Source organism: Streptomyces spiralis (assembly GCF_014654675.1).
GTDB classification, from domain to species: domain Bacteria; phylum Actinomycetota; class Actinomycetes; order Streptomycetales; family Streptomycetaceae; genus Streptomyces; species Streptomyces spiralis.
Window position 1 is genome coordinate 8,467 of record NZ_BNBC01000030.1, and the last position, 57,671, is coordinate 66,137.

A 57,671-nucleotide genomic window follows, 5' to 3' on the forward strand; every position below is an offset into this window, starting at 1 on the left:
TCCACTCCGAGCCTCGGCAGGTTGCCCGGCTGCTCCGCCTGGGCGAAGGCCTCCGCAGCGCTCACCAGAAACGTGCCCGCACCCAGCTCAGACGCCTCGGCCGGCAGCAGCACACTCTCGTGGCGGTGCTCACCGAGCAGGCCCGGCTGCTGGCGGCCGAGGCCGGGCACCCCATCGGGCAGGCCGCGCAGGGTGGGCCTCCGGCTGCCTCGTCAGAGCCCTCGCCCCTCCCGCTGGTTTCACCGCGGCGGCTACGGCCGCCGTGAACGAGACAACGCCCGGCTGGCTGCCGAACCCCACCGGGCGCGCGCAAGAGAGCCGCTGTCGAAGCCAGAACGCTTTGATGCCGCCTTCGCCGGCAAGGCCAGCCGCCGGCAACGCCGCACGGACGAGGTGCGCAGGAAGCCGTCGCAGGCGCAGCGGGAGGTGGAAGCGGCCGAGCAGCGCGCCCGGCATCGGGAGGAAGAGCACGACCAGGCGCAGGCGGAGGTCCAGCGCGCCGAAGCAGCGCTGCGGGAGCTCCAAGAGCGCGCGACCGGGCTGGCTCAGCAGCTCCACGCCATGGCCGAACTACGGCGCCGCATGCGAAACGACCTGGACCAGGCACGCCGGCGAGCCGCACAGACGCAACATGCTGCACAGCAGGCCCGCCACGCCGCGAAGACGGCGCGAGCCCGAGCCGAGCGTTCGGCGAGCCGCGGCACCACCGCCGGAGTCGGTGAGAGATGGCCGCGTAACCAAGCCAGGCCCCATACCGCCGCAGCGCGGCAGCTCGGGCGTCACCGCCCGCGGAACGCTCCTCGTGGTGCGGGGGCGGCTGTGCGTGGCGTGCCGTTTGTGCTGTTCGTAGGCTTGTTGGTGCTCGGGGCTACTGCGGGAGGTATGCCATGCCCCTGGGCATCTGGAGCGGTGCGATCAGCTTCGGGCTCGTCACTTCTCGGAACTAATGACGTTGAAGCCTGAGAGCGGATCCAGGCAGCATGGTCTGATGGGCCGTAGTGGCGGCTTGTCCACCAGACGGTACGGCTGCGTCCGATGGGGGGGAGATGGTGGAGGAGCCTGAGTTCGACGTGCTGCTGTCCTCCAGCGGCGATCGGGGCATCGACCTTGTCCAAACGGTTCGCTCAGTAACTGGCCTGAGCGCATGGCGAAGCAAGCAGCTACTTGAAGCCACCCCGACGACGGTTGTCGACCGGACATGGTTCGAAGCCGCAACGGAAGCGGTGAGGCGCCTCAACGCACTGGGTGCCCGAGCTGACTTGCTTTGCAGGTGGTGTGAGCGAGTGATCTCTCTCGAGGACTGCCCGGTGGACCCCGGCCCGTGCTCGTCGCCCTTCTTGTCCCCGGACGGATGCCCCGCAAGCCGACCGAGAGGTTGATTTCTGCCCGTTCGGGACTGCATTCCAGGCCGTCACTCCAACCTGCGAAGTCCCCGAAGGGCGGTGCCGAAAGGCTATCGCTGTGTCGGCATGCCGAGGAGGACGAGCCCGCCTCCGGCCGCCGTGTCAATCTGGCTGATCTTGGACTCAGCGCCGGTCAGACTGATGTGGAGTCCTTCGATCTCGCCCAGCCAGCCCTCCTGCTCTGCCTCAGCAATGCGGTCAACGACGTTGTCACGAATCTCGACCAGACGGCCGCGCTGGGCGGGATCGGGGCGAAGAAGAGAGCAGCGGACGCAGGCGTGCTCGTGGAGGCAGGCGGTGCCATAGGCGCGGGCGCAGGTGCAGACGGAGAGTTTGCGGCGCTCGAAGTGGCCGAGGAAGTCTTCCCACTCGGCATCGGCAGGGGTGCGGTATTCCTCTGCCGGACGCAGGGCGCGGCGGCGGGTGATGAAGGCGCGGTGGGCTTCGATGGTCTCTTCCGGGTAGATCGCGTTGTAGCCCATCGTGGTGTTGATGTTTGCGTGGCCAGCGATACTTGCGCGATGTGAGGCGGGAGTCCAGAGCGGATGGCATCGGTGATGAACAGGCGGCGGAAGTCGTGCGGCGCGAAGACCAGAGGCTGGCCGGTTGAGTCTGTGAGCCCGATGAAGGCGAGGACCTCTCCCAGCGCGCTGCGGATGAACTCGCCCGACATGCAGGATCTCTCGCCGCCGCGGTCCCACTGGAACAGCAGCGGGGATGGTGGGCTCCAGACGCGTTCCTCATAGTCGTATACGGACAGGAGCGGGATGGCACCGGTCCGCGGGTCGCGGACACGTCGGATGATGGTGGCCAGGACGTCGGCCAGTTCCGGGCTGACGAGCACGACTCGCGGGCAGTCCGCCGGCGTCAGCCTTTTCAGATGTAGCCCGCACGCATGGCGTATGCCACGGCATGCGCGCGGTTGCGGAGGTGCAGCCGGGTGGTCAGGTTGTGCAGCACGCTCTTGATCGTGCGTTCGGAGTACGACAGCTTGACGGCGATCTCGCCGGTGTCCATCCCCTCCGCGACCAGTCGGAGTACCTCGACCTCACGCGGCACCAGTCCCGACGGTGGGGCGTCGACGTGGCTCACGGCGCTCTGCTGCAGGGTGCGCACCTGGTTGATGAGCCGTCCGAGCAGATCGGGTGGCAGGTGCCCTTCCCCGCGGGAGGCTGCCAGGACGGCCTGGAACAGCCGCTGGGCAGTGGCCTCATGGCGCCAGACGACGACCCCGACGCCGCACTCGATGATGTCGAGCAGCTCCGCCTCGCGGACCAGGCTCACCACCAGGACGGCACGCATTCCGCCGCTGCGGACCAGCTGACGCAGCCGGGACAGGACTGTCTCGTCCAGGGTCTCCGTGATGAGCATCAGTACCATCGAGGCGGGCCGGTCACCGGGTTCCGCGACGAGTTCGACCACGGGATACTGCCGCAGTTGGCTGACCACCCCCGCCCGCGAGATCGGGTCCGGCGCGTGGACCGTGACCGGTATACGGGGCCCGTTCTCCTCCATGGCCGTGCCCGCCGTTCGGATTGTGCTGCGCAAACCTCTGCTCTCCATGTCGGTGCCCGTGGTGCTTGCGAAGGTGATGCCGCCCCCCGGTCGGTGCAGGGCGGTCACCCGGCCCTGCGGCTGCCGTGTACCAGCACGCGACACTGCGCTCGCGAAGAGATCGATGGGGGCGGTGACGGTGCCGTCGGCGTGCTTCACAGGTTCTCCTCTGCGGTCGGTGTACGAGAGCGGCGAGTGGGGGGAGCAGCCCCCCGCCCCACGTCCCGCAGCCTCACAAAGATCGCTGCTCACTCACCAGACCAATGGCCGCTCATCACTGCTCATTCGCGCAGGAAGTTCGCCCCGGCGGGGATTCGAAGCTGCCCGGACAGCGCTGGGATCGACTCAGAGGGGTGCCGGGCCGGAACCCCCACCCTCGGCTCGGCAGGGACGCGCGGAGGGGCCGGTGCGCGGCGCGCAGAGCGCCGGACCGGCCCCTCGCGGTGTCACTTGAGGCCGAAGGCCCGGATGACGGTCTGGGTCACGCCGCCGCCGTTCTGCTGTTTGGCGGTCACCCGAATGGACACGTAGGTGGCCTCGGGCGGTGCACTCAGGGACGCCTGCCAGGCGCCCTGCTTCTCCTTCAGGCCGTCTCGCTGCCAGGTTTTCCCGTCGTCGTAGGAGATCTCGAGCCCGAGCGAGGAGACTGCGTCCTTCGCGGCGGAGCTGCCGAGCACCGTGGGCCTGATGGTGATCCCGGTCCTGCGGTCCGCCCGACCCTGGAGGTCGAGGTCCGTGTCGTAGTCCAGCTGGACCAGCGGGATCTGCTGGGACTCGGTGACAGCACCGGAGGTGAAGCGCCACTCGGTGCGGGTGGTGGTGGAGTAGGGGCTGAGCTGGGAGAGGCCGGTCGTATCCACGACCAACCGGTACGGAAGCTTCTCCGGTGCCAGGTCGCCGGCGCTGACCCAGGCGTACGGGCTCAGGGAAAGCTGTCTGTCACCCTCGTAGAACGAGGTCAGCTGTGTGCCGGTCGGGCTGCCGTGCGCGGTTCCCGCATCGCCGTATCCCTCGATGGTGGCGCCGAACGATCCGTCCGGGTTGCGGAACAGGACGTCGTCGCTGAGCATTCGTGGCCGAACGACGGGACCGAACCAGTGGTCCTGCTGTTCGCTGCCGGGCTCGTAGGTCATCGTGTCGGCGTGCATCTCCAGGTCCTCCAAGGTGGCGAACTGCTGCCACCGGACGCCGTCCTTGGCGGATACCCAGTCGGTGCGCGGGCCCGGGGCGACCGGCTCCTTTTGGAACGGAACGACCACGACGGTCCCAAACTGAAGCGCAGGCACACCCGGCCACTCGTACGGGGGATAGTCGCTCCGCCTCTCGAAGCCCTGCTTCCCAGGAGGCAGGGCGAAGTCGAGGTCGATCCGGGCGAGGCTGCGGGGGTCGGTGTCGGGGGAGGGGTCCTCGGGCACCTCACCGACGTGGTAGTCGGCCAGGTCGTACAGGTACCTGGGCGACGGGTGGGCCTCCACTGACAGCCGTACCTGCGTCTTGTCCGCGGCGGCGATCTCCGCGATCAGCGCCTCCCCCTCCTCGAGGGTCACCGAGGCGACCGGAACCTGTCCCGTCGTCATGGTGTCGGGGTCGCCGTACCAGTCGCTCCTCCGGCCGTAGTCCTCGTTTACGACCAGCAGCATGGCCGCACCGGCAGCGGTTGCGGCCGCCGCCTGGTCGGTGGGGGACACGCTGTCGCTGCTGCGAACGACCACGGCCTTGCCGCGGGCGGACAGGTCGGCGTACTCGGGCGTCGAACCGGTGCCGGCGAACACGGCGTCCAGGCGGGAGGTACCGTCCGGCAGCGGCTTCGAGCCGGGCTGCACAAGGGCGTCGTCGAGGCGAGTGCTGCCGTAGCTGACCGCCAGCGGTGTCTGCGTGGCGCGGATCCTGGTGGTGAAGACGAAGCTGCCCTTCTTCACCTTGCCCTTGGTCGGTAGGGCCCACAGACTGTCATAGGCAGCGGAGGGGATGACCGACTCGTACAGGGCATCCCCGCCGGGCGCGGGTTCGTTCATGGTGAAGGAGCGCCAGACGTCGATCCTGGTGTCGACGACGGTGGTCGGCTTGGGTGTCGCCACCTTCACCTGGCGCGCTTGTGAGGCGTCGAGCTCCACGACCTGGTCGGACGTCAGCTCCACCTCGGGTGCGATCAGCAGCGCCTCGCCGAGCGAGTGAGGTCCGTGCAGACCTTCCACGTCCGTGAAGGAGAGGACCGTGTAGGAGCCGGGGGCCCAGCGGCTGGTGACCGTCCCGTCCTCGGGGACCCACACGAAGGTGCTGGCTCCGCTCTCGCCCCTGATCTCGGCCACGCCGCTCATGGGCCGGCCGGCGCGGTCCTTCATGTGGATGGTGAGGCCGTACTTCTCGGATTCGACGGAGACCCCTACGACCGTGTGCACCGCACCGCCCGCGAAGCGTGCCGTGATCTGGGCGGAGCGCAGGCCCGGCGTGAGCTGGTCCGGGTCCACCACCACCTCGACCTGTGCGGTTCCCTGTGCGGGCACGGTGACGTGGTCGGCGCCCAGCGCGAACGCCGCTGCGGGGGAGCTGCCCGGGTCGACGGAGAGATCGAGCGTGACGGGGTCGGCCGTGACGTTGGTGTAGGTGATCTCCCGGGTGATCGGCTGCGGCTGCGTGGTGGGCGACCACCGGACGAGCCCCGCGTCCACCGATCCGGTCGCGAAGACCTGGGTGTAGTACGCACCGGGCACGTTCACCCGGCCGGTGCCGGCCTGGTAGGGACTGTAGTCGGGAGTCGGCACGCTGGTGCTCATCAGAGCGTTCTTGATCTGCTGCGCCGTCCACTCGGGGTGTTTCCGGGCCAGCAGGACGGCAGCCCCGGCAACATGGGGGGCTGCCATGGAGGTGCCGCTCTCCGAACGGTAGTAGCCCTCGCCCCCGTTCATGTACTGCGAACGCGCCGCCAGCACGTCCACGCCGGGCGCGGTGATGTCCGGCTTGAGGCCGTCGTCGAGCAGGCGTGGCCCGGTACTGGAGAAGGAGGCGAGCTGGTCGGAGCTGTCCACTGCGCCGACACTGAGCGCGGCGTCCGCGGTGGCCGGCGAGGTGATGCTGTAGGGATTGTTTCCCAGGTTGCCTGAGGCGACGACGAAGAGCGCGCCGGTCTCGGCGCTCAGTTTGTTCAGGGCCTGGCTGAGCGGATCGTTCTGGCCGTGCCGGACGCTGGTGCCCAGGCTCATGCTGATCACCTTGGCGTGCTCGGTCTCCGCCGCCCACTGCATGCCTGCGATGATCCAGGAGTCCTGCCCGGACCCGGTGTCGTCCAGGACCTTGCCCACCAGCAGATCGGCGTCGGGTGCGACTCCGCGCTCCTTGCCGTCCGAGGCGGCACCGGTTCCGGCGACGGTGGAGGCGGTGTGGGTTCCGTGTCCGTCCCGGTCGGTGATGTCCTCACCGGGGACGAAGCTTTTGGATGCCACGATGCGCGGCTCGAGGTCCGGATGGGTGGTGTCCACTCCGGTGTCCAGGACGGCGACCCGTACCCCGGCGCCCGTGCCTCCCGAGGCCCAGGCGGCGGGGGCGCCGATCTGCGCCGTGGTGTCGGCGAGGGTCGCCTTCGCCCTGCCGTCGAGCCAGACCTTGTCGACGCCGGCGGTGAAGGGAGGCGCCGCAGCGGTGTTCGGTGTGTCGTTGGTCCGGCCTGCCGACTGCTTGCCCTTGTGCTGGGCCGGTCCGGTGAGGGCGGACCAGAATGCGGCGGCCTTCGACCGGTGGGTGCGGACTGCCTCGCCGTGGACGGTGGGAAGGCTCAGTGTGGTCCGGGTGCCCGGAAGCGCGGGGCCGGCATCCTTGGGGGTCGCGTCCTTGGCCGCACTGGGTTTGAGGGTGGCTGAGTCCGTCGTCCGGGTGAGGATCAGCGGAAGTTCACTGGCGTGCTTGTCGTCGTAGCCCTGGGCTATCAGCTGGGTGACGTCGAAGAGTTCCTTGTCGAGTCGACCGGCTGCTATGTAGGCCACGGCGTCGTCCGGGTACACATAGGTGTTCCCGTCCTCGGTGGAGACGCGCACCGAGCCCGTGGCGCCCGGCGTGCGCCGGACGTTCACCTCAGGGGTCGATCCGGCAGTTCCCGGAGTCACCGTCACCTTGTCGCCGGTGATCAGGGTCACCGTGGCCGGTGTGCGGCTCGTGCTGCCGGTCGCTGCCGACGGCGCCGCTGTGAGCGACGGTGAGGGGGCGTCAGCGCCGTGTGCCGTCCCATGAGTCACCAGAGCGGCGACAAGGGCTGAGCTGAGACACGCTGAAAGTCTTCGAGTGAAGAGAAGCCGCATACTGCCTCCAGCTTTGAGAAGTTGAACGATCTCGACCACCTTCGATGAAGTGGTGTGCAGGTCTTGAATGTTGGCGACCTGGAGCCGCAGGTTGCTCGGTTTTACATTTCAGGTCAAGCAGCCTGGTGGCAGCACGACGTGGTGATGCACCGAGTGCAACGGGGAACAAATGCGGCCAGTTCGGGCATGAAGCCTCAGTCCCGTCGGCGTTCGGGTTTCGAACGGCCGCCAACTGCTCGAATTGACACAACGGACGGACCGTACGGGCAGTCGACTCCGCCCTCGCACCGTCCCTGGCGGGTCTGTGAGGGCGGCACTCGCGGAAGACAGGATCGATAAGCGTGCACGGCCCGGCGTCGCCCGCTTCCGGCCGTGACTGGCACGTTCAGACTCTCTCCATGGCGCTCGACATGGCCGGAGTCCAGTGACGGCGAGAACCGTCCGATGGCCTGCCCAAAAGGCACGCTTCATCGACTTTCGGGACAAGTCGAATAGTTGATGCGTTATCAGTCTTTAACGTGATCAACATAGGTACTTCATGGAATCTGTGGATCATCGTTTGAGCAGGTGATCCGCCGACCCGCTCATCGATGCGCGGGGCTCCCGCTGCGATCACCGATCCACCACTACATGCGATGCACCACGTCGCAGGGGGTTCCATGCGATCAGTCCGTTCCAAGGCCCTCGCCGGAGTCAGCGCGGCAGCGACACTGCCGCTGCTCGCCGGTGCGCTGGCGCTCGGCATACCCGCGGCCCACGCAGCGGACAACCCGGCCCGGCACCCGCTCGCGGGCACCAAGCCCGGGTGGGCCACGGCCAACGCGGACAAGGGCACCACCTCGAGCAGCGCCGAGGTCTCCGCCCGCGTCTACCTCGCTGGCCGTGACACCGAGGGGCTCGGCGCCTACGCGAAGGCGGTCTCCGACCCGTCCTCGCCGCTGTACGGCAAGTACCTGAGCGCCGAACAGGCGCAGCAGCGCTTCGGTGCGACCGAGGCTCAGGTTGCCGAGGTGACCTCGTGGCTCAAGGCGTCCGGTTTGAAGGTCACCGCTGTCACCCAGCACTACGTCGCCCTCAAGGGTGACGTCGACGCGGTCGAGAAGGCGTTCGGCACGCAGTTGCACGACTACGCCAAGGGCTCCAAGACGTACCACGCGCCGTCCAGCATCGTTTCGGTGCCGTCGACCGTGCAGAACGCGGTCCTGACCGTGACGGGCCTGGACAACGCACCGAACCTGATGACCCACCAGGACCGGCTGCCCGAGCCGGAGACTGTCTTCCGCAATGCGGGGCCCTTCTCCACCTCTTACGGCTCGAACATCGCCACGACGCTCCCGGACGCCTACGGCACGAAGCTCCCCTACGCCGTGCAGGGGTACACCGGCAAGCAGCTTCGAGCCGCCTACGGCGCAGGCACCTACACGGGCAAGGGGGTGCGGATCGCCATCGTCGACGCGTACGCCTCGCCGAACATTGTCTCTGACGCGTCCAGCTACGCGGCGAAGCACGGCGACGCCGCCTACACCAGCGGCCAGCTGACCCAGGTGCTGCCGAAGAAGTACACGTCGACCGCCGCGTGCGGTGCTTCCGGGTGGTACGGCGAGGAGACCCTCGACGTCGAAGCGGCGCACGCAGTCGCACCCGCTGCGCAGATCACCTACGTCGGCGCCGCTTCCTGCTCCAACGACGACCTCCTCGACGGGCTCAACAAGATCGTCGACGGGCACCTGGCCGACATCGTCTCCAACTCCTGGGGCAGTCCGGAGGCCAACCAGACCTCGTCGGCCGCGGCCGTCTACGACCAGGTCTTCCAGACCGGCGCGGTCGAGGGCATTGGCTTCTACTTCTCCTCTGGCGATAATGGCGACGAGGTCGCCAACACCGGCACGAAGCAGGTGGACGCCCCGGCCAACTCGGCGTGGGTGACCGCCGTCGGCGGCACCGCGCTGGCCGTCGGCACCAACGACACGTACCTGTGGGAGACCGGCTGGGGCACCGGAAAGGCCGCCCTGTCTGCCGACGGCACGAGCTGGGTGGGCCTACCCGGTACGTTCAACAGCGGCGCCGGCGGCGGCACCAGCAGGACCGTGGCACAGCCCTCCTACCAGACGGGTGTCGTGCCGGACGCACTGGCCAAGGCCAGCAGCGCCGGTGGAAACCGCGTCGTGCCGGACATCGCGGCCATCGCCGACCCCAACACCGGTTTCCTGGTAGGCGAGACGATGACCCTCCCCAACAGGACGCAGCAGTACTCCGAGTACCGTGTCGGGGGCACCTCACTGGCCGCGCCGGTGATCGCGGCCGTACAGGCCCTGGCCCAGGAGGCGCGCGGCGGCACGGCGATCGGCTTCGCCAACCCGGCGATCTACGCCAAGTACACCTCGGGCGTGTACCACGACGTCACCGACAACCCGACGGGCACCGAACTCGGCGTGGTACGCGTCGACTACCTGAACGGCTACGACGCCACCGGCGGACTGAGCACCACTGTCCGTACCCTCGGCAAGGACAGCTCACTCAAGGCCGTCCAGGGCTATGACAACGTCACCGGCGTGGGCTCCCCCGCTCCCGGTTACGTCGCGTCCTGGCGCTGATCGACAACATCCCCGTCAGGCGCTCGGCCAGTGCTCCGGCCGAACGCCTGACGGGCCTCGACAAGCGAGCACCTGCCGACACCGGAACCCTGGTCGCGATTACCGCGAGAAAACCCCCAGGCCATGGGCCCGGGGGTTCTCCGCTGCAGACCCGAGGCTGTACGAGCGCGTCAGTCCCCTGAGACGCGGTCTGCTTGATGCCGTCGACCACGGTCGGGTGAATGGGGTGCTGGTGCAGGTCACCGTGTCGGGCGTGATCAGGGCATCCGTTCCGCTGCCCTTCGGAACCCGGACCGCCTTGGTCGTGCACAGCCGCGCCCGCGCACGACGAGACCGCTGAGTACGCGGTTTCAGTGTCCGTGGGGTGGTGTCGCCGTCGCCGACGTCGCCTGCTCCCACATCAGCTCGCAGACGCGATTCACCCCGTGGGCCAGATGGCGCCGGTAGGTGCTGAAGGGCAGCCCGAGCCGCTCGGCTGCCGCCTCCTGAGTGCGGGGGCGCTGCAGGTAGGTGACGGTGACCGCGCGGTGGGCCTTGAGCGAGCGGGAACCCTGAAGGGTGTCCACCGCCGCGGAGAGCAACTGCCGCAGGACGGTGACTGGTTCGTCACCGGTGTGGTCGGCTCGGGTGGTGACCGCCTGGCTGGTGAGCAGCGGGCTGTTGGCCAGCAGTTCAGTATCGTGCAGGCCTTTCAGCGCGCCCCGGACGGCCGACCGGAATTCGTCGTGGGTGAGGGAGGCGGTCCCGGCTCGGCGACCCGCTGCGGGGGCCGCTTCGTGCAGGGCCCCGGGTTGGGTGCGGTCGAACCAGATTTCCAGGGGTGTGGTGCGCCAGTCGCAGGCGAAGGCCGTGAAGGTGCGGCCGTGTTCCCAGGGTGTGTGCCAGACCTGGCGGTGCCCGAGGTGATGCATCAGGCCCTCCCACAGCGCGGCGTCGGGGGAGACGATGAAGGACCAGGCCAGTCCGTTGCCGCGGATCCAGTCCAGGCAGATGCGCAGCTGCATCAGGTGCCCGACAGTGGAGACCTGGCCGTACGCCGCCGGGTGGACCATGAAGCGGGACATCAGCAGGTGCTGGCCGGGTCGCAGCGGAGCGGTGCGAGTGACGTGCGCCCAGGCCGCGGTGACCACGGGGTCGATGTGGTCCTCCGGGGCAGGTTCGGTCAGGCTCAGCCAGGTCATGAAGGCCACCAGGTCGCCGCTGTGCGTGTCGCGGTAGGTGTGGAACGCCTGCGGTTGCCGTCGAAGCCAGTGCCGCACGATGCGGGCCGACCGTTCGCCCTCGGTCTGCTCGGTCATCCGGACGATCGCGTCGGCGTCCCCGGGGCGCAGCTGGTCCTCGCGGACGTCCCCCTCACGTTCGATCTGCTGGAAGTAGGGGGCCATCGGCCCGTAGCGCTTGAGGTGGGTCAGCGCCCGTACGGCGGTCATCGCCTGCGGCTCCGCCGCGGTGCGGACCCGCTGCAGGAGGTGGTGTCCGGCCCTGCGGTGCATCTCCTCGTAACCGTGGGGGTCGCGCCAGCGCAGGTCCCGGTCCAGGCAGTCGGCGACCAGGTCGTGGAGGAACAGCCCCTGACGGCCGTGGTCGCTGAAGGGGAGGGTGCGCAGCCAGGCGAACATGGCGCCGGCGTGCTCGACGCCCACGACCGCGCCCAGCAGGTCCTCGGTGGTCACCAGGGTGTGGGCCGCCACCTCCAGGGCCATGCGGTGCTGCTGGGAGGGCAGTTCCCCGACAAGGGAGTACAGCAGGGTGGTGATGACGTCGGGGGTGGGGCTCCAGTCGGCCTTGTCGTCGCCGAGCGTTCCGGCCTCGCGGTCCGGACCGTCGTCGCGGACGGCGACCGACGCTGCCAGGGCCAGCGCGAGGGGGTGGCCGCCGGCGAAGGCGAGCACCGGCTCGCGCAGGGACGGCGGAACGCCTCGCCCCTCGAGCAGGGCAGTTGCCGCGGGCGACTCGAGCGGCCCCAACTCCAGCACCTGCAGCGCCTCGCTCCAGACGAGGTCGTACCGCCACTCGGTGGCGGGGGCGAACCGCCCGGCCACCACCGTGACGGCGTGCGCGGACAGCGACGGCAGGAAGTGCTCCCGCAGCCAGCCCTCCAGGCCCTGACAGCGCTCGAAGGAGTCGACGAAGAGAACGCTGTCGTCCTCGGCCGCGGCCTTGGCGGCCTCGGCGGCGAAGGCCGCCGGGGAGGGCTCGATGCCGCGGCCGTCGACGTGGACGACGGCCCGCCCCGCTGCCTCGGCCTCGTCCGCGAAGCGGCGCAGGAGCGCCGTCTTGCCGACGCCGCCGGTGCCGTGGACATACAGGACCGCCGGCGCGCCGGGCTCCCGGAGCAGGGTCGAGCGGAACAGGTCCAGTTCTTTCCTGCGGCCCACGAACGTCCTTGCCCGAGCGAACTGCAGGCGCGAGGCCAACTTGCCGGAATCCGCTGTCTCCACGCCTGGAAAGCTAGCATGCGCCTTGATCTGCGGGAACGGCCGCACGGAGGCCGGGAGCGCGTCCCGCCGCCGACCGGCCGCCGGCTGGTCGGCGGCGGCCTGTTCCTCTACACCGCGGCCGTGACCGCCAGCACCCGTTGGACGAAGTCTGTCCAGCCGAGCGCGTCCGAGTCGTACAGGAGGCTGATCAACCGGACCACGGCCCGGCCCACCGCGGCGTCGCGCGATGCCGCCAGGGGACCTGCGACATGAAGGCGCGGGCTGCTGGTTTCTTCGAGGTCCAGCGGCGTCCATGGAGCAACTCGCGCTTGAGGCCCTGGAAGAACGATTCGGCGAGGGCATTGACGCATAGCTTGAGCCGACGCGGCCCACGCTGCGGCGGATGCCGTGCCGGCGGCAGACCTCGGCGAAGGCGGCCGCGCTGTATTGGGCGCCCCTGTCGGTGTGGAAGACGACGCCGTGGACCCCGCCGCCGCGGGCGGCCACGGCCATCTCGATCGCGTCGGTGACCAGCGAGGTGCGCATGTGGTCGGCGATCGACCAGCCCACCACCTTCCTGGAGCAGATGTCGATCACGGGGGCCAGGTCGGGGCCGCTGTCATGTGACCGCCATGTTCGGCCCGCCCGGCGCCCGCGTTCGGCTGCCCCGGCAGCACCTGCCCCAGCAACGCACCACGGCGCACGGCTCACCCGGCCGGTCAGGGCAGCAATCGGCGGGTAGAGGTCCAGGCCAAGAGTTGATCGCGGGTGCGTCCAGGTGCCAGGTAGCCGAGCAGGGTCTGCAGATGGGCCGTCAGGTTCTTGTGCCACCGGAGCTGGCGGATCTGCTCGATGGCCAGGTCGCGCCATCCGTCGGCGAGGGCGGCAGCCTGTGCGGGCGTGATCGTCAGTGCGTCAAGCGTGTCGGCCGCCAGAGCGGCGGGGCTCCAGTCGGGGTCCGTGTCGTCGGGACCCAGCCTGTCGATCACCCACATCCGGAGCATGAAGTCCTGATGGGTTACCCGCGTCAGGTGTTCCTCGCCGTCGGCGAGCATGAGCCGGTTGGCGAGCAACGACAGCTTCGCCCACTGGCGGCGGGCTTCTTGTGGGTGGGCGGAGTCGTAGGCATGTCCCTGCGCCGCGACGCGTGCCGTCTCAAGCTGCCGACCACGGGCGTTCTGGATGAACGTCTGCAGCTGCTCGAGTGTCCACGTGCTCGGATCGCGCCCAAGGTCTTCTCGGTCTGCGTCGCTGCTCACGGTCCGTGCTCCTGGTCGTAGGCATGCCGAGGCTGGTCGGGGCCGTCTGTGCCCGTCGGTTGATCTGACCGAGCTTGTCCTCGGCGCCGGCCAGGCTAACCCGCAGACCTTCGACCTCGCCGAGCCAGCCCTCGCGCTCCGCCTCGGCGATGCGGGCGATGAGGTTGTCGCGGATTTCGACGAGCCGTGCCTGTTGGGCGGGGTCTGGTCTCAGGAGTGAGCATCTGACACAAGCGTGCTCATGGACACACGGAGTTCCGAAGGCGCGTGCGCAGGTGCCGATGGACACCTTCCGCTTCTCGAAATGGGCGAGGAAGGCGTCCCACTCCGCTTCTGTCGGGATTCGGTACTCTTCGCTGGGGCGAGAGGCTCGTCGGCGGGTGATGAACGCGCGATGGGCCTCGATCGTCTCGGCGGGGTAAACCGCTTTATACCCCCTTGTGGTGTCAATGTGCCTGTGCCCACAGATCACTTGGGCGATATGCGGCGGCAGGCCGTTCATGATGGCGTCGGTGACGAAGATCCTTCCGAAGTCATGGGGCGAGAAGGTGAGAGCCTCGCCGTCGGCGTTGGTCAGGCCGGTGACGGTCAGGGCATTGATCAGCAGTTTCCGGATCGCGGTCGGCGTGAACGCGCGGTGCTCGGAGCCGATGTTGCGCTGGAACAGCAGCGGCATCGGCGGATTCCAGACCTTCTCTCGGACGTCGTAGGCGGCCACCAGCGGTATCGCCCTGCTGGGCCCGCGCAGACGGCCGATGATGGTACTGAGGACGTCGGCGAGTTCCGGGCTGACCAGCAGGAGTCGTTCAGCCGGCCCGGTCACTGCTCGCGACCGCCAGCGGGATACCGAGTTCGCCCTGACGTCAGCCGGGATGGTCGTCCGGGACAAGTGGCCCCGCCCCGGCGGCGGCGCCCGCTGGAAGATCCGGGTGAACCTGCGGTGGGACGACATCGCCGGCCTGGGATTCGACTACGGCAGCCACGACTCTGTCGTATCGCTGTGGGCGGTGTCGCCACATGGTGATCAGCGACAGCACATCGTGGACGCCCGCAGCTTCACACCCGACCAGTGGGATGGGTTGGGGTGCAGCACCGCGGCCCTGACCGGCGGCCGCCTGGCCATCGACCTACGTGTCGATCCCGGCGATGGCCTTGCCGTTCTCCGGACGCGCCGCCCGGTGGACGACGGTCCCCGCAGTACCGGGCACCGCTGCGTCGTCGGCGGTCCTCTTCAAGGCACGACCGTACTTGCCGAGCGGCGACGCCGTCTCGACGCCTGCCGCCGTCGGGAAGTCTCCGGCCGTCTTCGGGCGTGCTCGGCAAGTCCCCGGCGGGCTGCGGGAAGTCCCCGGCGGGCTTCGGGAAGTCCCCGGGCGTCCTATCGAGCGGGGCGTTCGGGGATCGTCGGAATGATCTTCTCGGCGATGGCGGAGAGACGGCTGTCGTCCGGGAGCGTTCCGGACTCGCTCCACACGGTGATGTCGTAGTAGCCGCCCCGGTCCTTCCGGTCGAGGGCCACGGTCAACGTCCTGGCGAGGGGGCCCTGTTCGACAGGTCCGCCGGTTCCGCCGGTTGCGCCGCCCCCGAGACTGATCTCGATCTTCATGGTGTGGTCCGAGGACAGGACGGCGGGCCGGCCGAGGACGGTGAGCGTCCTGACGTCCTGCTCGTCCCCGAACTTCATCAGCTTCACGTACTGGGCGGTCGTCATTTCGTTGTACGTCGCGGAGAGGTTCACGGAGTACGTGGCGAACGTGACCTTGGCCTCCGGCAGGGCGACCTTCTCGGCGGTGAGAGGAGCGGTGCCGCTGGTGCTCGAGGCCGTGTCCGCGATCTCTCCGGGCGTACCGAGGAGCTGGGCCAGGTCGGGCCGGTTGAGCGCCTTGCACAGCTCGTCGCCGGTCACCGCCCGGGAGTTCTGGCGGTAGACCTTGGGCAGTTTCTCGTGTTCCCCGCTGGGGCACGAGGCGGCCTTCGGTGTGCTGTCGGCGGAGGTCAGCTTGTCCGGAACCAGCCACAGCGCGGCCCCGATCGCCGCGAACACCGCCACGGCCGCGACGGCCTGAAGCCATGCGTTGGGCTCCTTCTCCGGCATGGCCCTCTCCGGCGCGGCCTTCTCCGGAACGTCCCCCTGCGGAACGGCCCTCTCCGCAGTGGCGTTCTCCGGAGCGGCCGGGTCCGGGTGCGGCCCCGCTGCCGCCTGGACCTGGACCTGGACTTGCGTCCCGGCGGCGCCATCGCCCCCTGCCACGCCCGCGGCGTCCACGTGTGCCGCCGCCGGACCCCGGTTCCGGCGTGCGCGCAGCGCACGGATCACCCCAACGACGCGGATCGCCGTGAACACGACGAACACCACGCCGAGACCGGCCGCGGCCCAGTCGCGGTCGTGGACACCGAGATACATGAGGCGTACGCCGAGTACGGACCCGAGCACGATGAGCAAGGGCTCGCGGACCCAGAAGGGCAGGAGCCGGAGGAGGAAACCGAGCATTCCGCGATCTGATCATGACAAGATCGCATCCGCCATGGTGGAAGCCACAGTTCCGCGAAAAAGCTCGCCTTCCACCAGCTGTGTCGATCAAGGAACCCGGCGGCCCGAGGTTCTCCGAAGCCAAGCGCTCTGCTGTCGGCAAAGACAGTCGCGGCTGCGTTGGCGTGGGCGACAGAATCCTTGCATGCAGCCGATCTTCGTTCTCGTGCACAGTCCGTCCGTGGGCCCGTCGACCTGGCACCCTGTGGCCGAACACCTGACGGCAGCCGGATACCAGGTGCGGGTGCCGTCCCTGCTGAACGTAGGGGCCGGTGCTCCGCCCTTCTGGCCCCGCATCGTCGACGTGGTGCGCGACGATCTGCGGCAGGTCCCGGCCGGTAGCCCCGTCACGTTGGTGGTACACAGCAACGCGGGCTTGTTTCTCCCCGTGATCCGCTCGGGCCTCGACCATCCGGTGACCGGCTCGGTCTTCGTCGATGCCGCACTGCCGGCCCGGATCGGCCCGACCGCCGTCGCCTCGCCCGAGTTGCTGGAGTTCCTCCGCCCGATGGCCGTGAACGGCAGGCTGCCGCGGTGGACCGACTGGTGGGACGAGGCAGACGTCGCACCGATGTTCTCCGAGCCGGTGCTGCGGCAGAAAGTCGTCGAGGAGCAGCCCACCCTGCCGCTGTCCTACTACGAGCAGCACATCCCGGTCCCCGACGGCTGGGACGACCATCCCTGCTCATACTTGCTGTTCGGCCCTCCGTACGACGACTTCGCCGTCGAGGCGCGCGAACGCGGCTGGCGTGTGGCGCACCTGCCCGGCGCGCACCTCCACCAGATCGTCGATCCTGCCGGCACAGCACGGCACCTCGTCGAACTCACCACTACGACCTGAGCCGGCTGATCCACTTCGGTGGACATTCGACCAGGTTGCCGTCCGGGTCGCGCAGGTAGGAGTTGAGCAGCGGGCCGAGGACGCCGGTGCGCGGTACGGGGCCCTCCTCCACGGGTGCGCCGCAGGCGGCCGGGTGGGCCGGCGCCTGTTCCTGCGGGGCCGCTGATCACGATCCCCGGCTCGGGGCGTACCGGGCGAGCTGTCCGGCGCAGGCATTCCACGCCGGGGCGGACAGCAGTTCGCGGGAACGGGCGAACAGGCGGTACAGGTCCGGGCCGTGGCGTTGGGCCAGCTCGGTGTTGTGGGCCAGTACGTCGAGCTCGTTGGCGGCCGTGATCTCCACCAACGCGCGTACGTCCGCCTCGGCCGGCATGTGTTCGCGGCTCGTGAAGCGGTCGCGGAAGACCACGGGGCGCCCGGCGCCCAAACGCGGGTAGACGGCCGCCCGGTCGCAGCTCGCGTACAAGTACACCAGGGCCTCCGCACGGTCGCCGATCAGTTCGGTGAGCACCTCGCGCTCGGCGGTGTCCAGGAGTGACCCGTCGAATCCGTCCGTCCCGTACGCGGCGTGGCACAGCCCCGCGAGCTGGAGGGCCGGCTCGGCGCCCCAGGCCGAGAGCAGGCGGGCGACGCGGCGCAGATGGTCCAGGAGCGTCCCGCCCGGGTGGGGCATCCGGTCGGCCCCCCGCGCGCACAGGAACGCCTCGACGTGGGGCCACCGCGCGGGGGCGGACCGCTGCATCACGCCCCCGGCTCTGCGGCCCGCGCGATCTCGGCGACCAACCGGGCGGTGGCTGGGGTGGCGATGCCGTGGGCGGCTCCGGCGCGCAGGACGGCTCCGCCGATGGCGTCGAGTTCGAGCGGCCGGCCGGCCTCGGCGTCGCGCTGCATCGAGGACTTCATCGTCTCGGGGACGCGGTCGAAGAAGGAGAGCAGGTCCTCGGCGGCCACCGGTACGTCGGCGGCGCGGGCCACGGCCGCGATCTCGTCGAGGACGGTGAGCAGTTCGGGACGGTGCCGACTGCGCACGGTACCGACGTCGGCCTGGTGACGGGTGGTCAGCAGAGCGAACGCGGCGAGGAAGGCCAGCTTGTCCCAGAGCATCGCGTTCTCGTCCTCCCGTACGGTCACGCCCAGGCCGGCCTGCTGAAGCAGCTCTGCGAACTCCTTCACCGAGGCGCCGAGTTCGAGGTCGGCGAACGGGCTGGTGTGGGCGATGCGGCCGGGTGAGGTGCGAGTGGCTTCGACGCGGATGGTGCCCGCGACGACCCGGGCCGAGGGGAAGCGCTCGCGCAGCGCGGCCAGATGGTCGAGGCCGTTGAGCAGCGGGACCACGACCGCCGCGCCGACCACCTCGGCCGGGACACGGTCGAGCGCCTCGGCGAGCGCGGTCTGCTTGACCGTCACGAAGACTGCGTCCACCGGCTCGCGCAGCTCGGTGTCGGCCTCCACCGCCGTGCTGAACGTCCCGTACTGGCCGCTGTCGACGTGCAGGCCGTCCTGCCGCAGCACGGCGACGGTCCGCTCACCGGCCAGGCAGATGACGCGGTGTCCGGCGCGGGCGAGCAGCGCGCCGATCAGGCCGCCGACACCACCCGGGCCGAGAACGGCCACTGTCAGCTTGTTGGTGCTCACGTGTGCTCCTGTCCTGAGAGACCGGGAATCCGGTCGGGCCCGTGGCGGGTCGGCACCCGCCCGTGCCGGGATCGCGTCCGGATCACGGTCGAGACAACAGGCGGGTTGCCGCCCTGGGCCCGGAGACGATCGTCAAGCCTGGCAGGATCCAAGTCAATCCACGGTTTTGCTCGTGAGATCCAAGCATAAGCTTGGGTCTCGTGACTCTTGACGATCTCCGTGTCTTCGCCGCGGTCTGCCGAACCGGTGCGCTGAGCGCTGCCGCCCGCGACCTGGACTGCACGCAGTCGGCAGTCAGCCAGCACGTGAAGCGACTCGAACGGGAGCTGGGACTCAGCCTGCTCGAACGGCACCCGCGCGGGGTGGCGCCGACCGCGGCGGGGCAGTTGCTGCACACGGCGGTGACCGAGGGCCTGGGGCGCATCGACCAGGCCGTGCGCCGGATCGAGGAACTCGCCCGCGCGGAGGGCGGATCGGTACGCGTCACCACCGGCGCCACGACCGTCCGGCACTTCATGGCCGCCGCCGTGGTCGACTTCCGCCGGCGTTTCCCGCGGGCCAGCCTGGAGTTCCAGACCGAGGCGTCCAGCCGTGGCTGCTTCGAAGCGCTCGCCGCCGGCGCGGTGGACCTCGCCTGGATCACCCTGCGGCCGGCCGGCGGCGCCATCGAGCAGCGGCCCGTCGTCCACCTGCCCTGGTCACTCGCCGTCACAGCCGACGACCCGCTCGCCGCCAAGCCCTCCATCGAGCCCACGGACCTGCAGGACGCCCGGCTCATCGGCCTCCCGGAGAATTCGACGGCTCGCACCCAACTCGGCACGTGGCTCGCCGAATCGGGCGTCCGGCCGGTCTTCGACACCAGCGTCACCGACTGGGACACCGCGATCCTGCTGGTCGGGCTCGGGCTGGGTCACGCGGTCGTCCCGACCCTGCCCGAGTGGACCGGCCCCGGCCACCCCGACCTGCAGCTGGTCCCGATCCCCGCCCTCCCCGCGCTCACCGCCGGCTGGGCTGTCCGCCGTTGGGACGCCCTGTCCCCACTGGCCCGCGCCTTCGCAGACACCGTCGCCCACCACTGCGCCCGCCTGTCCGGTCACTGAAGCGGCACCCGGTAGGTCGCCTCACCCGGCAGCGCAGGAAGCGCTCCCTGTCGTGCGGGGGCCGCACCTGGCTCTGCGTCGTGGCGGTGCGCCACGACGCAGCAGCACTTTCGGACGACCGGCCGGGCCGGCTGCGAATGCACAGGTCAGGCGGCGCGTAACGGGGACACGGTCGCAGTGCAGGTCCGCTCGTCACTCGGAGCCTCAGACCGACTCACGGATCGCGGCCCCCGGCGGCCTTACGGCGGGCCGTTCACCGTGGCGGGGCATCGCCCGGTCCCGGTCGGCCTTCGAAGGTGCTCCGACGGGTGAAGCGGGCGCGGGCAGCGTCGCCGCTGACGCCCAGCGCCCTGCCGATCTGCGGCCAGCTGGCCCCCGCCTGCCGGTCCGCGAGCACCGCCAGACGTACCAGATGGTCGGTGAGACGGGGAAAGCAGGCCACGGCCGCGCAATGCGCGGCCGCCTCCAGAGACCTACCCTCACCGTCGGCCATGCCGGCCAGTTCACGTTCGACCTGCGCCAGGAGCATCGAACCGACGGTGACCAGGGTGCGCCGGGCGGCTTCGGCCTTGCTCCAGCGCCGCCGGGGCCGCCAGGCCGCCTGCCGGTGCCGAGCGTGGCAGTACCGGCGGCCGACACCGGCGGAATGCAGCAGGGCCGTCCCGCACCAGGCACAGCGTGCGTCGGCCATACCCGGACACTACGCCCGCTTCGGCGACGGCGCGCTCAAAAGCGCCTGCCTCGGGAACGGGGTGCCGCCTGACCGCGGGCCGCGCCGTTCCGCGTCATCCTGGTCGAGCTCGCGCTCCCCCGAGGTGTCCGAACCCGCGCGTGCCCGATGCGAAGGGGTGAGCCGTAGGGTGAGCGGATGTCGGATACCTCCCAAGGGATCTTGGAAATCGATGCGTTGCAGGGCCTCTTGACCGGCCTCTGCACGGCGCCGGTTGTGGTCGACCGTTGGGAGCGGCTGGAGCCATGGGCCGTAGCCCGTGTCTGGGTGCGAGGTGCTGCTGCGCTTCCGCGTTCCGTCGTCGTCAAGTGGGTGCCGGACGGGCAACGCGAGGCGCGCGCTGCTCCGTGGCGGCTGCGTACCGAACTGGCGGCGCTCCAGTTCCTCAGCGAGGACCTCGAGGTCGAGCTTGCTCCCCGCGTCATCGCTGCCGACACTGCCGCCCGGTTCCTCGTCCTGGAAGACCTCGCTCCCCGAGTCTCCTTGGACCAGTTGCTTCGACGGGACGGTGCAGCAGCGCACGGCGACCGGCTGGCGGCGTTCGCCCGCGCCCGCGGTGCGCTGAGCGCGGCCACCGCCGGGCGGGCCGAGGCCTACTACGCCCGTCGGGCCGGACTGGGACCGGTTGACGCGGCAGCAGACCGGGCCGGACGACTCGCCCCTCTCCGAAGAGAGGCGATCCAGCATGCATCCGCACTTGGGGCGCCCCCAGGCGGCCGGGTTGTCCACGAACTCGCCACAGCCATGGAGGCGTTGGCTGATCCGGGCCCCTTCCTAGCTCTGAGCAACGGAGACGCGGAGGCCAACAACATCTTGCTCCATGCCTCCGGTCCGGCCGACGCCCGCCTCGTCGACTTCGAATTCGCCGGCTACACCCATGCGCTGACCGATGCCGTGTGCCTGTATGTGCCCGGCCCGGCCTGGCTGACCGTGAGTAATCCCACCATCACAGGTCTTGCCGACCAGTACCGCCACGCCCTGGCCCGCGGCATCCCGCAAGCCGAGGACGACCGGCGGTACGGAGGCGACCTCGCCGCTGCCTGCGCGTCCTGGGCGCTGGTTCGTCTGCATCGGTTCCCCCTGCTCGACACCCGCCCGTCCGGTGATCACAGCCGGCTCCAGCTCGTCGCAACCCTGGAAGCCGCTGCGCGCACGGGCGAGATCTACCAGGCGCTGCCACACGTCACGGGATGGATCCGTCGCATCGCCGCTGTGCTGCGGCGCCGCTGGCCCGACGCGAACCAGGACCTCGCCGACGGGGGACGGTTCCGGCCCTACCAGCCTCGGCACTGACCCCCGACTTTTGACAGTCACCTCACCAACGTCTCCGCCTTCGACCCTGTGGATCTCGCTGACGTCGTCACCACCGATTCGGCTGAGGCGGCCCGCAGCGCTGAGGTCCGGCCTCACCGGTTCTCCTTCGCCAGGAGCTCGCGTCGTCGGCGGGTCCGGTAGGAGTCACCGGTCAAGGCAAGGACCTCAGCGTGGTGGACCAGACGGTCGATCATCGCGGCCGCGACGGCGTCGTGGGAGAAGCTCTCTAGACTGGGATGTACGGCCTCTCTTCGTATCGACCACGGCCGGGGCCCGGGGCCCCCGCCCTGGCCCGGAAGAAGTCGATTAGGGATATCTGGTCCCGTCCGACCGGAGCGGTGGCGGAGCCGGGAGGCAGGCATGGAGTACTACGACCTCGGCAGCCACAACCGACCCGTGACGACCTCGTCCGGCGAGGCCCAGACGTGGTTCGACCGAGGGCTGGCATGGACGTACGGGTTCAATCACGAGGAGGCCGTTCGCTGTTTTGAAGCCGCCGCCGCGGCCGACCCCGGCTGCGCCATGGCGTACTGGGGCATCGCCTACGCGCTCGGCCCCAACTACAACAAGCCGTGGGAGTTCTTCGACGAGCAGGATCTCGCGGGGACCGTCGAACGAACGCACGCCGCTGTCGAACGCGCCCATGACAGGGCCGCCACCGCCACACCCGTCGAACGCGCCCTGATCGAGGCGTTGCGTGCCCGCTACCCGCAGGCAAAGGCCGTGGGCGACTGCTCGGTATGGAACGCGCCGTACGCCGACAGCATGCGCGCCGTCTACGAACTCGCCCCCGACGACTCCGACGTCGCCACGCTCTATGCCGACGCGCTGATGAACCTCACCCCCTGGAAGCTGTGGGACCTGCGCACCGGCAGACCGGCCGACGGCGCCCGCACCCTGGAGGCGAAGGCTGTCCTCGACCGGGCGATCGCCACGCCCGCGGGCGCGGAGCACCCCGGCATCCTGCACATGTACATCCACCTGATGGAGATGTCCCCCACCCCCGAGGCGGCCCTACCGGTCGCCGACCGCTTGCGCGGCCTGGTGCCCGACGCCGGTCACCTTCAGCACATGCCCTCGCACCTGGACGTGCTGTGCGGCGACTACCGTCGCGTGGTGTCCGACAACAGCGCGGCGATCATCGCCGATGAGAAGTTCCACGCGCGGGCCGGGGCGATGAACTTCTACACCCTGTACCGGTCGCACAACTACCACTTCAAGATCTACGGCGCCATGTACCTCGGCCAGGCCCGGACAGCCCTCGAGACCGTCGCCCAGCTCGAGGCGTCGATCCCGGAGCAACTGCTGCGGGTGCAGACTCCGCCCATGGCCGACTGGCTGGAAGCCTTCCTCGCCATGCGGGTCCACGCCCTGATCCGCTTCGGCCGCTGGGCCGACATCCTGCGCACGCCCATGCCCGCCGACCCGGACCTCTACAGTGTGACCACGGCCATGCTCCACTACGCCCGCGGTGTCGCCCTCTCGGCAACCGGCCGGATCGCCGAGGCCGAGACCGAACGCGGTCTGTTCCACGAGGCGGTCACCCGTGTACAGGCGACGCGCATGCTGTTCAACAACTCGTGCGCCGACATCCTCGCGATCGCCTCCGCGATGCTCGACGGTGAACTCGAGTACCGCAAGGGCGACTACGACGCCGCCTTCGCCGCGCTCGAGCGGTCGATCGACCTGGACGACAACCTCCCTTACGACGAGCCGTGGGGATGGATGCAGCCGACCCGGCACGCCTACGGGGCACTGCTCCTGGAACGGGGACGCGTCGCGGATGCCGAAGCCGTCTACCGGGCCGATCTCGGGCTCGACGAAACCCTCCCCCGCGCGCTGCAGCACCCCGGCAACGTCTGGTCGTTGCACGGACTTCACGAATGTCTGGTCCGTTCGGGCAAGACCGGGGAGGCGCAGATCGTGGCCCAGCAACTGAAGATCGCCGCCGCGATGGCAGATGTACCGATCGAGGCGTCCTGCTTCTGCCGCCGGGACGTCGTGCCGGACACCGTTGGCACGCGCGACTGCTGCCCGACGGACTGCTGAACGATCAGCGGTGGGCGCCGGACGAGCCGTGGGAGTCGGGCCGGCGGACGGTGCCCGAGGCGCCGACCCGGCCGCGAGGCGGCGGCCGGCACCGACACGGCGACCGGGAGGTACCGGCCGCGATCGTGTTCGTCGCAACGCCGGGTCGTACCTGGCACCAGTTGCCGCCCGCCTCGCTGAAGGGAGGTCACGAGCAGGCCCGTCTGCCGCCGCACAGCATGGTGCTGGACCTGGGCTCCTACCTTGAGTGGGATCGGGCCGAGGTGGTGGAGAACGCACGTGCTTCCGGCTGCTACGACGCTGTCCGCCGGCCGCTGGTGATCTCCGATCCGGAGCGGCCGGACGTCGTTCATCAGCTGACCGCAGCGGGGGTGACCCGCATCGGGCTCGGCTGTCGAGTGGTCGCCTTCGACTTCTCGGGGCACGGCGAAAGCGCTGGCAAACCAAGCCAGTTGGGTCTGCTGCGACGGTTCGAGCCAGGCCGCCGCGGTGATCGACGCTACGTGCTTCCGTAGCAGGGCGAAGCCGGCATGCCCGAACGTCTGGCGCTTGAGCATCTTGATCCGGTTGAAACGCCCCTCAGAGCGGCGGGAGCTGGAACAGTTCGTATTGGTCGATCATTTGGAATCCCATGCGCCGGTAGACCCCGGCGCCCTGGTTGCTGGCCTGGAGAGTTCCGGTCCGCAGACCGCGTTCCCGTCCGGCTCGCAGGGCCGCGGAGGTCAGGGCTGATCCGATGCCCCGGTGGCGATGTGCTTCAGCGGTGGTGACCACGTAGATGCCTGCGACGCCGTGTGCGTCGAGCATGAGGGCGGTGCCCACGGGCTGTCCTTGGAAGCGTCCTGTGAAGCGGACGAGGTCTGGGGTGTCGGGCCGTGCGGCCTCGCACTGCACGATGCTGTCCAGCAGGTGGGAAGCGAAGCCGAAGGAGGAGCTGTACACGCGCACCCATTCAGTCAGCGAGTCCATGGTGTCGACGGTTTGTATGTCCAGGGACGGAGGACCGCTGATGTCGGGGACCCGGTCTGTGTCGACGGCCATGATCGGCATCGAGCCGGCCCGAGTTGCACCGAAGTCGACGAGCCTGTTACGGACCTCGGTGGAGCTGTCCGGGCCGACCCACCACATCCACGGCACTCCTGCCAGGACGTGTGCGCCGTGCTCGATCCATGGGTCGATCGGGGTGCTGCTGTGCAGGCGCAGTACCCCGTTGAGCGAGGGGTGGGGCAGCCCGCTGCGGTAGTAGGTCAGGCAGTCGTCCTGCCGGTCCTGTGCACCCCAGCCCAGCCAGTAGTCCCGGCAGTTGGCCAGCAGCGGGTGAAGGTACGGTGCTGCGCTTGCTTTCATGTCACTCACCTGTGGGATGTGGTGGATGCCCGTCGTCGCTCGCGCCGGGGCCCCTGTGGCGGGCTGCTCGGGTGCGGTTTCATCGAGGTATGTCGATGCCTGGCGGGTGCGGGCCTGTTCTGTGCTGGCGGCGGGACCTCGGGGTGTCATCGGGCGGGGTGGATCCCGGTCGGGCGATTCCGGTTGAGCCGTGCGGGGGTTACGGGCGTCGCGGGATGGCCTGTTCGGCCCAGACGAGTTTGCCGACGGGAGTGTGACGGGTGCCCCAGCGGCGGGCCAGTTGCGCGACGAGGAAGAGCCCGCGGCCGCTTTCGTCGTAGGGCTGAGCGTGGTGCAGGCGTGGTGCGGTGGTGCTGGCGTCAGTGACCTCGCAGACCAGTGCCTGATGGCGGATCAGGTGCAGGCGGATGGGCCCTTTGGCATGGAGGACGGCGTTGGTGACCAGTTCGCTGACGATGAGCTCGGTGGTCGGCACCAGTTTCTCCAGTCCCCAACGTGCCAGCTGCCGGGTTGCCAGAGAACGTGCTGTTCCCGCGGAGGCTGTGTCGGCAGGCAGTTCCCATGAGGCGGTGTCGTGTGGGCCGAGTGAGCGGGTCCGGGCGAGGAGGAGCGTGACGTCGTCGGAGGGCCTTGTGGCCGGCATGGTGTCGATCAGGACGTGGGACAGTTCCTCCAGGGTGACGCCGGGCTGGGCGAGATGGGTGCTGAGGCGGTCGATGCCTTCGTCGATGTCGTGCCGGCGGTCCTCGATGAGGCCGTCGCTGAACAGGGCGATCACGCTCCCCTCGGGCAGTTCCAGCTCTGTGCTCTCGTACGGCAGCGTGGCCAGGCCCAGTGGTGGGCCGGCCGGGACGTCGGGGACGCTGACCTTGCCGTCGGGCCGGAGGATCGCCGGCGGGGGATGCCCGGCGCGGGCCGTGACGCAGGTGCGGGTGACCGGGTCGTATACGGCGTAGAGGCAGGTGGCGCCGACGGAGGACGCGGGCGGCTCCTCGGCGGGGTCTTCTTGTGCCAGGCGGCTGACCACCTCGTTGAGGTGGCTGAGCAGTTCGCCGGGGGGAAGGTCGAGTTCAGCCAGGGTCCGTACCGCCATGCGCAGGCGCCCCATGGTTGCGGCGGCGTCGAGGCCGTGTCCGACCACGTCTCCCACGACGAGGGCCACCCGGGCGCCGGGCAGAGGGATGACGTCGAACCAGTCGCCGCCGACGCCTCCCTCGGCGTCCGCGGGCAGATAGCGGGTGACCACGTCGAGGGCGGCCCCGCCCGTCACATGGCGGGGGAGCAGGCTGCGCTGGAGCGCCAGGGCGGCGGTGCGTTCGCGTGTGTACCGCCTGGCGTTGTCCAGGCTGAGCGCTGCCCGGCGGACGAGTTCCTCGGCCAGGAGCAGGTCCTCTTCGTCGAACGGTGCGGGGTTGTCGCTACGGACGAAGACCGCAACGCCCAGCAGGACACCGCGGGCGTGCATGGGCACGACCATCAGGGAGTGCATCCCGTAGGTGCGGATCTTCTCGGCCCGTGCCGGGTCCAGGTCCAGCCGCGCCCGTGTGGATCCGGCCAGGTCGGGTTCGAGCAGGGAGCAGCCGGAGGACAGGACCTGGGTGAACGGTGACGTCTCGGCGACGTAGACCGCCTCCCCTCGGTCCCAGAGCGACTCCGGCGCGCCCGGGCGAACCGAGGCCAGCCCGGCGCGCCGGAAGACGGGTATCCGCCCGCCCGTCGGGCCGAGCCGGTCCAGGGGTTCCGCGCCGAGCCGTACCGCCTCGGTCAGTTCCACCGTCACGTAGTCCGCCAGAAACGGCACGGCGAAGTCCGCCAGTTCCTGACCCGTGCGCATGACGTCCAGCGTGGTGCCGATGGTGGTGGCGGCGTCGCTGAGCAGGGCCAGGCGCCGCCCGGTCCACCGCCGGCCGGCCGGGTCCTGGACCAGGGAGCACACACCCAGTGGCCGGCCGTCGGTGTCGTCGAGCCGGAAGAAGGAGACCGTAAGGGCACGCTCCGGGCGCCCGTCGCGCACAGCCGGTACGCGGTACTCCCGGCCGATCACCGGAGCGCCGTCGGCCAGGACCTGCTGCATCACCGTTTCCAGTGCGTCGGCGTCACCGCGCAGCGCCTGCGAGGGCCGTCGTCCCTGTCGTCGCGGGGCGGGGATGCCGTCCTGGCGTCCCAGTGCGGCGTTGACCCAGACGCAGTGCAGGTCGGTGTCCCAGACCGCCAGTCCCACTCCGGGGCGGCTCACCAGGGATTCCAGGGTTGCTCTGCCTGCCGTGGACGCGGTGCGCAGGATGCCGTCCAGGCCGGCCGGTATCCGTGCGGTCATGCCGGTTCCTTCCGGTTGGTTCGTGAGTTTCGTGAGTGAGGGAGTCCATGGGCGTCCATGGGCACCGTTCGGGGGCCGTGTGCCCGGCGGGCATGGTGCAGGGCTTCCCGCCGCACCCGAGAGCCCGCCTCAATCCGGTTTCGAGCCATGGGCCGACCGAGTGCCGCGCTGGGCGGGTGTGTCGTACCCGGTGGTGGGCAGCGGAGTGGGGGGCGAAGACGCGGTCGGGGTCGTAGTGTTTCTTGGCCGCCAGAAAGCCGCCCGGTGTGGGGGCCGTAGGCGTGAGCGGCCTGGTCGTGGGCGTCGGGTCCGAGGAGTTGGGCATAGCCGCCGGGGAGCGCGTGGGGCGCAAGGGCGGCGGAGGTGGCGTCCGCCCAGGCACGGTGGTGGGAGGCGCGCCTGTCGCCGGGTGCCCAGACCGCCACGATCTCGACGACGAAGTGGTCATGCCGCAGGCCGAAGGCGGTCGACTCCAGGGGCACGCGGGTGGCCGCCCCATGGAAGTGGTGGACGGCGATCCCGGTCAGGGGCGAGGTCCTGGTGGCCGCGGCTTCGGCCAGTCCGGCGGTGGCGCCAGGAGTGAAGCGGGTGAGGGTCCGGGTGGCGATGGCGTAGTGGCGTCCGGCGGGAGCCCACTGCTCGTTCAGGCGCAGCATCTGTGCCAGGGGCATGGGCGCTGTCTGTGTCGACAGGGGCGATCCGAGCCGCTGGAGCGGGCTGATGGCCGCTTCGCCGTGGTCCGTGCTGCCGCTCCAGACGGGTGCGGGGAAGAGAGCGGGGCTGCCGTCCGGGCCCGAGACGAGTCCGCTCTGGACGGTCAGCTCGTCCGGTGCGGCGGCGAGGAAGGCGTTCAGGCGTTCCCAGACACGTGCTGCGCGGGGCAGCGGATAGGTGATCAGCCCGGCCACGAGGCGGGGCACAGGGTGCAGCCGGATCCGCAGGGAGGTGACCGCGCCGAAGTTGCCGCCTCCGCCGCGCAGTGCCCAGTACAGCTCCGGTTCGCGGTCGGGATCGGCGGTGACGAGGCGCCCGTCGGCGAGGACGACGTCGGCGGCCAGGAGGTTGTCCAGGGCCAGACCGGCGCGCCCGTTGAGGGGTCCGTAGCCTCCGGCGAGCGTCAGCCCGGTCATGCCGACGCCGGCGACCGTCCCGGTGGCGGGGCACAGCCCGTACGGGGCGGTGGCCGTGACCACGTCCCCGGCGGTGGCGCCGCCCTGCACGATGGCGGTGCGCCTGCGGGGGTCGATGACGACCTGCCGCATCGAGGACAGGTCGACGACCAGGCCGCCGGGGCAGAGCGATCGCCCGGCCCAGTCGTGTCCGCCGCCGCGTACCGACAGGGGCGGCCCATTGCCGCGTGCGGCGAGAACCGCTGCCTGCACCTGGGCCGGGGTCCGGGGGCGCACGATCAGCGCGGGCCGGTGCCGTACGGCTCCGTTCCACAGCCGGATGCCCTGTTGGTAGCCGGGGCCGTCGGTAAGAACCTGTTCCGGGTCCAGTTGTGTCAGCAGTTCCCTGACGGCGCCGCGCACCGGGGTGGGGTTCTGCATGGTTGTCTCCTTGAATCCGACGGAGAGGGGGAGCCATGAGCGGGGAGAGGACCTGCCCGAGCCAGTCCGCCGGGGGGATGGTTGAGCAGGCGCGCGGCGTAAGCCGGGACAACAGGCCGGTGGGACGAGGGTTACTTCGCGATCCGGGTGGACGGCATTGCCGTAGCGGCCCGGGTCTCACCCGCGACCGTGTGCACGGTGACCGGCGGCAAGCAGGGGCTGCTGCGCCGTACACTCATCGACGCGTGGCCTGTGGCATCGGTTGGCGAGGAGGCCCGTAGGCGCATCGAGGCGCTCGACGACGCCGCGCAGATGGTTTGCGGTCCGTCGCCGCGCTCATCCGGAGCATGCGGCGGGACCACGACGACACCACGCACGTGGTGATCGCGTCCGCACACCACGCCGAGACCGGGCCGAGGTCCTCGCCACGGCGACCGCCCGCCGCCGCGCGGGTGAGGCGCTCGTCCCTGGCGTCGCGCCGGCCTGGGCCGCGTCCTGCGGGACGGCCTCGACGCCGACAGGGCTGTGGACACCCTCTGGTTCTTTTCGGCTGCTGCGGCCTCTTCACCCTCGTCGAGGACAACGTCGTGGACCTGTGACGAAGCCATGCTGTGCGGCGCGAGCCGCCGACGGCGCTGCCCCGGGCACGACCGCCGCCTTCACCTCACCGGGTGTCCGCCGCGCGCGGCCGGTCGAGGAACTCGTTGACGCGCGCCGCGAAGAGCTGTGCGTACTGGAAGAGGAAACCGTGCCCGGAGTCCGGGTAGATCACCAACTCGGCGCCGGGGAGCAGCTGGGACATGATGAAGGAGTTGACCGTGGGGATCATGACGTCGTCGTTGCCGTTGGCGACGAGCACAGGCAGGGTCAGGTGTCCCAGCGAGTCGTACGCGCCGTCGCCATCGGCCGATGACCAGTGTGCGATCGCGTCGATCTGCCGCTCGTAGGACTCGGCCGGGACCTCCGGCTCGCGCTGCGGCCGCTGGTGCGTGCGTTCCCACACCTCCTCGGCGGCGCGCGAACCTGCCGCGGACCGGGTGAAGAACAGCGCCCGCAGTGCAGCCTGGTCCATGGCAGGTGCCGACCTCAAGGGCGCCACCTGGGGCTTGGAGGGCAGGATGCCCTCGCCGGCGCCCGGACCCGTCCCGGCCAGGACCAGGCGCCTGACCAGCTCGGGATGGGTCAGAGTCAGCCGTTGGGCGACGTATCCGCCCAGAGAGAAACCCAGGAGGTCGACGGGCGGGTCGCCGACCGCGGCGATGAAGGTGGCCGCTGCGTCCGCCATCTCGGTGATCGTGCCGGGTGTACGGCCTTCCGATCTTCCGACTCCGGCGTTGTCGAACAGGATGACGGGCCGCGCCTCGGCGAGGGCGTCGACGAACAGCGGGTCCCAGTCGTCCATCGTGCCGCGGAACCGGCTCAGCAGGACCAGAGGAACGCCGTCCTGGCGGCCGAAGCGGCGATAGGCGAAGCGTGTGCCGTTCAGTTTCGTGAACAGGTCCGGCGCCGCGAGTGAGGGCGAGGTCATCACGCCGTCCTTTCGTGAGGTGGTCGGTACATGCACTGTCGGCCGCGCGGCCTCCCGTTGTACGCCTCAGTCGGCATTTCCGTACCGCCTGAGCAAAGAACCACCCCATATGCGAATATACGGGATTAGACGGAACCCTTTTCCGTGGGCGGCAGTGGCGGTCATGGCACGGGCCCACGCCCCGGAGCATCGGGCCCGGGCGCTGGGGGGCGGACTGAAGGAGCGGGGTGATGTCGACACTCGCAAAGGCCGGTCGCGTGCTGGACCTGTTCACCCAGGCAGCTCCAGAGTGGGGAGTCAGCGATGTCGCTGCCGCGCTGGGCATGCCCAGGTCCACCGCCCATTCCCTGCTCACCGGACTCACGGAGGCCGGACTGCTGCAGGTCCGCCGTCGGGGCCGATACGAACTCGGCTGGCGCGCCTTCGAACTGGGGGAGGTGCAGCGCACGTCGTCGGCCCTGATCAGCGCCGCGCACCCCGTCATGGAGGCCGCGGCCCGCCGGCTCGGCGAGACCGTCTGTGTTGCGGTATTCCTGCGCGGCAGCGTGCTGTTCATCGACAAGGTCGTGGGCGAGGCCCCCCTGTCGGTCCTCGGACCGCGGGTGGGCACGCGCTACGAGGCCCACGCCTTCCCCTCGGGCAGGCTCCTGCTCGCCGCCCGCCCGCCGGCACAGGCCGAGCGGCAACTGCGCGCGCAGCCGCTGCGCACCCTCACCACTCGTGCTCTGGTCGACGTCGATGACCTGATGCGGCAATTGGAAGAAATCCGGAATACCGGAATTTCCTTCGACTATGGGGAATCCACCACGGACGTCGGAAGTGTGGCCGCAGGCATTCACGGCCCTCGCACGGAGATAGTCGCCTCCCTCAGCATCAGTGCCCCGATGCGCCGATTCACCCGGCACGAGTCGGCTCTCGTCGTCGCGGTACGGGGAGCGGCGACGCAGGTGGCGGAGCGGCTACGTGCCGCGGAGCACCCTGCCAGGCGATAAACACACCGCCGCGGCAAGAACGGCCGACGCCGGCGCAGGCGAAGGACGCAGCGCCGCACACCGGCTCAGGCGTCCTGGTACGAGCCGCTCTCCACGTAACGCTGCGTTTTCCGCAATGCCGGAAAGGCGCCCGCTCGCCGCCTCTGCGCTCCACCGACTCGCTTTCCGTTTCACCGCGCACCCCTCTACCTTTGGTTCAAAATGCGAACTTACTATTCAAGGGGGCGACATGCCCGATTCGTTTCGACACAGTCTCGGCACCCCCACAGGCGGTGCCTCGACGGCCCCTCCCGACACGGCCTGGCCCCGGACCGACGCCACCGTCCACATCGACCGCTCCTGGTCGTCCTGGTACGGCGCCCACAGCGGATACGTGGCCGCCCTGGCGCTCACTGCCATGCACGACTGCCTCGCCGGACGGACCGGGCACCCCGTTCCGGTCCGCACCGTGGGCGCGCACTTCCTGGCCCCGGTGGACGAGGACCCTCTGCGCTTCGCGCCCCGGGTCCTGCGCGAAGGCCGCCGCACATCGATGTCCTCGGTCATCGCGCTGCAGGGCGGTGCGCCGGTCCTGACGGGTTCCGCGGTGTTCGGACGGAGCGGCAGCGGCCCCGCCTACACCGACCTTCCCGTGCCTCCCGTACCGAACCCCGTGGACTGTCCGTCGTTCACCCTCCCGCGTGACCTGGCGCTCTTCGCGTCCCACCTGGAGATCCACCCGGCCACAGACGCCCGCCCGCTCGGCGGCGGAGAGCGCGCCGAGCTCCTGGCGTGGATACGCTTCGCCGACCACAGACCGCTGGAGGCTCGGACACTGGTGGTCCTCGCCGATGCCCTGCCGCCCGCGCTCTTCGCCCTGTGGACCGCGCCGCGGCCGGTACCCACGGTCGAACTGACCGTGCACTTCACCGACGCACTGGACGCCCGCCCCGCCCAGGACTGGGCGCTTGTACGCATCCGCACCGAGCATGCCGGCAGCGACTGGGCCATTGAGAACAGCGCCATCTGGTCCACCGACGGCCGATTGCTCGCCCTCGCCCGCCAGGCACGCGCCATCCGTGAGAAGTTCGGAGCCCCGCGTGCGGGCTGACCCCGTCCAAGCGTGGATTTTGCCTTGACAAGTTCCGAGCGCATACCTGGTCGTCCAGGACCACCGCCGCGGGTTCTCCTCGCCGACGCGGGAGTGTTCCGCTGATCCAGCTGCGCTGCACCAAGACGCCCTTGGTGCAGCTCACGCACCGTTTCCGCGACCGGGGCGAGGGCTGCGGCATCGACCGCGTCGAGCTGCTCGAGGAGACATCCGCGGGCGTCGGTCTCGGTGCTCGGCGTATGCAGACTCGTGATCGGCACCCGCCGGACCAGCTCCACCAGCAGCCGGCGTGCCCTTTCCAGTCCGGCCGTGGGGAACTCCGCCTGGAGCCTGTCCACGAGCACGCCCGCACGGATCGGCCCCCGAGCCACAGGGAGGACCGCGCGCAGCGGCTCGGTCAGGGCCAGGGACGCCTCGACCGCGCGAGTCCGATCGTCCCGTACGTCGGGCTGGAAGGGCACACACCGGCAAACAAGCCGAAAGGCGTCGCCCGCCCGATGCTGGCGGCGTATCAGACAGCGCGCCACGGACAGCGCCGCGCGGCCGCGCGCAGGAGAGCGGCTGTGCCAGTTCGGAACGCCGTGGGCGGAACAGCGACCAACTACCTCCAGAGCGTGAAAGGAACGGCCGGCTGATGCCGCCGTGCCCGGGGCACCGGCCGCGTCGTCAGGCGGCCAGGACGTTATCGCCTGCGGTGGTATACGTCAGCATGGGTCCGAGTCGGGCGTCGGGGTCCTCTCGCGGCTGGTTCCCTTCGAACGCCCCAGTTCCTTGATGAGCCGGTAGTCCAATTCCCTGGCCCATTTCCGGGTGAGGAAGGAGACGATCTCCTCGCGTTCGTCGACGACTTCGGCGCGGTTGCGCCAGCGGCTGTCGACGGTGTAGGCGAGGGCCACACGCTCGGGGTCCCGGTTGTTCCACGCGTCGTCGGCGAGGCGGAACTTCTCGATCGGATTCCGGGAACCCTCGGTCACGGCCCGAGTCGCGAGACGACGCGGCGCTGTCAGGGGACGAGGACGATCCGGCCGCGGACACTGCCCTTGGCCATCGCCTCGTATGCATCGGCGGCTTCGTCGAGCGGCGCGACGGAGTGGACGCGAGCCGGCAGTTCTCCCGTCGCCACCCGTGCGAGCAAGCCGGCGAGAAGCGCTCCGTCGGGATGTGCGACCAGGACCTCGACCGCGACGCCGCGCTCCTCGGGGAGCCGCGAGGCCGGTTGGACGCCGACGAAACGGCCATCGTCGCGTACGGCCCGAAGGGCATGCTCCTGCAGGGCTCCGGCGTCGGCAACGGCGTCCCAGCCGTGCCCGGGTTCGGTGGCGAAGTCGACGCCGATGCCCCGGACGAACGGCTCGTCGGCCGCTCGGGCCATCCCGGTCACCTGCCAGCCGCGGTCCTGGGCGAGTACGGCGACGTGCGCCCCCACCGCACCGGCCGCGCCGGTCACCAGCAGGCGCCGAGCCTTGCTCGGCGCCTCACCGAGGAGGTTCACGAGCTGGGCTGCGGCGGTGGCGTTGAGCGGCACCGTCGCCGCCTCGACCAGGTCCATGCTCTCGGGGACGACGGCGGCATTGGCGGCGGCGACGACGAGGTGCTCGGCATGGGATCCGTGGTCGCGGTCGAAACCGTCGATGAACCCGGCAACACGGGTGCCCACGGGCAGCCCGACGCCGGGTCCGGCCGCATCGACAGTGCCTGCGAAGTCCCAGCCGAGACCGGTGTGGTCCGGCTGGTGGACCAGTCCGAGCCGGTGAAAGACGCCGTCGGCCACGCCGACGTCGACGGGGTTGATCGCCGCGGCGGCAATCTTGACGCGGATCTCCGCCGGCCCCGGCTCGGCCAGGGGGACGTCGACGATCTCGATCGAGCGGGGCCCGGACGGAACGCGGACCACGGCCCGCCGGGATGTCGCCTGACTCATGTCATCTGCTCCTTGGTGAACGTCTTGCGAGGTGGTCCTGCACTTGCTGTGGTGCAGCACCACCATGGGATACTTACTTTCCAGGGGAAAGTAGGCACTTTGAAGTGCGTAAGTCACCGAGCCGGAGGTGGGTCATGCCGACCAGCACCGCGTCGCAGCGGCGGGCCGAAGCCAAAGCGGAGTACGACGCATTCCTCGCGGAATGTCCCAGCCGCCAGCTCCTGGAGCGGATCTCCGACAAGTGGGTCGCCCTCGTGCTTGCCGCTCTGGGCGGGGACGGCCCGCGCCCCGGGGCTGCCTCCGGCGACGAACCGCGGCCCATGCGCTACTCCGAGCTGTCACGCCGGATCTCGGGCGTGAGCCAGAAGATGCTGACGCAGACGTTGCGTTCACTCGAGCGCGACGGGATGGTGACCAGAACCGTGACCCCCACGGTGCCCGTCACCGTCACCTATGAGCTGACCGATCTCGGTTGCTCGCTCCAGGGAGTCATGCGGGGAATCAAGGAGTGGGCGGAGGGCCACATGGCGGAGGTCCTCACCCATCGCAACGGCTACGACCGCAGGCAGAGCGGCGCTGCCGACTGACGGTCGCTCTTCCCCGATGGGTGCTGCCCGTCACGAGCCCGGTCGGAGTCGTTCCGCGGCCTGGACGCCAGTGTCGTAGTGGCCGGGCTTCGCCGGCGATCTTCACTCGCTCGCCGGCCGGCTCGCGGTGCACCTCGAGGTGCGGGCACGGCCGTGACCGGCTCCAGAGCGTGCTGACACACCCGGCTGGAGGAGCCGGCGGGCCCAGTAGCGTCAGCCGCCGCGCCACACTCCGCCACACTCCTGCGGGCGGCGGTCCACACGGCCTTCGGCGTGGCCCGCCGGGTGTCGGCCGGGGACACACGCCCGCAGACCGCTCAAAAGAGCCGGCGAATGACCTCGACCGCGCGGGCCAGGTGGGGTTCGTCGCGGTCGGCGCGGTGGGCGACGGCCAGTTCGATGGCCGCCGCCGGGCGCACCAAGTGCCGGTAGACGACGCCGTCGAGCGCGAGCGCGGTCACCGGCTCGGGCACGACCGCGACTCCGAGGCCCCCGGCGACGAGGGTGATGAGCGTCGAGGTCTCCCCGACCTCGTGCCGGATGTGTGGCTCGACGTCGGCATCGCGGAGGACACCGAACACGACGTCGTGCATCACCGAGCGGCGGTCCGCCGAGTGGACGATCAGGTCGACGCCCGCGAGGTCGGCGGCGCGCACCCGGGCCTTTCTCGCGAGTGGATGCTCGGCCGGGAGCGCCACCACGAGGCGGTCCCGGCGCAGGGCGTGGACGACCAGGGACGGCTCGGCCGCGGGCGGGCGCAGCAGGGCCACGTCGATCGCGCCGCTGCGCAGCGCCTCCACCTGGTCCGGCACGAGCATCTCCCCGCGGAAGGAGAAGTCGATGCCCGGCAGTTCGGTGGCGAGGTGACGCGACAGTGTCGGCAGCAGGCTGTACGTCGCCGAGCCGACACAGCCGAGGGTGAGGTGACCGACCGCACCGGCGGCGACCCGACGGGCGTAGTGGGCGGCCTCGTCGACCTCGGCAAGGATCGCTCGCGCCCGGTCGAGGTAGGCGCGGCCGGCGTCGGTGAGGTCGACCCGGCGTGTGGTGCGGTGGAACAGCGCGACGCCGAGCTCGCCCTCGAGCTGCCGGATCGCCTGCGAGAGCGGCGGCTGTGCCATGTGGAGCCGCTCGGCCGCGCGCCCGAAGTGGCGCTCTTCCGCGACGGCGACGAAGTAGCGGAGCTGCCGCAGATCCATAGTTTCAGCATCTCAATCGACGTCGATATTGATACTTCACAGTATCGGCGGTGCCGTCTAGCGTCGAGCCATGAACAGCGCATTCCTCTACGCCGCCACCCGGACACCGTTCGGCAAGTTCAACGGCGCGTTGGCCGACATCCGGCCCGACGATCTGGCCGCTACCGCGATCAGCGGCGTGCTCGCGCAGGCGCCGTCGCTGGACCCCGCCGCGATCGACGAGGTCGTCTGGGGCAATGCCAACGGCGCCGGCGAGGAGAACCGCAACGTCGGGCGGATGGCGGCGCTGCTGGCCGGGCTGCCGACCAGCGTGCCCGGCACGACGGTCAACCGGCTGTGCGGCTCGAGCCTGGATGCGGCGATGGCCGGCTCCCGCACGATCGAGACGGGAGACGCCGACGTCGTCCTCGTGGGCGGCGTGGAGTCGATGACGCGGGCGCCGTGGGTGCTGCCCAAGCCGTCGCGGGCCTTCCCGGCGGGCGACGTCACCGCGGTGTCGACGACACTGGGCTGGCGGCTGGTCAACCCGCGGATGCCGAAGGAATGGACCGTCTCGCTGGGAGAGTGCAACGAGCAGCTCCAGGAGCGCTTCGGCATCTCCCGAGAGCGCCAGGACGAGTTCGCGGTCCGCTCTCACCGGCTCGCGCACCAGGCGTGGGAGGACGGCTTCTACGACGCGCTGGTCACTCCGGTTGCCGACCTGGGCCGCGACGAGGGCATCCGCGCGGACTCGAACACCGAGAAGCTTGCCGGGCTCAAGCCTGCGTTCCGGCCGGACGGCACCATCACCGCGGGCAACTCCTCCCCGCTCTCCGACGGCGGCTCCGCGGTGCTGCTCGGTAGCGAGTCGGCGGCAGCGGCCATCGGCCGCGACCCGCTCGCCCGGATCCTCGGCAGAGGTGCGATGGCGCTGGACCCGCGGGAATTCGGCTACGCCCCGGTCGAGGCCGCCAACCGCGCTCTCGCCCGCGCCGGGGTCACCTGGGACCAGGTCGGTGCGGTCGAGCTCAACGAGGCGTTCGCGGTCCAGTCGCTGGCCTGCGTCGACGCCTGGCTCAAGGACGGCCTGCGCGATCCCGGGATCGTCAACCAGCGCGGCGGGGCCATCGCGATCGGGCACCCGCTGGGCGCCTCCGGCGGCCGGATCCTCGGGACCCTGGCCGCGGTCCTGAAGGAACGCCGCGAGCGCTACGGCGTCGCCGCGATCTGCATCGGCGTCGGCCAGGGTCTGGCCGTCGTCCTGGAGAACCTGGAGGTGTCGAAGTGAGCCGCGCCGCTGTGCTGGATTCGACCGACGAGGCCGTCGCCGGGATCGAGGACGGCTCCACCGTCCTGGTCGGCGGCTTCGGCCTGGCCGGGATGCCCTTCGACCTCATCGACGCCCTGATCCGGCAGGGCGCGAAGGACCTCACGATCGTCTCCAACAACGCCGGAAACGGCGATGTCGGACTGGCGGCGCTGCTCAAGGCCGGCCGGGTCCGCAAGGTGCTGTGCTCCTTCCCGCGCCAGGTCGACTCCTACGTCTTCGACGCGCTCTACCGCGAGGGGAACATCGAGCTCGAGGTGGTGCCCCAGGGCAACCTCGCCGAGCGGATGCGGGCCGCCGGCGCCGGGATCGGCGCGTTCTACTGCCCGACCGCGGTCGGCACCCCGCTCGCCGAGGGCAAGGAGGTACGCACCATCGACGGACGCGACTACCTGCTGGAGTATCCGATCAAGGGCGACTACGCCCTCATCTCCGCGCACCGGGCCGACCCGATGGGCAACCTCGTCTACCGCAAGACCGCCCGCAACTTCGGCCCGGTGATGGCGACCGCCGCCACCACCACGATCGTCCAGGTCGACGAGGTCGTCCCGCTCGGCGGGCTCGACCCGGAGGCGGTCGTCACGCCGTCGATCTACGTCGACCGCATCGTCCCGGTCAAGACCCGCCACTACACCGTCCAGGGGGCACGATGACCACCGACACCACCGCCTCGACACGCACGGCGAGCGAGGCACCGATGACCGTGGACCATCCGCTGAGCATGGACGAGGTGGCCGCCGTGATCGCACGGGATATCCCGGCCGGCGCGTTCGTCAACCTCGGCATCGGCCAGCCCACCAAGATCGCCGACCACCTGCCCGAGGAACTCGGCGTCGTCCTCCACACCGAGAACGGCATGCTCGGCATGGGGCCGAAGGCCGAGGGCGCACAGATCGACCCCGACCTCACCAACGCCGGCAAGGTCCCGGTCACCGAACTCCCAGGGGCGGCGTACTTCCACCACGCCGACTCCTTCGCCATGATGCGCGGCGGCCACCTCGACGTCTGCGTGCTCGGCGCCTACCAGGTCTCCGCCCACGGTGACCTGGCCAACTGGCACACCGGCAAGCCCGACGACATTCCCGCCGTCGGCGGCGCGATGGACCTCGCCATCGGAGCCAAGGACGTCTACGTGATGATGACACTCTTCACGAAGTCCGGTGCGCCCAAACTGGTCCCGCAGTGCACCTACCCTCTCACCGGCGTCGGCTGCGTCAGCCGGGTCTACACCGAGGTCGCCACCTTCGACCTGCGGCCCCACGGCGTCCACGTGCTGGAGACCTACGGCATCACCCACAACGAGCTGCGCTCACGCCTCGACGTCGAGCTGCACTGACCTGCTCGAGCCCGCACCTGACGCACCGGTCCCCGTGGGGGCGGCGATCGCGCTCGGTGCAGCCGGGTCCGCACGCCGTGTGCGAACGCCGGCCTCCGAGCCCCCGGGACCGGCGCCAGATCCACCTTGCGGACAGCCGTATGCGTCGTGCTCGAGGTCATGCTGCCGTGAGTGCCCGCCACCACGGGCTGCAGCGCTCTGCCGGAGCCGGGCAAAGCGCCGCCGGGCTGCGGGAACGAGTGCTCCCGCAGCCCGGCTCGGGTGCGGCGTGGGTCAGGCGGCGAGGCCGGCCTTGAGGGCGGCGGCGATCTGGACGACGCGCTCGGCCTGGTGGTGGGCGGCGTCGCGGGTCTGCTCGCCGACGGGGTTGTTGCCCTGGGCGTCGACGTGCGAGGTGCCGTACGGGTTGCCGTCGACGAACTTCACCGGGTCGGTGTATCCGGGGGAGACGATGATGCCGCCGAAGTGGTGGATGGAGTTGTAGAGCGCGAGGATCGTGGACTCCTGTCCGCCGTGAGCGGTGGCGCTGGTGGCGAAGCCGCTGTAGACCTTGTTGGCGAGCTTGCCCTGCGCCCACAGGCCGCCGAGGGTGTCGATGAACTGCTTGAGCTGCGAGGCGATGTTGCCGAAGCGGGTCGGGGAGCCGAAGATCACGGCGTCGGCCCACTCGACATCGGCGGGAGTGGCCACCGGGATGCCGGCGCTCGCCGCCGCGTGGGCCGCCCATGCCTCGTTGGAGGCGATCGCAGCCTCGGGAGCCAGTTCAGCGGCCTTGAGCAGGCGCACCTCGGCGCCGGCCTTCTCCGCGGCGGTGCTGATCTCCTTGGCGATCTCGGCACTGAAACCGGTCGAGGAGTAGTAGATGACCGCAAGCTTGACGGGGGAAGTCACGGGAGTCGTCTCCAATTCGGTGGTGCTGTCGGTGTTGCGGCGGAAAAAGCCCATGGCGCTGGGTGGCTTTCGTTTGAGGGGTGCATCCCAAGGGGCTGCTTGGTTGAACGCTAAACCATCACGGGTCAGTGGTGCAACATTCAACAGAACGTGCGAGGGGGTGCCCGCCGCGGAGCGCCGACCGCGCAGGCCGTAGGGACACCGTTTGCCGAAGGGACTCACGGTGAACGGCAGGAACTACTGCTCCACCGGTCTCGACGACATGATCCGCAATCTCAGGCAGCCGAAGCCGCAGGTCGACTCCCTGATGAACTCGGCACCTGCCTGCGGCCCAGCGTCCTCGTCGTCGATGAGGTCGGCTGCCGGCCCTCGAGGGCGCCGAGGCGGACCTGGTCTTCCAGGTACGCATCGACATGTTCCTGCGCTTCCGGCCCGAGAGCAGGGTCAAAACGCACGGAAGTCCTCGAAGGAAGGCTCGAACGAGGGGTCAGGCAATCGATATGCCTTGCAGCGGGCGCCCGGTGTGCCCTGGGGCCCGACGCCGATCGGCTCGCCGGGGAAGGCGTCGGGGATCACCGTCCATCCCAGGTTCCGCTCGTAGTACTGCACGGCCGTGTGCACAGACGGCCACCAATCGTCGTCGATGACAATCAGGCCGCCGGGTCGGACGATCTTGCGCAAGAAGTAGAGATCGACGAAGACTTCGTGGAACCGGTGACTGCCGTCCACGAATGCAGCGTCGGCGACGAAGCCTCCAGTGAGGAGCTGCGGGAGCGCGATCGAGGAAGGAGTGAGCATGAGGGTGGCGATCGAGTCCAGCCCGGCCGAACACAACAGATCCCAGCCGGCGTTGGAGTACTCCCGTTCTTGAAACGGGTCGATGATGACGTGCCGGGGGAGTGGACGGTTGACGGTTGCCAGCGCCTCAGCGATGGCGAGCGCGGAGCCGGCGTAGGCGAGACCGATCTCGACAACCTTCTCGGCTCCTTCGGAGACGATCAGATCGCGCAGTTGGTCGCAGTGCTGCTCGGGTAACGTGACTGTCTCGACGTCCCCCTCTCGGTCTCGCGTCCGCGGCGGCCCCTCCTGTGTGAGCCGGCGGCGCACCTCGCGGACCCGCGCCGTATGTCCACCCGTGTTCGTCATGGCCTCTCCTCCGCAGTGAGGTAGAACCTCATCCTGACCATAGGAGGTGAGACGAACGCATGGACGCCTGACGCGCGCCACGCTTCAGGAGCGGGTGGCGGTCGCGCAGCCGTTGCCCGCGGACGTCGTGCCGTTGCTCGTGTCGATCGGCTTGCTGCGGTCGTACGGATCGATCCGGTGGGCGGCGTCGGTGGACTGGTCGTCGGCGGTGCCGAAGGGCGGCACGAAGTAGCCGGTGGGACCGGAGCACCCGCCGTTGGTCATGTCGAGCGCGTACGAGACGAGGGACATGGTGTTCGCCCTGGTGATGACCTTGGCCGGGTCGTCCCAGCTCATCACCACCTTGCGCCGCACTATCGTACGGACCACCTCGGCGTTGCCCCCGCTGTCGCCGGCCGCCGGGGTGACCGGGTACACGAAGGTGACGTCCGCTGTCACCTCGACCGCCCCCCTCTTCCCCTCCCGGTACGTGAGCCGGCCGCGGGTCTTGACGACGTCACCGACCAACCGGGCCTGCTCCGGGCGGAAGCGGCTGAACAGCAGCAACGGATCGGTCTCAGGAGTGGGAGCCTTCGACGACAGGGCAACGCGGAGGTACTCCTGGACGTCTTTCTGGTACGGATTCAGCAGCGCGATGGCCTTCGTGGGCCGCTCACCGCGCAGCGCGCCGGAGTCGAGCCCCGCGGCCACCATGAAATCCCTGCTCCGCCGCAGCGCCCGCCCGACCTGGGCGGCGTCCATCCAGCCGGTCGCCTTGGCCTTGGGCACCGTGATGCCGGCCGCCCCGTCGGCCCAGTGGGCGGCGGGCGACCCCCGGAAGGGCTCGGCAAGGGTGGGGCGCAGAGCCGGCTCCGGCCCTGGGGCCTGCTGCGGGCGCTCCGACTCGGGGGCCGACTGCGCCTCGGCGTGCCCGCCGTCGTCGCCGCCGAACCAGCCCACGACCTTCTGCGGGGACAGCGCCACGACCACGAGCGCCACGGCCGCGATCAGCCCGGTCAGGTACCAGCCCGTCCTGCGCCGACGCCGGGCCGGTGCGTACGTGCGCCAGCCCACCGGCCGTCCCGACTGCTCCCGCAGCCGCCGCTCGACCTCGCGGGCGCGCGCGGACGGCTCCACGGGGGCATCGGCCGCGCCCGCCACCGATTCGCGGAGGAACCGCTCCCACTCCTCATCGGACACGGACGACCCGTCCTGCCCCCCAGCGTCGCGCACACCGCGCTCCTGTTCATGCTCGATGCCCCGATGGCTTGCTCCTCCGATCAACTGATCGGCTGTGCCAGGCCATCCATGTCCGCCCGCATGATCGCATGAGCACACAGCCCACCTGGAAGTGCGGTCGGTGAAGCGTCGGTTCGGCGCTGTACGCCTCCGCGACGGCGAACACGCCGACCGCGACAAGGTCGCCGTCGCAGGGGAACCGCGCCCGTCGCCGCCGTGGGCCCGATCGGCCGAGCTAGCCGGGCTCGGGTTCGTCGTGGATGGTCAATGCGCCGGCGAGGTCGAGGTCGGCGACGGTGCCGTGTGCCCCGGCGCGGACGAGCAACACGGCGCCGAGCGCGGTGCTCCAGAACGTCCGGGCCTCCACGTCGAGCGGTCGCCGGGCCCTCCAGCCGCGACCGTCGATGAGCCGGCTCACGAAGCGCTCGGATTGCCGGAACAGCAGCTGGAGGTGCTGGTCGACCACGGGGGCGAGTTCGGGCTTGGAGATCCCGGCGGCGAGTGCTCGCGCGACTGACGGGAGCGAGGGCATGGCCAGTACGGCGCGGGCGATGTTGCGCCGAAACGTCGCCGCATCGGGGGCTTGGCGACCGATGCGCTCGATCCGTCGGGCGTCGTGCAGCAGGCCGAGAAAGGCGGCGTGCACGAGCAGCGAGTCCTTGGAGCCGAAGTAGTAGGTGACCTGATTGGGGAAGACGCCTGCGGCGTTCGCGATCTCCGCGACGCTCACCTCGGCGCCGGGCCGCTCCTTGCAGAGCTGCGCAGTTGCCTCGATCAGCCGGCGCCTCGTCGCGCGACCGCGGTCACGTGACCGGGCCGACGTCGACCGAGCTTCGGTTCGCTTCTTCTCCACAGCCGAATTGTATGTGATACAACAAAGCCCTGCTTGCTTGTATGGCATACAAGAAAGGTTGAAGCGCATGCATCGGACTGAAGTCGTCGTGACCGGACTCGGCGCGATCACGCCACTGGGTGGAGACGTGGAGTCCACCTGGGACGCCCTGCTCGCCGGTGAGTCCGGCATCCGTGGCGGCGTGATGCGCGACCACGAGGGCGCCGGCCTTCCCGACACCGTCGCCGGGACGATGGCGATGGACCCCGCCGAGTTGCTGCCGCCGGTGCAGGCCAGGCGGCTCGACCGCTCGCAGCAGGCAGCCTTCATCGCCGCGGCCGAAGCCTGGGCCGACGCCGGCTCCCCGGACGTGGACCCGGACCGGCTCGCATCGGCGATCGGCACGGGCATCGGTGGCGTACGGACGCTGCTGAAGGAAGACGACGTACTGGAGGCGTCCGGGACCCGGCGCGTCTCGCCGCGCACGGTCCCGATGCTCATGCCCAATGCGGCGGCGGCGCTGATCAGTATCGAATACGGCGCACGGGCCGGGGTCTACACGCCCGTCTCGGCATGCTCCTCCGGTGCCGAGGCGATCGCCCTGGGTGCCAGGCTCATCCGTGCCGGCGAGGCGGACGTGGTCATCGCGGGCGGGACCGAGGCCGCGATCACCCCCATCACCGTCGCCGGCTTCACCCAGGCACAGGCACTCTCGCGGCACACCGCCGAACCCGCCTCAGCGTCACGGCCGTTCGCCGCGGACCGCAGCGGATTCGTCCTCAGCGAAGGCGCCGCTGTCATGGTGCTCGAAAGCGCCGAGCACGCCGGCGCCCGAGGCGCACACGTCCACGCGGTGCTCGCGGGCGCCGGCATCGCCGCCGACGCTCACCACATCACGGCGCCCGCTCCCGACGGCTCCGGTCAGATCTCGGCCATGCGGAAGGCCCTCGCACAAGCCGGCTTGGCTCCCGATCAGATCAGCCACATCAACGCCCATGCCACCGGAACTCCGGTCGGCGACGTCGCCGAGGCGCACGCGATCGGGGAGGTCTTCGGCCGCGCCACCGTGACAGCCCCCAAGGCGGCGCTCGGCCACCTCTTCGGCGCCGCCGGCGCGATCGAGGCGCTCATCGCCGTTCTCAGCGTGGAGCACGGCGTCATCCCGCCGACGCGCAACATCACCACGACCGGCGTGGGTCCCGGCATCGATCTCGATGTCGTCGCAGAGCGACGAGACGTCCCCCAGGAGGCCGTACTCAGCAACTCCTTCGGCTTCGGCGGACAGAACGTCTCACTCATCGTCACCGGCGTACGGCATCACGCCTCCCGTACAGCCCCGACCACACCATGACGCGCGCGAACACGCGCCGTACCGTCACCGCCACCTGGCCGTCCTCGGTCTGCGCCGACGGAGGTGCGTCGACCCAACGGCACGACCAACGGCCGGCGCGGCCAACTCCGTACGTTCTGCTTCCAGGGCGTCGGCGACGGCCGTCAGGGCGCATGCTCTGACGGCCGGTTCCGCCTCGGCCCATCGTTCGGCCGCACCGGCGGCCGCACCGCCTGACCGGTTCGAGGGCGATGGCGCTCAGGCGATGTCTCCTTGCGGATGCTCCGGAGACTGGTTCTCCGCGTTTTCCACGGAGTTCCGGTAGCCGAACAGGGCATAGACGATCAGCCCGAGTGCCATCCATACCGCGAAGCGCACCCAGGTCACCCAGTCCAGGTTGCCGATCAGCCAGACCGAGAAGGCGACGCCCACGGCCGGCACCAGCGGCACCAGGGGAGTGCGGAAGGCGCGGGGCAGATCGGGTTTGGTCCTGCGCATCACCACGACGGCGACCGCCACCACGATGAACGCCATCAGAATGCCGATGTTGGTCAGGTCGGCTGCTTCCCGGATGGGCAGCAGCCCGGCGATGACGGCCGAACCGATGCCGACGGGCCAGATCACCCGGGTCGGGACCTGTCGCTCGGGGTGGTTCTCGGCGAAGTAGCGCGGCAGCAGTCCGTCGCGGCTCATGGAGAACCAGACCCGGGAGACGGCGAGCATGTTGGCGAACGCGGACGTGGTGATGCCGATGACGGCGCCGACGGCGACCACCATGCCGAGTCCGCCGAGGCCGACCGAGGAGAGCGCGCTGGAGAAGGGGCTCTTCACGTCGATGTCGCGGTAGTTCTGCATGCCCAGCAGCACGACGCAGACCAGCAGGTAGATGACCGCGGCGATGCCGAGCGAGACCACGATCGCCTTCGGCAGCACCTTCTTGGCCTCGGCACTCTCCTCCGCCGCCGCGCTCATGGCGTCGTACCCGTAGACCGCGAAGAACGTGGTCGCCGCGCCGGTGAACGCGCCGCCGATCCCGAAGGGGAGGAAGGGGTGGTAGTTGCCCGCGGAGATGTGGAAGGCACCGGCGACGATCACCAGAGCGACGATGGCCATCTTGACCACCACCAGCACCGTCTCGAAGCGGGCCGACTCCTTGGTGCCCCGGGAAAGCACGAAGGCCAGCAGCAGGCACAGCAGGGCGGCGAGCAGGTCCACCCGGTGGCCCGATCCGGTGCCCGGAGCCCCGAGCATCCAGTTCGGCAGCTCGATGCCGATCCGCTCGAGGATGTAGGAGAGGTACCCGGACACGGCGATCGCCACCACGGCGACGATGGCCGTGTACTCGAGCAGCAGGTCCCAGCCGATCGCCCAGCCGACGATCTCGCCGAGAGCGGCGTAGGAGTAGGTGTAGGCGGAGCCGGCCTTGGGGATGGTGCCGGCGAACTCCGCGTAGCACAGTGCCGCCGCGCCGCTGGCGATGATCGCGATCAGGAAGGAGATCATCACACCGGGCCCGGCGTCCTGGTGGGCCACGACGCCGGCCAGTGAGAACACTCCCGCGCCGACCAGGCCGCCCAGGCTGAGGGCGACCAGCTGCCACAGCCCCATGGTGCGGCGCAGGCCGCCACGAGTCTCCTCCTCGGAGGAGTCGACCGGTTTGAGGCGGAAGACGCCCGCCCGGGAGAACAGCCCTCCGGCGGGCAGGGCTGGGTCATGCTGTCTTACGGGAGTGGTACGGGACATGGCGGACCCTCCGGTGCAGACGAACGGGTTTGCCTAGAGCACGAATCCGTGCGGGAACGGATCGCTCGGGTCGAGCAGGTAGTTCGCGGTGCCGGTGATCCACGCCCGGCCTGAGAACTCGGGCACGACGGCGGGCAGGCCACCCACCTCGGTGGCGTGGACCAGGCGTCCGGTGAAGCGGGTGCCGATGAACGACTCGTTGACGAACTCGGTGTTCAGCGGCAGCTCCCCGCGCGCGTGCAGCTGTGCCATCCGCGCCGAGGTGCCGGTACCGCACGGCGAGCGGTCGAACCACCCGGGGTGGATGGCCATGGCGTTGCGGGAGTGCCGGGGAGTGGAGTCCGGGGCCAGGAACTGCACGTGCTTGCAGCCGGCGATGAGCGGATCGACCGGGTGCACCGGCCGGTTCTGCTTGTTGACCGCCTGCATGATCGACAGCCCGGCGGCGAGGATCTCGTCCTTGCGGGCCCGGTCGAACGGCAGGCCCACCTGGCCGAGTTCGACGACGGCGTAGAAGTTTCCGCCGTAGGCCATGTCGTAGCGGATGTCTCCGAGGTCCGGCACCTTCACGGTGGCGTCGAGTTCGAGCGCGAAGGCGTCCACGTTGCGCAGGGTGACCTTTTCGGCCCGCCCGTCGCGGACCGTGACCCGTGCCTCGACCAGTCCCGCGGGCGTGTCCAGGCGCACGGTGGTCTCCGGTTCGGTGACCGGGACCATTCCCGTCTCCACCAGGACGGTGGCCACACCGATGGTGCCGTGCCCGCACATCGGCAGGAATCCGCTGACCTCGATGTAGAGCACACCCCAGTCGGCGTCCGGGCGGGTCGGCGGCTGGAGGATAGCGCCGCTCATGGCCGCGTGGCCACGTGGTTCGTCGACCAGGAAGCGGCGCAGTTCGTCCAGGTTCTCCACGGCGTGGCGGCGGCGTTCGGCCATGGTGGCACCGGGGATCGGCCCGACGCCGCCGGTGACGACGCGGGTGGGCATGCCCTCGGTGTGCGAGTCGACCGGGCTGATGGTACGGACGGACCGCATCAGGAAGCCTGCTGCTTGATGGAGCCGATGGCGCGGGCCATGTCGGCCTGGACCTGCTCGCGCATTTTCGGAGTGAGCGGTCCGCGCGGCGGGCGGCAGGGGCCGCCGAACCGGCCGACCTGTTCCATGCCGAGCTTGATGGCCTGGACGAACTCGGTGCGCGAGTCCCAGCGGAAGGCCGCGACCAGCGGCTCGTACAGGGCGCGGGCCTCGGCCAGCTTGCCGGCGGTGGCCAGGTCGTACAGGCGGGCCGACTCCGCGGGGAAGACGTTCGGGAAGCCGGCGAACCAGCCGGTGGCGCCCATCAGCAGGCTCTCCAGTACGACGTCGTCGGCGCCGCTGATCACCTCCAGGGCGGGCGCCTGCTCCTTGATCTCCAGAACGCGCCGGACGTCACCGGAGAACTCCTTCACCGCGACGACGTTGTCGATCGAGGAGATCTCGGCGAGCAGGTCCGGGGTGAGGTCGACCTTGGTGTCGATGGGGTTGTTGTAGACCATCACCGGCAGGCCTACGGACGCCACGGCCTCGAAGTGCGCGAGGACCTCACCGCGGTTGGCGCGGTACATGGTCGGCGGCAGGCACAGCACTCCGTCCGCTCCGTCCTCGGCGGCGATCTCGGCCCAGTGCCGGGCCTGGTGCCAACCGACGCCGTGCACGCCGACGACCACCTTCCCCGAGGCGCCGACCGCCTCGACGGCGGTACGGGCAACCCTGCGGCGCTCCTCGTCGGTCAGGGAGGAGTACTCGCCCAGCGAGCCGTTGGGGCCGACGCCGTGGCAGCCGTTGTCGACCAGCCAGCGGCAGTGCTCGGCGTACCGGTCGTAGTCGACGGCCAGGCCGGCCGGGGCGGACGCGTCCTCGCGGTACGGCAGGGCGGTGGCCACCACGACGCCGCCGAGGGACACGTGCTGCTTCTCGGTGTCGCTCATGAATTTCTGCTCCGTCTTCCTACATCGAGGGGTGGGATTCGGTGTTGCCGGGAAGTGGTTCGGGAGCGGCGGCCAGTTCGCCGAGCCGGATGGGCTGGGCGATCGGCCGGTGGTGAGGACCGGCCGCCGGAATGCCCTCGGCCGGGCGCTCGGCGGGCCGGCCGGTCAGCCGGGCGCTGAGCTCGGCGACCGTGGGGCCGCAGATGCGGCCCTGGCAGGGGCCGAGACCGGCACGCGTCTCCAACTTGGCGACCCGCGCGCCGCGGCTCGCCGCGTTACCGGCGGCCCGGCACAGCGAGGCGTAGTCGGCCTCCTCGCAGCGGCAGACGACCGTCTCGGGACGCAGCCACTCGGGCCACGCCGCACCGATGGGGTGCGCGCCCGCCAGCCGCTCGGCGAAGGCACGGCCCTGGTCCCGGCTGCGCCGCAGCGGGCGCAGGGCGAGCGCGTCCGGGACGCCGCCGGCGGCGAGCCATCCGGCGAGCGCGCCCTCCGCCCGTGCGGCCGGGGCGCCCGCGATGCCGGTGATCTCACCGGCCGCGTACACGTTCGGGCAGCTGGTGCGCTGGTCGTCGTCGACGGCCACGAACTCACCGCCCGGTGCGCTGCGCAGCGTGCAACCGGCGGCCACGGGCAGCTCCAGTTGCGGGCTGAAGCCGTGACTGACGCACACCGCGTCGACCGGGGCCGTGCGCTCGGTGCCCGGCACCACCGACCAGTCGGCACGCAGCCGGGCGGTGACGACCTCCTCCACCCTGCCGTCGCCGCGTGCCTCGACGACCGCCCGGCCGACGCGGCAGGGCACCCGGTGCCGCAGCAACAAGGCGGTGTACTCGGCGAGTTCACCGGCCTTGCCACCGTATGCGGCCAACTGCCAGGGCCGCCGTGCCCAGCCGCGGGCGAGGGTGCCCGCCGTGTTGGCCTCCAGCACCTCCAGGACGCGGGAGCCTGCCTGAAGCAGGGAGGCGGCCACCGGCAGCAGGAACGGTCCCGTACCGGCCACCACCACCCGGTCGCCGACGACGACCCGCTCACCCTTGGCGAGCGCCTGCGCGGCGCCGGCGGTGAAGACGCCGGGCAACTCCCAGCCGGGGAACGGCAGGACGCGGTCGTGGGCGCCCACGGCGAGCACCAGCGCGTCGGGGTCGAGTCTCAGGCGGCTCCTTCGGCCGCCGTCGGCCGGGCCGCGCACCACGTGCACCCGCGGGACTCCGGGCTCTGTCGGGTCCGGGCGTTCCAGGGCCCAGACCGAGGTCTCGGGCCACCAGGCGCACCGCGGGTGGGTCAGCACCCGGCGGCGGCGCCGGTCGAAGGCCCACCAGCCGTGCTGGAGCCGTTCGGGCCGAGCGGCGCCGTAGGCCTCGGGCAGCATGCGGTGGTACTGGCCGCCGGGCCGGTCCGCCGAGTCGATCAGCGTGACCCGGGCGCCGGCAGCGAGTGCGGCCTCCGCCGCGGCCAGGCCCGCGGGTCCCGCGCCGACCACGACCACATGGCGCGTCGTCACCTGTCCTCCTCTCCCGGCAGTCCGAGGTGCTTCCGTTCCGTGGGGTCCGTCGCCCGGCCGGCCTCCGGCTGCCGGTTCTGGGTGGTCACCACGTCGCCGTCATGGGCCCGGCGGCGGCAGGCACGGACGTCGCGCTCGCCGCCCACCGTCACCAGGCAGTCGAAGCAGACGCCGATGCCGCAGAACACTCCGCGAGGTGCGCCGGAGCGTCCCCGCCGCCAGGCCAGGCGGCCGGAGGCGAGCAGGACGCCCGCGATCGTCTGGCCCGCGATGCCGTCGACGGGTTCGCCGTCGACGGTGATCCGCAGCGGCAGCTCCTGCCGTCCGACGGCGTCGGACTCGGCGCGGACACGTCTGGGGCTCAAGCCGTCTCCTCACGTGCGGGGGCCGGGCGGCCGCCCAGTACGGCGGGGCGGTCCACTCGGAACGGGGTCGTGTCCATCTCCGTCGGCTGACCGAGCATCAGCTCGCGCAGCAGCCTCGCGCTGCCCACCGACAGGCCGATGCCGGCGCCCTCGTGACCGCCGACATGCCAGAGACCGCTCAGCCGTGGGTCGGCGCCGATGACGGGCAGGTGGTCGGGGACGTAGGGCCGGAATCCGCCGTAGGCGCGCATGACCGGGACCCCGGCCAGCGCCGGGAACAGCCGCAGCGCCTTGGCGGCGACCGCCGAGAGCACCGCGGGGCGCAGCCGGTCGTCGAACCCGACGCGGCGGCGCGAGGAGCCGATGAGCACGCTGCCGCCGCGGGTGGACTCCACCACCGCCGAGGTCTGCAGGTCCTCCGCGCTGCTGCCGACCGCTCCCACGTAGTCCGCGTCGTAGACCTTGTGGAAGACCATCGGCGGCACGGGCGTGGTCACCAGCACGTCGCCGCGCCGGGGCCGGATGTCCACCGGGACGCCGAGACGGGTGGCCAGCTCGCCGGACCAGGGGCCCGCGGCGTTGACGAAGCAGTCCGCCTCCAGCAGGCCGGTCGAGGTGCGGACCGCGGTGATCCGTTCGCCGCAGGTGACCGCGCCGAGCACCTCGCAGCCGGTGCGCAGGGTGGCGCCCGCCGCGAGCGCGTCGGTGAGCAGGGCGGCGGCCGCGGCGGCCGGCTGCACCTGGGCGTCCTCCGGGTAGTGAACGGCGGCGGCGTGGTCACGGGTGACGTACGGTTCCGCCGCGGCGAGCGCGTCGGCGTCGAGGATCTCGGTGTGCACGCCCGCCGTGCGCTGGCCGGCGGCGAAGCGGGTCAGCTCGCGGGCTCCGGCGTCGGTCGTCGCCACGACGATGCCGCCCTTGGGCTCCCACTCCACCGCCCGCGCCGCGTGCGCGGACCGCTCGGCGGCAGCCGCGAGCACCTGCGGCCACAACCGCCGGGACAGCTGGGCGAGTTGCAGCTCGGGACCCGGTCCCTTGTCGGAGACGAGTACGTTGCCCTCGCCGTGCGCCGTGGTCGCCGACGCGGCTGCACCGCGCTCGACGACGGTGACCTCGAATCCGGCCAGGGCCAGCTCGCGAGCACACGCACAGCCGACGATTCCGGCACCCACAACCACTGCCGACGTTCCGTACATCGAACACTCTCCGTTCGTTAAACCGAACGATCGGAAACGTATGACCGGACAAGAGGCCTGTCAACGGTCACGCCGAAGAGAGTTCGGCGGCCTCGCCGCAGCGAGCTATTCCTCCGCCGGGTGGCTGCCGCCGATTCCCGGGTCGGACAGGTGGAGCCGCTGCTCCGCCCGGTACTGCAACAGCAGGACGGAGCGCACCTCGCCGTCCAGCGCCGTGTAGCTGTGCGGCCGCGACGCGTCGAAGCGCACATAGTCGCCCGGCCCCAGCTCCACCTCGTCGTCCTTCACCCGCACACCGAGCCGGCCGGCCTGAACGATGGTGTGCTCAGTGCCGACATGGCCGAGTGACTCCTGTCGGCGCCCGGCCCGTACCCGCTGATCGAAGACCTCGATGACGGCATCACCGGATTCGATCCGCTGCAGCGGTCGCAGATCCACGCCCTCGCCACTGAGCACCTCCGTCTCCGCGGCGCGCACCACTGTCAGTTCGCCGGCCGGCCGGGTGTCCAGCAGGTCCGAGATCGGCACCTCGAGCACTCTCGAGAGGCTGAACACCGTCTCGATGGTGGGGTTGCCCGTTCCGGATTCCAGCTGCGACAGCGTCGCCTTGCCGATCTTCGAACGCCTGGACAGCTCGGAGAGTGACAGCCCCCGCCGGGTCCTGGCCCGTCTCAGATTGGCCGCCAGCATGCCCCGGACCGAACCCTCGGAGACGCTCACAACCTCACCCTTACCTCTCTACCGTCGTTCGACATAACGTACGAACATTATGGCGCTACGTTCGCTACACGGATCAGGATGGGGCCTTCTCCCGCAGTGCACCACCTCTCCCGGGACATACGCGATCGCGATGGTCGGCCCACCGCTGGAACCGGCTGCGTCACCTCGAAGGGCGCACGCCCCGTGTGAGCTCGGCCAGGGAGATCGGTGAACCGAGGATCCGCTCGGCCGCGCGATGCCCTGAGCGGAGCGCGCCGTGGACAGTGGCTGGTTCGCGCCCCCAGGTCGCTTCTCCCGCAAAGTGGAGGACGCCGTCGACGGGTCCCGCCATCGCATCGTGGTCGTCGTGGGAGGAGCCGACGGCGACGTAGGAGTACGAGCCGAGGGCGAGAGGGTCGATGCCCCAGCGTGTGATCCAGTGCGCCACGGGCTCGGGGACGGAGTCGCCGTAGATCTCGCGGAGGGCGCCGAGGACCGACGAGACCACCTCTTCGTCGGTCTTCTGCTCGATCTCCCGACCCCAGGCACCGCCGGCGAAGGTCAGCAGCATCGGCCTGCCGCTCACCACGGAGACGTCGTACCAGGAATGCCAGGGGACGCCGACCCGGCCGTGCTGCCGGATCGCGTAGACATCGTCCTGCCAGAAGCGGTCGGGAAACCGGAGGAAGACCTTGTTGAACACGCCCATTCCGAGCCGGGCGATCGGTCCCGCAACGGCGTCGGGCAGAGGTGGCCTGAACTCGATCGCTCCTGCTTTGAGCACGCCCAACGGCACCGTGACGATCACGTGGGCGGCCTCGAAGGACTCGTCCTCCGTGTCGACTCGCACCCCTGTAGCCGACCTGGTGATGGCGGTCACGGTCATTCCCGGACGCACGTCGAGGCCTCGCGCGAGAGTCCGGGGAAGCACATCGTAGCCACCCGGGAAGATCACTTCGTCGCCTTCGATGCTGTCCTCGTCGAGGGCATGAGCGGCGACCTGTTCGACCTCGGCGCCGCACTGCTCCTCCGTGCGATGCCGATAGAACGCGCGGACCCGTTCGGCGCGTTCGGGTTCCCATCCGGTCGCGGCGAGGGCGCGCTCTGCCGCGGTGGCGTAACTCTCGTCGTGGCCGGACGCCGCGGCGGTCAGCCGGAAAAGGTCATCGGCCGTGTCGACGTCGATGGTCCACTGCTGTGTCGCGTCATCGTCCAGCAGGCGCCGCGATTCGTCGTAGTCGGCGATCGGCCGCCCGCCGGCCTGGAAGCTCCCCACCGTGAACTCGCGTGTTTCCATCTCGAGCGCGGCGACAAGTCCCGTGAGCGGGTTGCCGGTGAGGCCATGGATCCATGAGGCGCCACGGTCGACGGAGAACCCTGCCGTGCGGTCCGTCCAGATCCGTCCACCGACGCGGTCTCGCGCCTCGAGCACGACCACACGTGGTCCTGCGGCGTGAAACAGTCGCGCTGCGGTGATGCCGGCGATTCCCGCGCCGACGACGATAGTGTCCATCATCTTCTCCAGGGCCTTGAGGTCGGATCTGCACGCCAGCAGTCGGGACGGCGTGCCGTCACCATTGCTCTGACGGCCCGTCACCGGTCGGCGCGACGCGCCTCCGCCGCCCGCGCGATCCGCCGACCGGAGCAGGAGCCGGTCGAGGCCCGGGACGCCAGGTGCCGCACGGAGGCGACCGCGATGCCCTTGCTGCGCTCGGCCGATGCGACGCATCTCGGCGGCAGATCGGGCATCACGGCGGCGCCGAATCGCGAAGCGCCGGCTCCGAGCCGGGTGTCACCGGGTGTGGCCGTGGCCGAGCTGGGCGAGGGCCAGGTCGAGCATGTCGGCGAAGAAGTCCGCGGCGGTGGAGTCGATGCACAGTGGCGGCTTGATCTTCAGGATGTTGAGGTGGTCGCCGGTGGGCTGGACGATGACGCCGAGGTCGAGCATGCGGTCGCAGAGCTCGGCGGTCTCCTCCGTGGCCGGTTCCAGGGTGGTGCGATCCCTGACGAGTTCGAGGCCGAGATAGAGACCCGTGCCGTGGACGGCGCCGATGATGCCGTAGCGGTCGGCCAGTGCTTCGAGCCGGCGCTTCAGACGGCCGCCGACGCGCACCGCGTTGCCCTGGAGGTCCTCGTCACGCAGGGTGTCCAGGACGGTGAGGCCCACGACGCTGGAGACCGGGCTGCCACCGGTGGAGGAGAAGAAATAGCCCTGATCGCGGTAGCGATCGGCGACCTCCTTGGAGGTGATGACGGCACCGAGCGGGTGACCGTTGCCCATGGCCTTGGCGACGCAGACGATGTCGGGAACGACCCCCTGCTGCTCGAAGCCCCAGAACCAGTGTCCCAGACGGCCGTATCCGACCTGCACCTCGTCGGCGACGGCCAGGCCGCCGTGACGTCGAACCGCCGCGTACACCTCGGCGAGATAGCCGTCGGGAAGTGCGACTCCTCCGGCGTTGCCGTAGAAGGTCTCGCCGATGAACGCTCCCGCCGGGCGGTCGGACGCGGCCAGGTCGTCGATCACCGCGACGGCCTCGGGCCCGTAGCGCACGGCATCAGCCCCACGGTGCCGGCCTCGGTAGGAGTTGGGCGAGTCCACCGTGTGCACCCAGCTCGGGCGGGTGGCCAGGGCGTTCGGGTTGTCCTGGAGAGAGGTGGAGACCGCGTCGGAGGCGTACGTCCAGCCGTGGTACGCCTCGCGCAGTGCCACGACGTCGTGGCGGCCGGTGGCGCCCATGGCCAGCCGAAGGCCCAGATCCACCGCCTCGGAGCCGGAGTTGACCAGGAACACCGTGTCCAATGGGTCGGGAAGGAGGCCGGCGAGGCGTTCGGTGAACTCCACCACCGAGGCATAGTGGAAGCGTGAGTTCGTATTGAGCCGTCGCAGTTGCCGGGAAACCGCCTCCTCGACCCGGGGGTGGGCGTGGCCCAACGGGGTGACGTTGTTGACGATGTCGAGGTACGAGCGGCCCTCGGTGGACAGCAGATGGTGGCGCCAACCACGCTCGATACGGGGAGGGTTGGCGTAGTAGTGCTCCTGCACGGTGGCGAACGCGGCGTCGCGCCGGTCCAGCAGGTCCCTCTCGCGCGTACGGTCGGAGCCGGCCGGGAGGCCGAGGAGCGGGGCGGGGTCGGCGGTGAGCGCGAGCCAGCCGGCGGCGTACTCGGGCCGGACCAGGCGCGGGGCAGCAGGGCCGTCGGCGGCGTGCAGCGCGACGTGGACCGAGGCGCCGGAGCCGAGGTGGGCGATGTCCTCACCCGCCTGCACCGTCGCGCCGGTGCTGACCACGGCCTGGACCGAGGGGGTGAAGGACAGCGACAGCGCCTGCGCACCGTAGGTGAGTTCCACCCGGCCCGGCGCCGCGGCGAGGACACTCCCCGCGGCGGGCGCCTGTACCACGGCGTCCCGGCCGAGCCAGAGGTCGATTCCGGTGGGCACCGTGGCGGTGGACACCGCTGACAGCGCCGGTGTCCGAGTGAGCCGGGCATGGGCGTACCGGGTGGCGACCGCGGCCGCTCCGTCCGCGAGCGCGGTGGCCGCCAGCCGGGACTCGGTGCCGGCGTCCGTCCAGGCTCCGTCGTCCATGGAATCGCCGTCGGTGGACAGGTCGAGGAGGGTGATGTCGCCGGCGGCGAGGTCCCGCAGGAGAGGGTGCATCGGCGTGTCGGTCTGCGCGGTCCGGGAAGGCACGTCGGCCGTGGCGGTCGCGTCCCTGACGAGGTGGTTCATCACCGGCAGGGGCAGACAGGTGGCCTGCTCGAATATGCGCCATTCGCGGTCGAGGGCGGCCTTGGCGTAGGCGTTGTCCTCGTCGACGGCGGCCTGCTGCCGCCCGCTGGCCACCAGGACGGCGGCGCGCAGGACCACGAGCGGCCACAACGCCTCCGCCTCCTCGGGGGAGAGCGGCCGAACGTCGTGGAAGGCGCGGACGGCGGGCAGCAGGTGGTGAGGCTCGATTCCGTCGTGGTGGAGCATGGAGGACAGGGACACGGCGAGTTCGCCGACCGCCCAGCTCGTGGTCACGTCACCGAAGTCGATGACCCCGTCCGGCATCGGCGGACGGGTGTCGGGACGGCGGATCAGATTGTCGTCGGTGAGGTCCAGGTGTACGGCCTGCGACGGCAGTGCGGCGGCGAGCTTCTGGACATGTGCCCAGGCCTCGGCGGTCGCACTCTGGACGGCGGTGCGGCGGTCGGGCTCGTCGATGTGCCCGGCGAGCTTGGTGACGACTCGATCGGCGTGCTGGGGGTCCCACTGGAGCACGCGGTCGAGGCCCGGGTGCCGGAAGTCGCGCAGGGCGGTGCTGACCTTTCCGACGATGGTGCCCATGGCGGCCACGGTGCCGGGGGACAGGTGCCGCGGTCCCGAGAGGGTGCCGCCGGGCAGGTAGCGCAGCAGGCGCGCGACGGCCGGACCTCTCTCGGTGTCCACTGTTGTGCGACGCGGGGAACCGTCGGGGCGGCGCAGAACGGTGGCGATGCGCAGTTCCGGGCGGGCCGCGGCGATCAGGTCGGCCGCGGCGTCCTGAGCCTCGATCTCCACAGTGCCGAAGGCGGGGTTGGCGATCTTCAGAATCGCCGCGGGCGTCCCGTCGTCGGCGTGCAGCAGGAAGTTGGCGTCCTGCTGGCTGCCCAGCGACCGTGCGCGAGCAGTGATGCCGAGGTGTTCGGCAGCGATGAGCTCAGCCTCGGCCGGTGTCACTCGGGGTACAGGGAGGGCGTCCTCGGTGAAGAAGTCGATCGTGCGGTACTCGTCGGGGAGCATGCGGGTTCCTCGGCTGGTTCGGGCAGACAGGGCTGGGACGCTGGGATGCCTCAGTCGACGTGCCACAAGAAGCGGTGCGTGTGAATCCCGAAGTAGGGGAAGTTCTCCACGGACGCGACACCCTCGACGGGCCGCACGACGTCGTTGATGAAGTCCAGAAGATCCCGAGGCTGACTGCACACCACCTCCGCGAACAGGTCGAAGCCGCCGGCCGTCAGGACCGTGTACACGACCTCGTCGTGCCGGGACAGTTCATCGGCGACCGCGCGGGGATCGCCGTCGATGCGCACGCCCAGGAGTGCCATCGCCTGCCGGCCCATGGTCATCGGGTCGGTCACTCCGACGACCTGGACCACTTTGGCGTCGATCAGCCGCTGCAGGCGGAGCCTTGCCGCCGAGGGCGACAACCCCACCTTCGGACCCAGATCGGCGTAGGGGATCCGGCCGTCGATCTGCAGCTCCCGCAGGATGGCCCGGTCGGTGTCGTCCATGCAGCACCCCTCTCTCCTGCGTGAACGGCAGACAGCTCGCTTGTTTCAAGAATAGTGAGGGATCCACACGCTCGATTCAAGTGTCGAGACGATGGAATCGAGCGCATCGTGTGTACGGGCGCTGGTGAGCGCTTTGGAGTCCTGGCGTTTCTCGAACGTGCTCACGGCGGGTGTGATGCGTCCGCCTGGACCAGGCGCCGTGCCTGGCCGCGGCCGCGGCGAAGAGGGTGTGCAGGCCCGACGAGGGCCCAAGCCGGCTCCGGCGCCATCGCGGTCCACGACGGCGCTTCGCATCGATGAACTTGTGGCGCTGCTGTCGCCGATCACCGTGGGTGGAGCAGGTGGTTGTTACTCACTTTCGGGTGTCGGCTGCGTGGTGGGGTGGGGCGAGGAGCGGTGTTCGCGGCGGTGGTGCGGCCTGATGGGGCATCAAAGGCTGATTTCAGGCATTGATGGAGTATGCACGCGAGAGTCCCAGAATTATGGGTGATCTGTAACATCGCTCGTGTATTGCGCGTACTTGCCGTGTCGGCGGGGAGGGTGTGGTGCACGGCCGTCCGGCCATCACCGCCATCGCGCAACCCCTGCTCACGGTCTGCGGCCGAGGGGGGTTGCGCCCACACCCGCAGG

46 protein-coding genes and 4 pseudogenes are annotated in these 57,671 nt (G+C 70.3%); 15 read left to right on the top strand and 35 right to left on the bottom strand.

All coding sequences use genetic code 11. The features are described from left to right. Positions 1–1,046: 1,046 nt before the first annotated feature. Positions 1,047–1,379 (top strand): ribosomal protein L7/L12, encoded by a 333-nt coding sequence (locus tag IE318_RS27245; protein ID WP_189904526.1) that lies wholly within the window; start codon positions 1,047–1,049, stop codon positions 1,377–1,379. A gap of 74 nt (positions 1,380–1,453) precedes the next feature. Here the strand turns inward: IE318_RS27245 and IE318_RS27250 are convergent, their stop codons facing one another. The 3 genes from IE318_RS27250 to IE318_RS27260 form a co-directional block, all read right to left on the bottom strand. After that, complete coding sequence (locus IE318_RS27250; protein WP_189904528.1) at positions 1,454–1,885, bottom strand: hypothetical protein; 432 nt, start codon at positions 1,883–1,885, stop codon at positions 1,454–1,456. Positions 1,886–2,279: 394 nt separating this feature from the next. Next, on the bottom strand, positions 2,280–2,918 hold the full coding sequence (locus tag IE318_RS27255; protein WP_229903786.1) for a helix-turn-helix transcriptional regulator: 639 nt from the start codon (positions 2,916–2,918) through the stop codon (positions 2,280–2,282). 485 nt (positions 2,919–3,403) lie between these two features. Further along, positions 3,404–7,084 (bottom strand): S8 family peptidase, encoded by a 3,681-nt coding sequence (locus IE318_RS27260; RefSeq protein WP_229903770.1) that lies wholly within the window; start codon positions 7,082–7,084, stop codon positions 3,404–3,406. An 821-nt stretch (positions 7,085–7,905) separates the two neighbouring features. On the opposite strand from IE318_RS27260, the gene IE318_RS27265 reads away from it, so the two are divergent. Further along, the gene (locus tag IE318_RS27265; RefSeq protein ID WP_189904532.1) at positions 7,906–9,840 is read left to right on the top strand and encodes a S53 family peptidase; all 1,935 of its coding nucleotides are present in this window, start codon (positions 7,906–7,908) and stop codon (positions 9,838–9,840) included. 350 nt (positions 9,841–10,190) lie between these two features. Here the strand turns inward: IE318_RS27265 and IE318_RS27270 are convergent, their stop codons facing one another. The 5 genes and pseudogenes from IE318_RS27270 to IE318_RS27290 form a co-directional block, all read right to left on the bottom strand. Further along, complete coding sequence (locus IE318_RS27270; RefSeq protein WP_189904534.1) at positions 10,191–12,218, bottom strand: ATP-binding protein; 2,028 nt, start codon at positions 12,216–12,218, stop codon at positions 10,191–10,193. A gap of 325 nt (positions 12,219–12,543) precedes the next feature. Further along, positions 12,544–12,866: pseudogene (locus IE318_RS27275) on the bottom strand (DDE-type integrase/transposase/recombinase); the annotation flags it as partial. Between the two features lie 113 nt (positions 12,867–12,979). Then, positions 12,980–13,519, bottom strand: coding sequence for a hypothetical protein (locus IE318_RS27280; RefSeq protein ID WP_189904536.1), 540 nt, complete (start codon positions 13,517–13,519; stop codon positions 12,980–12,982). Continuing rightward, positions 13,416–14,342 (bottom strand): site-specific integrase, encoded by a 927-nt coding sequence (locus IE318_RS27285; RefSeq protein ID WP_229903771.1) that lies wholly within the window; start codon positions 14,340–14,342, stop codon positions 13,416–13,418. The genes IE318_RS27280 and IE318_RS27285 overlap by 104 nt, the downstream gene beginning before the upstream one ends. A gap of 555 nt (positions 14,343–14,897) precedes the next feature. Continuing rightward, positions 14,898–16,010: a DUF6215 domain-containing protein gene (locus IE318_RS27290; protein WP_189904538.1), complete on the bottom strand. Its 1,113-nt coding sequence runs from the start codon at positions 16,008–16,010 to the stop codon at positions 14,898–14,900. Between the two features lie 184 nt (positions 16,011–16,194). On the opposite strand from IE318_RS27290, the gene IE318_RS27295 reads away from it, so the two are divergent. Continuing rightward, positions 16,195–16,890 carry an alpha/beta fold hydrolase gene (locus IE318_RS27295; RefSeq protein ID WP_189904540.1) on the top strand — a complete coding sequence of 232 codons (696 nt, stop codon included), beginning with the start codon at positions 16,195–16,197 and terminating at the stop codon, positions 16,888–16,890. Here IE318_RS27295 and IE318_RS46155 read toward each other — a convergent pair. The 3 genes from IE318_RS46155 to IE318_RS27305 are packed head-to-tail and all read right to left on the bottom strand — an operon-like array spanning position 16,880 to position 18,525. Continuing rightward, entirely contained in the window at positions 16,880–17,002 is a 123-nt protein-coding gene (locus IE318_RS46155) for a VOC family protein (protein ID WP_268256749.1), read from the bottom strand. The two genes, IE318_RS27295 and IE318_RS46155, sit on opposite strands and share 11 nt — an antisense overlap. A 54-nt stretch (positions 17,003–17,056) precedes the next feature. Beyond that, positions 17,057–17,632: a DUF6817 domain-containing protein gene (locus tag IE318_RS27300; protein WP_229903787.1), complete on the bottom strand. Its 576-nt coding sequence runs from the start codon at positions 17,630–17,632 to the stop codon at positions 17,057–17,059. Beyond that, the gene (locus IE318_RS27305; protein WP_229903772.1) at positions 17,632–18,525 is read right to left on the bottom strand and encodes a ketopantoate reductase family protein; all 894 of its coding nucleotides are present in this window, start codon (positions 18,523–18,525) and stop codon (positions 17,632–17,634) included. The genes IE318_RS27300 and IE318_RS27305 overlap by 1 nt, the downstream gene beginning before the upstream one ends. A 200-nt stretch (positions 18,526–18,725) precedes the next feature. On the opposite strand from IE318_RS27305, the gene IE318_RS27310 reads away from it, so the two are divergent. After that, a complete protein-coding gene (locus IE318_RS27310) occupies positions 18,726–19,625 on the top strand; it encodes a LysR family transcriptional regulator (RefSeq protein ID WP_189904542.1) in 900 nt (299 codons plus the stop codon). A 253-nt stretch (positions 19,626–19,878) separates the two neighbouring features. Here the strand turns inward: IE318_RS27310 and IE318_RS27315 are convergent, their stop codons facing one another. Next, a complete protein-coding gene (locus IE318_RS27315) occupies positions 19,879–20,316 on the bottom strand; it encodes a hypothetical protein (protein ID WP_189904544.1) in 438 nt (145 codons plus the stop codon). 177 nt (positions 20,317–20,493) lie between these two features. Between IE318_RS27315 and IE318_RS27320 the strand changes: the two genes are divergently transcribed. Next, positions 20,494–21,648, top strand: coding sequence for a phosphotransferase (locus IE318_RS27320; protein ID WP_189904545.1), 1,155 nt, complete (start codon positions 20,494–20,496; stop codon positions 21,646–21,648). Positions 21,649–21,761: 113 nt separating this feature from the next. Here IE318_RS27320 and IE318_RS46570 read toward each other — a convergent pair whose 3' ends face one another. After that, complete coding sequence (locus tag IE318_RS46570; RefSeq protein ID WP_373311288.1) at positions 21,762–22,031, bottom strand: ATP-binding protein; 270 nt, start codon at positions 22,029–22,031, stop codon at positions 21,762–21,764. Between IE318_RS46570 and IE318_RS27325 the strand changes: the two genes are divergently transcribed. Together IE318_RS27325 and IE318_RS27330 are read left to right on the top strand one after the other, a co-directional pair. Next, positions 22,030–23,718 (top strand): tetratricopeptide repeat protein, encoded by a 1,689-nt coding sequence (locus tag IE318_RS27325; protein ID WP_189904547.1) that lies wholly within the window; start codon positions 22,030–22,032, stop codon positions 23,716–23,718. The two genes, IE318_RS46570 and IE318_RS27325, sit on opposite strands and share 2 nt — an antisense overlap. Positions 23,719–23,843: 125 nt before the next feature. After that, complete coding sequence (locus IE318_RS27330; protein ID WP_189904549.1) at positions 23,844–24,233, top strand: hypothetical protein; 390 nt, start codon at positions 23,844–23,846, stop codon at positions 24,231–24,233. Between the two features lie 64 nt (positions 24,234–24,297). On the opposite strand, the gene IE318_RS27335 is transcribed toward IE318_RS27330, so the two are convergent. The 4 genes from IE318_RS27335 to IE318_RS27350 all read right to left on the bottom strand — a co-directional run bounded on the left by IE318_RS27335 (position 24,298) and on the right by IE318_RS27350 (position 30,460). Further along, positions 24,298–25,215 (bottom strand): GNAT family N-acetyltransferase, encoded by a 918-nt coding sequence (locus IE318_RS27335; RefSeq protein ID WP_444546218.1) that lies wholly within the window; start codon positions 25,213–25,215, stop codon positions 24,298–24,300. 49 nt (positions 25,216–25,264) lie between these two features. Beyond that, the gene (locus tag IE318_RS27340) at positions 25,265–27,382 is read right to left on the bottom strand and encodes a SpoIIE family protein phosphatase (RefSeq protein WP_189904553.1); all 2,118 of its coding nucleotides are present in this window, start codon (positions 27,380–27,382) and stop codon (positions 25,265–25,267) included. Beyond that, on the bottom strand, positions 27,379–28,932 hold the full coding sequence (locus IE318_RS27345; RefSeq protein WP_229903773.1) for an FAD-binding oxidoreductase: 1,554 nt from the start codon (positions 28,930–28,932) through the stop codon (positions 27,379–27,381). Before IE318_RS27345 ends, IE318_RS27340 begins: the two co-directional genes overlap by 4 nt. A 664-nt stretch (positions 28,933–29,596) precedes the next feature. Continuing rightward, on the bottom strand, positions 29,597–30,460 hold the full coding sequence (locus IE318_RS27350) for an alpha/beta fold hydrolase (protein WP_189904555.1): 864 nt from the start codon (positions 30,458–30,460) through the stop codon (positions 29,597–29,599). 230 nt (positions 30,461–30,690) lie between these two features. On the opposite strand from IE318_RS27350, the gene IE318_RS27355 reads away from it, so the two are divergent. Beyond that, positions 30,691–31,452: an IclR family transcriptional regulator gene (locus IE318_RS27355; protein WP_189904556.1), complete on the top strand. Its 762-nt coding sequence runs from the start codon at positions 30,691–30,693 to the stop codon at positions 31,450–31,452. Between the two features lie 229 nt (positions 31,453–31,681). After that, a complete protein-coding gene (locus tag IE318_RS27360; RefSeq protein ID WP_189904559.1) occupies positions 31,682–32,542 on the top strand; it encodes an acyl-CoA thioesterase in 861 nt (286 codons plus the stop codon). Between the two features lie 119 nt (positions 32,543–32,661). On the opposite strand, the pseudogene IE318_RS27365 reads toward IE318_RS27360, so the two are convergent. The 3 genes and pseudogenes from IE318_RS27365 to IE318_RS27375 all read right to left on the bottom strand — a co-directional run. Next, positions 32,662–33,003 (bottom strand): annotated as a pseudogene (locus IE318_RS27365) (lantibiotic dehydratase); the annotation flags it as partial. Between the two features lie 283 nt (positions 33,004–33,286). Beyond that, a pseudogene (locus IE318_RS27370) lies at positions 33,287–33,516 on the bottom strand (DUF1348 family protein); the annotation flags it as partial. Positions 33,517–33,545: 29 nt separating this feature from the next. Further along, positions 33,546–34,463, bottom strand: a complete 918-nt coding sequence (locus IE318_RS27375) for a zinc-binding dehydrogenase (protein WP_189904561.1) — start codon at positions 34,461–34,463, stop codon at positions 33,546–33,548. A gap of 134 nt (positions 34,464–34,597) precedes the next feature. Between IE318_RS27375 and IE318_RS27380 the strand changes: the two genes are divergently transcribed. Next, positions 34,598–35,050 carry a winged helix-turn-helix transcriptional regulator gene (locus IE318_RS27380; RefSeq protein ID WP_030175515.1) on the top strand — a complete coding sequence of 151 codons (453 nt, stop codon included), beginning with the start codon at positions 34,598–34,600 and terminating at the stop codon, positions 35,048–35,050. 317 nt (positions 35,051–35,367) lie between these two features. On the opposite strand, the gene IE318_RS27385 is transcribed toward IE318_RS27380, so the two are convergent. Next, positions 35,368–36,249, bottom strand: a complete 882-nt coding sequence (locus IE318_RS27385) for a LysR substrate-binding domain-containing protein (RefSeq protein ID WP_189904562.1) — start codon at positions 36,247–36,249, stop codon at positions 35,368–35,370. A 70-nt stretch (positions 36,250–36,319) separates the two neighbouring features. Between IE318_RS27385 and IE318_RS27390 the strand changes: the two genes are divergently transcribed. Genes IE318_RS27390 through IE318_RS27400 form a run of 3 tightly spaced genes read left to right on the top strand, consistent with a single transcriptional unit; the run spans position 36,320 to position 38,891 of the window. Then, the gene (locus IE318_RS27390) at positions 36,320–37,516 is read left to right on the top strand and encodes a thiolase family protein (protein WP_189904564.1); all 1,197 of its coding nucleotides are present in this window, start codon (positions 36,320–36,322) and stop codon (positions 37,514–37,516) included. Next, positions 37,513–38,208, top strand: coding sequence for a 3-oxoacid CoA-transferase subunit A (locus IE318_RS27395; protein ID WP_189904566.1), 696 nt, complete (start codon positions 37,513–37,515; stop codon positions 38,206–38,208). The genes IE318_RS27390 and IE318_RS27395 overlap by 4 nt, the downstream gene beginning before the upstream one ends. Next, positions 38,205–38,891 carry a 3-oxoacid CoA-transferase subunit B gene (locus IE318_RS27400; protein ID WP_373311289.1) on the top strand — a complete coding sequence of 229 codons (687 nt, stop codon included), beginning with the start codon at positions 38,205–38,207 and terminating at the stop codon, positions 38,889–38,891. The genes IE318_RS27395 and IE318_RS27400 overlap by 4 nt, the downstream gene beginning before the upstream one ends. A 273-nt stretch (positions 38,892–39,164) precedes the next feature. Here the strand turns inward: IE318_RS27400 and wrbA are convergent, their stop codons facing one another. Further along, a complete protein-coding gene (gene wrbA / locus IE318_RS27405) occupies positions 39,165–39,782 on the bottom strand; it encodes an NAD(P)H:quinone oxidoreductase (protein ID WP_189904568.1) in 618 nt (205 codons plus the stop codon). 247 nt (positions 39,783–40,029) lie between these two features. Here wrbA and IE318_RS46350 point away from each other — a divergent pair. Then, a pseudogene (locus tag IE318_RS46350) lies at positions 40,030–40,186 on the top strand (ATP-binding protein); the annotation flags it as partial. Positions 40,187–40,226: 40 nt separating this feature from the next. Here IE318_RS46350 and IE318_RS27410 read toward each other — a convergent pair. The 3 genes from IE318_RS27410 to IE318_RS27420 form a co-directional block, all read right to left on the bottom strand. Beyond that, the gene (locus IE318_RS27410) at positions 40,227–40,928 is read right to left on the bottom strand and encodes a class I SAM-dependent methyltransferase (protein ID WP_189904570.1); all 702 of its coding nucleotides are present in this window, start codon (positions 40,926–40,928) and stop codon (positions 40,227–40,229) included. A gap of 84 nt (positions 40,929–41,012) precedes the next feature. Beyond that, positions 41,013–42,107 carry a hypothetical protein gene (locus IE318_RS27415; protein WP_189904573.1) on the bottom strand — a complete coding sequence of 365 codons (1,095 nt, stop codon included), beginning with the start codon at positions 42,105–42,107 and terminating at the stop codon, positions 41,013–41,015. Positions 42,108–42,381: 274 nt separating this feature from the next. Further along, positions 42,382–42,999 carry a TetR/AcrR family transcriptional regulator gene (locus IE318_RS27420; protein WP_189904575.1) on the bottom strand — a complete coding sequence of 206 codons (618 nt, stop codon included), beginning with the start codon at positions 42,997–42,999 and terminating at the stop codon, positions 42,382–42,384. 67 nt (positions 43,000–43,066) lie between these two features. Here IE318_RS27420 and IE318_RS27425 point away from each other — a divergent pair, with 67 nt between their 5' ends. Then, positions 43,067–44,329, top strand: a complete 1,263-nt coding sequence (locus IE318_RS27425) for a beta-ketoacyl-[acyl-carrier-protein] synthase family protein (protein WP_189904577.1) — start codon at positions 43,067–43,069, stop codon at positions 44,327–44,329. 237 nt (positions 44,330–44,566) lie between these two features. Here the strand turns inward: IE318_RS27425 and IE318_RS27430 are convergent, their stop codons facing one another. The 10 genes from IE318_RS27430 to IE318_RS27475 all read right to left on the bottom strand — a co-directional run bounded on the left by IE318_RS27430 (position 44,567) and on the right by IE318_RS27475 (position 57,041). Next, positions 44,567–46,051 (bottom strand): amino acid permease, encoded by a 1,485-nt coding sequence (locus tag IE318_RS27430; protein WP_189904579.1) that lies wholly within the window; start codon positions 46,049–46,051, stop codon positions 44,567–44,569. A gap of 33 nt (positions 46,052–46,084) precedes the next feature. Then, on the bottom strand, positions 46,085–47,086 hold the full coding sequence (locus IE318_RS27435) for a proline racemase family protein (RefSeq protein WP_189904581.1): 1,002 nt from the start codon (positions 47,084–47,086) through the stop codon (positions 46,085–46,087). After that, a complete protein-coding gene (locus IE318_RS27440; protein WP_189904583.1) occupies positions 47,086–48,018 on the bottom strand; it encodes a dihydrodipicolinate synthase family protein in 933 nt (310 codons plus the stop codon). Before IE318_RS27440 ends, IE318_RS27435 begins: the two co-directional genes overlap by 1 nt. Before the next feature lie 19 nt (positions 48,019–48,037). Then, positions 48,038–49,522, bottom strand: coding sequence for an FAD-dependent oxidoreductase (locus tag IE318_RS27445; RefSeq protein WP_189904585.1), 1,485 nt, complete (start codon positions 49,520–49,522; stop codon positions 48,038–48,040). Continuing rightward, positions 49,519–49,887, bottom strand: a complete 369-nt coding sequence (locus IE318_RS27450) for a (2Fe-2S)-binding protein (RefSeq protein ID WP_189904587.1) — start codon at positions 49,885–49,887, stop codon at positions 49,519–49,521. Before IE318_RS27450 ends, IE318_RS27445 begins: the two co-directional genes overlap by 4 nt. Beyond that, entirely contained in the window at positions 49,884–51,083 is a 1,200-nt protein-coding gene (locus IE318_RS27455) for an NAD(P)/FAD-dependent oxidoreductase (RefSeq protein WP_189904589.1), read from the bottom strand. Before IE318_RS27455 ends, IE318_RS27450 begins: the two co-directional genes overlap by 4 nt. A gap of 105 nt (positions 51,084–51,188) precedes the next feature. Beyond that, positions 51,189–51,803 carry a helix-turn-helix domain-containing protein gene (locus IE318_RS27460; RefSeq protein WP_229903774.1) on the bottom strand — a complete coding sequence of 205 codons (615 nt, stop codon included), beginning with the start codon at positions 51,801–51,803 and terminating at the stop codon, positions 51,189–51,191. Between the two features lie 160 nt (positions 51,804–51,963). Further along, positions 51,964–53,298 (bottom strand): flavin monoamine oxidase family protein, encoded by a 1,335-nt coding sequence (locus IE318_RS27465; RefSeq protein ID WP_189904590.1) that lies wholly within the window; start codon positions 53,296–53,298, stop codon positions 51,964–51,966. 276 nt (positions 53,299–53,574) lie between these two features. Beyond that, a complete protein-coding gene (locus IE318_RS27470) occupies positions 53,575–56,550 on the bottom strand; it encodes an aminotransferase (protein ID WP_189904592.1) in 2,976 nt (991 codons plus the stop codon). A 50-nt stretch (positions 56,551–56,600) separates the two neighbouring features. Beyond that, positions 56,601–57,041: an Lrp/AsnC family transcriptional regulator gene (locus tag IE318_RS27475; protein WP_030184319.1), complete on the bottom strand. Its 441-nt coding sequence runs from the start codon at positions 57,039–57,041 to the stop codon at positions 56,601–56,603. Positions 57,042–57,671: the final 630 nt, after the last annotated feature.

Excerpts from the sequence above, each read along its gene's own strand:
- IE318_RS27245 (WP_189904526.1), top strand. The coding sequence starts at position 1,047 with ATGGTGGAGGAGCCTGAGTTCGACGTGCTGCTGTCCTCCAGCGGCGAT.
- IE318_RS27250 (WP_189904528.1), bottom strand. The coding sequence starts at position 1,885 with ATGGGCTACAACGCGATCTACCCGGAAGAGACCATCGAAGCCCACCGC.
- IE318_RS27255 (WP_229903786.1), bottom strand. The coding sequence starts at position 2,918 with ATGGAGGAGAACGGGCCCCGTATACCGGTCACGGTCCACGCGCCGGAC.
- IE318_RS27265 (WP_189904532.1), top strand. The coding sequence starts at position 7,906 with ATGCGATCAGTCCGTTCCAAGGCCCTCGCCGGAGTCAGCGCGGCAGCG.
- IE318_RS27290 (WP_189904538.1), bottom strand. The coding sequence starts at position 16,010 with ATGCTCGGTTTCCTCCTCCGGCTCCTGCCCTTCTGGGTCCGCGAGCCC.
- IE318_RS27295 (WP_189904540.1), top strand. The coding sequence starts at position 16,195 with ATGCAGCCGATCTTCGTTCTCGTGCACAGTCCGTCCGTGGGCCCGTCG.
- IE318_RS27300 (WP_229903787.1), bottom strand. The coding sequence starts at position 17,632 with ATGCAGCGGTCCGCCCCCGCGCGGTGGCCCCACGTCGAGGCGTTCCTG.
- IE318_RS27315 (WP_189904544.1), bottom strand. The coding sequence starts at position 20,316 with ATGGCCGACGCACGCTGTGCCTGGTGCGGGACGGCCCTGCTGCATTCC.
- IE318_RS27320 (WP_189904545.1), top strand. The coding sequence starts at position 20,494 with ATGTCGGATACCTCCCAAGGGATCTTGGAAATCGATGCGTTGCAGGGC.
- IE318_RS27325 (WP_189904547.1), top strand. The coding sequence starts at position 22,030 with ATGGAGTACTACGACCTCGGCAGCCACAACCGACCCGTGACGACCTCG.
- IE318_RS46570 (WP_373311288.1), bottom strand. The coding sequence starts at position 22,031 with ATGCCTGCCTCCCGGCTCCGCCACCGCTCCGGTCGGACGGGACCAGAT.
- IE318_RS27335 (WP_444546218.1), bottom strand. The coding sequence starts at position 25,215 with ATGACACCCCGAGGTCCCGCCGCCAGCACAGAACAGGCCCGCACCCGC.
- IE318_RS27340 (WP_189904553.1), bottom strand. The coding sequence starts at position 27,382 with ATGACCGCACGGATACCGGCCGGCCTGGACGGCATCCTGCGCACCGCG.
- IE318_RS27345 (WP_229903773.1), bottom strand. The coding sequence starts at position 28,932 with ATGCAGAACCCCACCCCGGTGCGCGGCGCCGTCAGGGAACTGCTGACA.
- IE318_RS27350 (WP_189904555.1), bottom strand. The coding sequence starts at position 30,460 with ATGACCTCGCCCTCACTCGCGGCGCCGGACCTGTTCACGAAACTGAAC.
- IE318_RS27355 (WP_189904556.1), top strand. The coding sequence starts at position 30,691 with ATGTCGACACTCGCAAAGGCCGGTCGCGTGCTGGACCTGTTCACCCAG.
- IE318_RS27360 (WP_189904559.1), top strand. The coding sequence starts at position 31,682 with ATGCCCGATTCGTTTCGACACAGTCTCGGCACCCCCACAGGCGGTGCC.
- IE318_RS27375 (WP_189904561.1), bottom strand. The coding sequence starts at position 34,463 with ATGAGTCAGGCGACATCCCGGCGGGCCGTGGTCCGCGTTCCGTCCGGG.
- IE318_RS27380 (WP_030175515.1), top strand. The coding sequence starts at position 34,598 with ATGCCGACCAGCACCGCGTCGCAGCGGCGGGCCGAAGCCAAAGCGGAG.
- IE318_RS27385 (WP_189904562.1), bottom strand. The coding sequence starts at position 36,249 with ATGGATCTGCGGCAGCTCCGCTACTTCGTCGCCGTCGCGGAAGAGCGC.
- IE318_RS27390 (WP_189904564.1), top strand. The coding sequence starts at position 36,320 with ATGAACAGCGCATTCCTCTACGCCGCCACCCGGACACCGTTCGGCAAG.
- IE318_RS27400 (WP_373311289.1), top strand. The coding sequence starts at position 38,205 with ATGACCACCGACACCACCGCCTCGACACGCACGGCGAGCGAGGCACCG.
- IE318_RS27410 (WP_189904570.1), bottom strand. The coding sequence starts at position 40,928 with ATGACGAACACGGGTGGACATACGGCGCGGGTCCGCGAGGTGCGCCGC.
- IE318_RS27425 (WP_189904577.1), top strand. The coding sequence starts at position 43,067 with ATGCATCGGACTGAAGTCGTCGTGACCGGACTCGGCGCGATCACGCCA.
- IE318_RS27430 (WP_189904579.1), bottom strand. The coding sequence starts at position 46,051 with ATGTCCCGTACCACTCCCGTAAGACAGCATGACCCAGCCCTGCCCGCC.
- IE318_RS27435 (WP_189904581.1), bottom strand. The coding sequence starts at position 47,086 with ATGCGGTCCGTCCGTACCATCAGCCCGGTCGACTCGCACACCGAGGGC.
- IE318_RS27440 (WP_189904583.1), bottom strand. The coding sequence starts at position 48,018 with ATGAGCGACACCGAGAAGCAGCACGTGTCCCTCGGCGGCGTCGTGGTG.
- IE318_RS27455 (WP_189904589.1), bottom strand. The coding sequence starts at position 51,083 with ATGTACGGAACGTCGGCAGTGGTTGTGGGTGCCGGAATCGTCGGCTGT.
- IE318_RS27465 (WP_189904590.1), bottom strand. The coding sequence starts at position 53,298 with ATGATGGACACTATCGTCGTCGGCGCGGGAATCGCCGGCATCACCGCA.
- IE318_RS27470 (WP_189904592.1), bottom strand. The coding sequence starts at position 56,550 with ATGCTCCCCGACGAGTACCGCACGATCGACTTCTTCACCGAGGACGCC.
- IE318_RS27475 (WP_030184319.1), bottom strand. The coding sequence starts at position 57,041 with ATGGACGACACCGACCGGGCCATCCTGCGGGAGCTGCAGATCGACGGC.